This is a genomic window from Actinotalea ferrariae, assembly GCF_019733465.1.
GTDB classification, from domain to species: domain Bacteria; phylum Actinomycetota; class Actinomycetes; order Actinomycetales; family Cellulomonadaceae; genus Actinotalea; species Actinotalea ferrariae_A.
Genome location: NZ_JACVQL010000033.1, coordinates 1 through 55,922, shown reverse-complemented (window position 1 = coordinate 55,922; position 55,922 = coordinate 1). Strand labels below are relative to the sequence as shown.

Here is a 55,922-nt window from a genome sequence, read left to right as displayed (position 1 = left end):
AGCACCGTGCGCCGGACGGTTACCCCGGCACGGACATGCCGGTCGCGCAGCAGATCGCGGTCATCGAGGCCCTCGGCCCGCTGCTCAAGAAGGCCAGCCCTCGCACCAAGATCGTGGCGTACGACCACAACTGGGCCACCCACCCCAACGACCTCGAGAACACGCCTCCGGGCGAGGCCCCGGAGCCCGACTACCCGTACCAGGTGCTCGACAGCCGCGCGGCACGGTGGATCGCCGGCACCGCCTTCCACTGCTACTCCGGCGACCCCAGCGCCATGACGGCTCTTCACGAGGCATACCCGAGGAAGGACATCTGGTTCACCGAGTGCTCCGGGTCCCACGGCCCGGACGACACCCCGGAGCAGGTCTTCCGCGGCACGCTGACCTGGCACGCCCGCACGCTCACGATCGGCACACCCCGCAACTGGGCGAAGTCGGTCGTCAACTGGAACATCGCCCTCGACGAGGACGGCGGTCCCCACCTGGGCGGCTGCGGCACCTGCACCGGCCTGGTGACCGTCCTGGACGACGGCACCGTCCGCGCCGACGCCGAGTACTACACGATCGGCCACCTGTCGAAGTTCGTGGAGCCCGGGGCCCGACGCATCGCGAGCACCTCGTACGGCACGACGGGGTGGAACGGCCAGATCATGGACGTCGCCTTCCGCAACCCCGACGGGTCGACGGCCGTCGTCGTGCACAACGAGAACGACGAGCCGCGGTCCTTCGCCATCGCCGTGGGCGACCAGTACCTCGAGTACACGCTGCCCGGGGGCGCCCTGGCCACCTTCACGTGGCCCGAGCACCGCAGCCTGAGGCCGACCATGCGCGAGCTGCCGACCGACGGTGCGACGGCAACCGCGAGCTCCAACCCCGGCGACGCGCACCTGGCCGTCGACGGCGACGGCTCGACGCGGTGGTCCAGCGGGCAGGCGCAGGAGCCTGGCCAGTACCTCCAGGTGGACCTCGGCCGCGTGCAGCCGATCCGTCGAGTAGCGGTCGACAGCGGGGACAACCTCGGTGACTACGCACGGGCCTGGGAGGTCGAGGTCAGCACCAACGGCCGCCACTGGCGGACGGTCGCCACCGGGACGGGGACGGGCCAGCTCACCCAGGTCGACCTGCGCACGACGCCGGTTCGCCACCTGCGGATCAGCAGCACGGGCAGCGCCGGCAACTGGTGGAGCATCGCCGACGTCCGCCTCTACCGGTAGACGCGCCGACCAGGCGGGCTCTTCGCAGCCCGCCTGGTCGACACCCATGTCCACGAGGCCTTCCTGCTGCGCGTCGAGACAGCGCCGCCCACGTCACCGCGCTCTGCGTCAGCGCGCCTCGGTGCCGCGCGCAGACGTCGCCTTGGAGCGCAGCATGCGTGCGTCCGCCGTATCGATGAGGGTCGCAGCGTCGGCACCGTCGTCCGGGAAGAGGGCGAAGCCGATCCCGGCGCTGAGGCGAACCGTCCGCCCGGCCAGCGCGAGCGGCGCGTCGAGCGCGACGTGCACGCGCTCGACGGCGTGCTGGACGGACGTGTCGTCCGCGCGCGAGAGACCGCCGAGGACAAGCAGGAACTCGTCGCCGCCGAGCCGCGCCAGCATGTCGCCCGAGCGCACGGCCTCCCGCAGCCTGTGACCCGTGGCGATGAGCGCCTGGTCCCCGACCGCGTGGCCGAAATCGTCGTTGATCTGCTTGAAGCGGTCGAGGTCGACGAACGCCACGGCGACACGCGCGCCCGACCGCGCAGCGCGACGCAGCTCGAGATCGAGGTGCTCGAGCACGTTCCCGCGGTTCGGCAGGCCGGTCAACGAGTCGTGGTACGCCAGGAACGCGGTGCGCTCGTCGCGGTCGACGCGCTCGGTGACGTCCACCTGATTGCCGATGAAGTGCGTGAGGCGGCCATGCTCGTCGTGCACCGGGCTGATCGTGAGCTCGTTCCAGAACGACCCGCCGTCGCGGCGGTAGTTCAGCAACGTCGCACGCGCGCCGCGGCCCGCGACGAGGCGGCGTGCGATCACCCGGGTGATCGTCGGGTCCGTGCCGGGTCCCTGCAGCAGTCGGCAGTTCCGGCCGACGACGTCCTCCTGCGAGTACCCGGTGAGCCGCTCGAACGCTTCGTTGGCGTAGACCAGCGGCATGTCACGGGCGCGCGCGTCGGCGATGACGATGCCGTTGCTGGCGGTCGAGATCGCCCGGGTCAGAAGTCCAGGCAGCGCCGCCTCCGGCACGCCCCACCGCCGGCCGGCTGGCGGCGACGCGACACCCTCCGCGGCGGGACGCCGACCGGACGTGCCCGCCGCCGCGGCATCCCGACCGGCGTGCTCAGGCTCGAGTGATCGACGAGCCGCCGACTGCCCCTGCACCTTGGACATCAGCAGACCGGCCGCCGCGACCACCTGATCCCGGTCGTACGTCAGCACGTACTCCAGCCGGCGCTCCAGCCCGTCGCCGGCCCCCAGCTCCCGAGCGGCGACCGCGGCGGCGAAGTGCGGCGACACGACGGTGACCACCCACTCCTGGCTCAGCGGGTCGTCCTCGTGCAACGCCACGCCCAGCACGCCGGGGACGGGCTCGGACGGCACGCCGGGCCCCAGCATCACCGTGAGCGCGCTCATCCGGGCGAGCAGCTCGTAGCGCCGCAGCACCGCAGGACTGATGAACGCGACGTCCTGGAACGAGGCGAGCACGACTGCCATCTCGTCCAGCAGCATGGCCTGCCGCTCGAGCTGCCGAGTGAGCGGGCCGAGGAGCGAGGGCGTCGTCGGCTGCGAAGGCACCGTCGCGCTGATGAGGTCGAAGACGGTCCCGGCGCGCGGTGCCGGCGCAGGCGCCGGCGGGAACCGCAGCTCACCGCGCCAACCCTTCGGCAGCGGCCCCGGACGGCCGAAGTGCCACCCCTGGCCGAGGGTCGCACCGAGGCTGAGAGCGCGCTGCAGGTGCGCCTCGGTCTCGATGCCCTCCGCGAGGACGAGCGCGCCGGAGCGCTGCGCCTCCGCCTGGACCGCGTTGACGATGGCGGCGACGCCGAGGGTGGGCCGCCCGCGGACGAGCGCGAGGTCGAGCTTGATGACGTCCGGACGAAGGAACGGCATGAGCGCCAGCGCGGCCGGCTCCGCGCCGACGTCATCCAGCGCGATGCGCCAGCCGAGCTCCCGCACCCGCTGGATGCCCGCGAGCAGACGGGCGGGCTGGCGGAGCAGGTCCCGCTCGGTGACCTCCACGACAACCTGTACCGACGGGGGCAAGACCGCGGCTATCTCCGCGAGCACGTCGGGGGAGAGTGCCGCCAGCGTCGCGGGCTCGACGTTGACGAAAACCGTCGCGCCGGCGCCCACGCCCGACGCGGACCGCACCACGCACCGCATGCACGCCTCGTCGAGGTGGACGAGCGCCGACGGACCCGCGCGCTTCGCCGCGCCGAAGAGGTCGGCCGGCGACACCGCGACGTCGTCCCGCTCGCCGCGGATCAGCCCTTCGACGGCGACGACGGCCTCGGACCGCAGGTTGACGATCGGCTGGTAGGCAGCGCGCAGACGGACGCCACCGCTGACCGCCACGTCCGCGGTCACGCGCGCGCCGTGGGGGCCCTGGGCGCGGAGGGCTCGAGGAACCGGCCGGTCATGCGCCTAGCGTGACCCCGGACGCGTCAGCCTGCATCCGGCGAAGCGTCGTCTTCGCGAGCGGCGATGACGCGACCCCGCCGTGCCGAAGCGCCTCACGCGCCTACACCGGTGACGCTCCGCCCGTGGCCTGCTCTCGCGAGCTCCGGCACGGAGGCCCCAAGTTGAACTGACGCCCCTGTGCGCCTGGGCAGATTCGAACTGCCGAGACCCGCTTTAGGAGTTCGATCTTGGTCTGTGGATAACGCGCTGACCTGCGGAACTACATGCGGGTAGTTCGTGTGGTGACCCCGTTTCGGAGCACCCGCTGACCACGCGCTGACCACGCCAGCGGGAGCGACCAACGATCACCATCCACACCACCGCGACCCTATGGAGGTATCCATCAGCGTGGCCGACAGGAAGCCGCCGCACGCTCTATAGATGGCGAGCGCGATCGGGGCGAAACTCGGGTGCGTCACTGCCGGCTCGGGCGTCACACCTGCACCGCGGCGCACCAGATGCGCGCGCGTCGGCCTGGATGCGTGTAGACGCGCACCGCGGTAGCTGCATCGAGCACAGCTTCCGGCTGCAGCGCCCGTTGGGGTGATCGAAGTGGCACCGGTGGACAGATGCCGGTAGTGTCATCTGCGACATCTACATCATCTATGACAAACATCAGCGATGAGGGCATCGTGGCAACGATCATCGAGCTCGAGGCAGCTCAGACGACCCCCGACCAGATCGAAGCCCTACGCGGCTTCGCAGACGCACTCCCCGAATCTCAGCTCCGTGACGTGTTGCTGTCCCTGACCACTAGCGTCAGCGCCGGTACCGACCTAGCGATCCTCTCGAGCGACGCGGAGCTCACTCCGACTCAGGTCGCTCAGCGCCTGCGGATGAGCCGCACGCACATCTACAAACTCATCGACTCCGGTGAGATCCCCGCACACCACGTCGGCCGCGACCGTCGAGTGCTGCTCGCTGACGTCGTGCAGTTCGAAGTGCGACGTCAGCAGGCTCGACGCCAGCTCGCTGAGCGCTTCGCGCGTGCGGACGAAACCCGCGCCAGCGTCATCGAGAGCCTCGCTGACGAGTTGTAGCGCGCATGCGGTTCGGCGGAACGCACCGCATCCTGCGCCACGGCGATCGCTCGGCCGTGGCGCAGGGTTCCGCCTGGCAAGATACTTGTTGTGCCGCACGACGTCCGAGCTCGAGCCACCCTCGAGGTGCTGCGCGGGCTTGCCGACGGTTGGAGCAGCCCGTGGCCGCGGCGGCAGATTGCCGTCGGCCAGTGGGCGAGCCTGTCGCCGATCGCCGAGCTTCCTCACCCCTTGCTAGCGAAGGCAGCAGAGCAGTTCGGCTCGGACCCGGCTCAGGACGTTCACTACGACGTGATCGCGAGTTCGGGCCAGCTCCAGCTCGAGGAAGTGCGATGCGGGCAGTGGCGTGCTGGCGTGTGGACCGACGCCGACGGCGTTCGTTGGATCGTCGCCGCCGGGCTGTCCAAGGGCAACCACCAAGATAACGACGACTTCTACGAGGTCCTCAAGGCTCGAGTCGCGAACAAGCGGGCACCGAGCCTGTTGCCGTCTGACGATGACATCCGGCTGCTCAAGCGGGAGACCGCCGCGGCGGCCGTCCTGCGCGCCGAGCTAGCCCTGCAGCAGGTGACCGCCGACCTTCTAGCCGTCGCGCTCACCACTGGGACGGCGAGCATGGACGTCCCGGCGCTGCGCGGGCGCGACCAGTTCATGCGGGTCCAACTGTCATGGGCGACCCTGGCCGGTCCGGACTACACCTGTGAGGAACTCGTCGTTCAGTTCAACGACATCCAGCGCCCGGGGAGTGACGAGTACTGGCTCCTGGCCACGCGCGTCCTAACTTCCCTTGCTCCGCCGGTGCAGGACTGGGACGCCAGCTCCAACTCATCCTTCTCCACTATGTGTGACCGCGGCGTCACGGCTCAGCGCCTAACCCGGCTTAACGAGTGCGTCGCGACGGACGTTCTACTTCCGGCTGAGCCCGGCGCTGTGAGCCACTTCACGCACGAGCGTCACATCGCTCGGGCGTCGGTGGAGGGCGACGGTCTGCGGGCGCTGTGTGGTGTCTTCTTCGTGCCTACGCAAGATCCCGCCTCGAAGGACCCGTGTCCCGAGTGCACGAGGGTGCACTCGACACTTCCCTCGGTGACCTCTTGAAGCGACCAAGATCGGTGACGCGTTGGACCGGGAGGCTCGGATCCTCGCATCCAGCGTCGCCGTTGCGGTATGAACCGCCCCGGCTCCCGTGGAGGCCGCGGCGGTTCAGACATCGCAGACGGTCTGGAAGTGCCACGCCGGTCCTCCAAGTACGCGACTGGAGAACGTGCTGACGCGAATGCTCGGGCCGACGGACGCGGCCGACGACACCGACTGGGCTGGGTCTATCGACTCGACGCTCGACCCGATGCATCAAGCGCCGCGACCCTTCCGGGCACTACAGGGGGCTCCGGTGAATCACAGGAGTCAGCGATCGGAGCCCGCTGACCACCCGATCGGCCACTCTCGGGGCGGTCTGTCCAAAGAGTAACCACGCCGTCGACGACGCCGTGTGACGCACACGCCCTGACCAGATGGCATTCCTCCCCTACGCTTCGACCGTGTCGACGCCGACCCGTGATGACGCCGTTGTAAGCACCCTGACGCTGCTCCAACTGCCGCATACGTTCACACAAACACGGCTAATGACCAGCAGCGAGTTCCGCCGCGAGGCGAAGACCTGGGGCCATCGACTGAGCGACGGCACCCTGCAGGAACTGGAGGGACTAGGACTGCTCGTCCCCTTCTTCCGTGCCCAGGAACCAAACGATCCCAGCGTCGAGGCCGACGACGATGCCAGGACCCTCGCTGCCGAGCCCGCACGGGGCGGACGTCTCATCGACCCGTGCACCTGCCCCACCGGCCCCGACAGCGCCGCGGCGAGAGAGCGGCTCTTCTCGTGCTGGCAGTTGCTAGCCCTCCGAGGCGCACTCCAGACGCTGTCAAACCGCCGAGGGGGCTTCTTCGACGAGGACGCAGCAAGACTCGCCGCCGTTCAGGAACGGTCGTTCCACATCGCGTTAGAGGCGCTCACCAACCGCTTCTTCCCGGCGATCGTCGGGAAGTGGACGGCGCCGTCAGGATCAACCTTCGCTGAACAGCGACGTGCCGGCCGCGCCCTGGATGCCTCTGCTCGACTCGCCGCTGTGGGCAGCCGACCCACAATGCTCCAAGAGCAGGCGAACTGGCTGCTCAGCATCGCCCATCACGACGACCCGCTCGGTGGCTGGTGGCAAGTCGTCCGCCACTCTAATCACCGCGGCTGGTTCAAGTTGAAGGGTGCGGCCCTGCAGGCCGTCTGGCAGAGGATCGCAGCCGAGGTGCTGCTGCGCGCGCACGAGGAACTGGCCGAACGGGGAGACCTGCTCCCGCTCCCGGAGCCGGCGGGCGACTTCTGGCACCCGTTCATGGACCGGATCGGCGCGACGGACTCGACGGCGCTCACCCTTGACCACGCTCTCACCCAACTGGCGGTCTCGCCCCATCCGCTCGTCGTGGTCGTCGTCGAAGGCGCCACGGAGCATGAGCACATGACCGCTCTCCTGAAGGAGTTGGGGCTGGGCCAGCGGGTGCGCGTGGTCAACCAGCAGACCTCGGGAGACCGGCCTCACCAGCTCGCGGGGTTCCTCGCACCCCAGATTCGCGCGGTGCTTCCCGACCGCCAGATCCTCGAGCGCAACCCCACGCCGATCTTCGTCGTGATGGACCCCGAGAACGTGTGGTCGCCCGAGAAGCGGGATGAGACCGTCTGGAAACTCCGGAACAGGATCCGGGAAGAAGTCCAGCGGCAAGAGGGCGGTGCGATCAGGGACGAGGAACTCGACGAGCTGCTGAAAGTCCGCGTCTGGCCAGACGCCCGAACCTATGAGATGGCGAACTTCACGGACGGCGAACTGGTCGACGCACTGCTTGCAGTGCGCCCGGATCACATCGACGACAGCGCCGATCTGCGGACCGAAGTACTCGACGCCGTCGAGTACGCACGCACAGGCCGCAAGGACTTCGGCGTCGCCCTCGGGAGGCTTCGGTGGGGAAGGAACCTGAAGGTGGCCGTCGCCCAGGTCTTGACCCCCGTGCTCGTCTCGAAGCTCGGCCAGGACGCAGCAGCCGCTCCGCCCGTGGTGAAGCTCGCTCTCGAGATCGCCGAGACAGCCGAACGCATGGCGGTGGGGAGAATCCACCTGGCCGGCGCGGAGACGGAACCCGACCGGATCCGCATGTAGCCGGTTCTGCTGGCAGGTCAGCACACCAGCCCGTCAGGGTCGGCGCCCAGGCGGGGGAACACCGGACATCACGGAGTGGCGCGCCCAGGCCCCGAACGACACCCCGGCCACCGGTCGGCAGATTCCTACTAGGTGACGCTGCTCCCTGTGCCTTGGACAGGGCGCGTGGCGTTCGGGCGTTTCTCTCGTTCTTCCCTCGAACGAGCGGGTGGCGGCCCGTCAATCCCCGTCGAACACCCGGGCAACCACGAGGTCCGGACACCCAAGCAGTCGCAGTGCGTGGCCGCGCACGATCCGCTCGAGCACCGCGACGACCTCATCCAGCTCGTCGAACGCGTAGCCGCGGTTCCCGTGGGCGAGGTCGTTGCGAACGTGCCGCAGCGCGTCAGAGGTAGAGGTCGCGCGCCCCGACGCGCGCAGGCCCTTGACGAGGGCGCCGTCCAGGCTGCTCGACGGCCTCTTCTGGAGGTTGTCCTTGATGAAGCGACGGTCCTGGGTAGACAGGTCGTCGTCGGTCAAGTCCTTCAGCCTCGCCAGCACCGTCTCCTGTCGCTCCGCGTGCTTCGCCACCCGCTGGGTCGTACAGCTCACGTGTCTCGGCGCCGTGCATCCCCTCGAGCGCCTGGATAAGGAGGAGGAAGCGCGATCTCGGGTGCTGGTCGGCTCCGTGCAGCATCGAGCCGTAGGTCTCGACTAGCGGGTGGTGCTCGGCGTGCAGCTGGCGGCCATCGGTTGATGAGGTCGAGCAAGGAAAGCTCGTCCATGTGTGCCCTGACCGCGGTGGAAACGTCTCTGACCGCCTTCGAGGATGACTCGTACGGCTCCTGGGTGATCAAGGACCCGAAGACCTGGAACCAGCCCTTCTCGCCGTCGAGTTCGACCGCAAGGTACGTCAGGTCCCGGGACCGCCCTGTCGAAATGGCAATGATCCTGCGCAGCGGCTCGACGTAGTTGTCCACCAGCTCGCGCAACGTCACCCCGTCCGTAAGTTGCAGGGTGGCGACAGGGCTGAACCGGAGGCCGAACTCGAACGCGTCCATCGCGCGCATCCGGCCCGCATAGCCCACGCGGAGCGTCGCACCGCCCGACGTCCACTCGACGTCGGCATCCGGGTTGGTGTGCGCGGTCCACTGCCCCTTCGGTGCGCCGGGGATCGCAGGGTTAGTGACCCGGTCAATGGGCGCCGTACCGCCGACAGCGTCGAGGGCGGCAATCTGGATGCGCGCACCCGCCAGCCGGGGCGCCGGCTGCTCCGCAGGTTCGACGCCGTCCTTCATCAGGTCGAAGAACCCCCTGCCCTTAACGAGCAAGGCAGCGCTGCCGGTCACGTCCCCGGACCCCGGGCTCCAGTACAAGATCTCTGCGTCTAGGAGGATCAGGGTGCCACCGTTGGCGAGGCTCGCTCGCAGCGCCGGGAGTTCGGCGCGCTGCGGAAAGGCGAAGACGGTCTGGCCAGCCGTCGCGGAGCTCTTGTGGAGCGGCACGTCGCCGTAGACCTGGCCTCGCGGAGGACGGTTCACTCGCGCGTCCACGCTCCCCGACAGTTCGCGCCAGCCGCCGTTGCCGTCCGGGACGCTCCAGGTGCACAGGTACTCGTCAGGGTCGAAGATCCGGTCGAGCGCCTTCCGGTCCTTGTTCACCATGGCTCCTCCTCGGCCCTGCCGGCAGCGCCGACACATCGGTGGCGAGGAAAGGTTGAACTGCCTCTAGCACGAAACACGTACCGCCTAGCCGACGCGCGTGCCGGCGTAGCTTCTGCCGAAGTCGCTCTTCAACTTGTCGGAGAGCTTGGCCATCTCCACAGCACGTCGAGCCGGTTCGAGCCTCTCGGCAGCCTCCACCTTATCGATGAGTTTGTGAAATTCTCCGGAAGGCATCCGTCCGCCGAGATGGACGCCCAGGATGCTTGGGAATAGACCCGCGAATGCCTCCCGCACGCCGGCGGCGCTCGGCGCGAGTGCAGCATAATTCAGGAGGAAGTCGGGCCGCATCATGTATCGACCTCCGTTCTGCCGCACCACGTCCCTAGTGAACTGGAGAATCCTCGTCTCGCCCGTCAGCCACCATGTTGACCATCCAAACTCCGAGTTCAGGGATCTCTCACGACGCCGATTCCTACGGCCGTAGACGGCGAGTGCAACCAACGCGTCATTGTATGCCAAGCGATAGGTCTTCTTGTGCTCCTGGAGCGCCATTGCCAATAGCTCGACCGCCTCCTCATCGACAAGCGCAAGCAGGTCCGCCTCGGATTCGTACTCAAGCCCGAAAGCGTTCTGGAGGTAGCTCCGAATATCCTCCTGCCCAACCGACCTGTGAACGGTCTCGGGAGAGCAGAAGCCGTTGAGGAACGCGTTCCACGCTTTAGGCCGGCGCGCGCCGAGATCGAAGTTCGCGTTCGCGTAGAGGTATGCGCGCAGGAGAATATGTGGCACTTCGCGGATGAACTCATAACCGAGCGGCAAAGAGACTCTCGACAGGTGATTCTGGTACTCAAGATCACAAGCCCTGAGGTGGCTCACGACCTCTTCGACCGCAGATTCAGTCAGGATGACCTTCGCGCCGATCTCCGCCGCAATTCGCAGCATGTTCGTAGTTGATCGGTCACCAGGCTCAAGATACGACTCGCTCATGGCAAGGATTAGCTGGTCCGAGCCAACGTACAGCCGAAAGTCTGACGTCATCTCCTGAAAGAAGCGGACGAGCCGCGGCTCCGTGTTCAGAGTGAACATGATCGCGTAGGTCTTCGCCAACTTGTTGAGGTAGGACCGCTCGCTCTCTGACGAGGAGTAGAGAACGCCTCGCACTGCCGCAAAAGCGGCGTCAGCCACTTCTGCACGAACCCGGCCGTCGACGCGGACGGCATCGAGAGCGGGAGCTATCGAATCAGCTGCGGTTGGGTACGTCCCCCCCACATCCGCCTCGAGGAAGCGAGCGAACTCAAGACCCTCGGTCTCGAAGATGTACTGAAGCGCCCTTAATGCGACACGGCTAGCAAGCTTTGCCGTCGCGGGCGCCACTTCCTGACCGGAATGGAGCGCGCGGTCCTCAAGACCCTCGAGTACCGTTTCAACCAAGGCCGCGTCGTTAGCGTTCTCTTCGAGCAGCGACTCACGCGTCTCCCACGGCAGGCAGTATTCTCCGCTCTTGACATACCGCCGCACGGCCCGTCCGCCAGGGCGGTCCTTTCGTGACATGGCCACCAAGCGAGGTTCGAGTCGACCTTCGATGATCGAGGCGGCCGTAGGTATCGCTTCCGTAATCCGCGCCATTACCTCGGGGGCGGTGCGCAGAATTCCGGCATCGGGGTCAGTGCCTTCCAGCCCCCAGAGAGCTAGCGCGTCCGTCACCGCGTCGACGAGCGACTGGTGCCCTGAGCGGCGTTCGACCTCTTGCGCAAGGAAGACGTAGGCGGCGGGACTCTTCACATGCGCCGATTCTGGTATCCGGCGGGAGGAACCCAAGACACGAAGGTAGTCGGTGTAGTGACGGAGGTGATGCTCGAACGCGGCCCGAGTGCCATCCGTGTCATTGATGTGCGCTGTGATGAATCCGCCGTCGCGGATCCGGATTGTAATGTCAAGCTCCTGGGTAAGGTCGGCTTCCTCACGGTCGATGTAGCGAACATGGTGCGGCGTCAATAGCACGATCTGTCGAGGTGTTCGACCGACCTCGCCGAGGCGCTTCGCGGTTCGCCTGATCTTGCCGCGATGATCTTTCTCGATGCTCGACTGATAGAAGACGTCACTCCGTTGCTCGTCCGCGAACAGTCCGCCGTCCCAGGCATCGGCGCCCCCGTCGGCCACACCGCCGAGCGGCACGAAGCTCGTCCCGAACAGAGGCGCGAAGTATGCGTTGGCGAACGTCTCAAACACCGTCCCACTGGCCGCGCCGAGCGCAACCCTCACCAGTTCGGGACTCACCGCAGCTGTGCTCATGTCTCCCCCAGGCTCCTTGGGGCGAGCGTAGCCACACCCCATCCACGGGGCTGACCGTTCATGAACCGGCCTCTCGGCGGGCATGTCGCTGTGGCCCAACCCCAACCTTCGGCCGAGTGCGGGCGCGCTGGAAGCACATCCACGCGCGGCCCTGGGTCACCTTGGCTGGCAGGGGCTGGATCGTCGCAAGACGATGCAAGAGGAGTCACGGCGCGTCATCGGCCCAGGCCTGGCCGGCCGTCGAGTCAGCGAGGCGGGAACGGAGCTCGGTCGCGGTCCCACTCCTCCGCTGCGCGTAGGAGCTCGGGGACTGTCGTCGTCACGGTTACGAAGAAGCCGTAGAGCTCCAGGTCGTCTCCCGGCGGGGATGCTCGCCGGGGTCTCGGTTCGAGCGAGAAGTGAACTCGGATGACTCGGCGTCCCTCGTCGGTCGCCGCCAGGCTGAAGGCGACGTGCGGCTCGGTGAACGTACGGAGTTCGTCCTCGTCCGCCGGAAGCGGCGTCACGCTGACCTCGTCCGCCACGACACCACGAAGCCAGCTCGCCAGGTCCGGGGCATCCCACGTCGTCAGACACGCGTCCTCAAAGTGTCAGCTTCTCTCGTCGCGGGGGCGCGCCTCGCCGCGGATGAACAGCCAGTTGGCGTCCCAGTCGCCGGGCTCATCGGTGCGGATCCCCGGGTACTGATAGCCCAGGGGCCGCAACTCGATCTCGGTTCCGTCGGTCGAGGTCAGCCTCACAGCGACATCCTGCCGCCAGTTCTTCTAAGCACCTGGCCGCGCCCCTTTTGGCGCGCCGCCTGAGGTTGGCAGCACTACGGGCACACATCTCCCTGAACGCCATCGCGGCGGCAGGTGCGCATCTTCTCCCCCGCTTCCGCACACCTGCAGGTAGCGACGGCGTCGCGAGGGGAGGTGGTGTCGGTGATGTCGATGCACAAGCTGGCGGCTGGGGACGGGTACGCCTACCTGACCCGGCACGTTGCCGCGGGCGACGCCGGCCTCGAGCCGAACGCGTCGCTGACCGCGTACTACGAGCAGACCGGAAACCCTGCCGGCCGCTGGTACGGCGAGGGACTCGCCGGCCTGGGTGACGCGACCCGGCGGCTCCGCCCGGGCGACGTCGTGACCGAGGCGGCGATGACGACGGTGTTCCGCGATGGCGTGGACCCGCTGACCGATGACGCTCTCGGCCGACGGTATGGCCGTTTCGATGACGGGAAACGTCACGCGGTCGTCGGGTTCGACCTGACGTTCACCGCACCGAAGTCGGTGTCGGTGCTGTGGGCGCTGTCCGATGACGCGACGCGCGTCATCGTCTATGACGCTCACCGGGCAGCGCTGGCGTCATCGCTGGAGTTCGTCGAGCAGCGCGTCATCCGCACGCGCATCGGCGAGGCGGGCCGTCATCAGGTCCGCACCCGCGGGATGGTCGCCGCGGCGTTCGACCACTGGGACACCCGCGCCGGTGACCCGAACCTGCACACCCACGTCGTCATCGCCAATAAGGTCCAGGGCCCGGACGGCGCGTGGCGGAGCCTGGACGGGCGCACCGTCCATGCGGCGGTCGTCACTGTCTCGGAGCTCTATGACGCGCTTTTCGCGGATGAGCTCGCGCTGCGGCTGCCCGTGGAGTGGTCGATGCGTGACCGCGGACCGCGCCGCAACCCCGCCTTCGAGGTCGACGGGATCGACGAGGACCTGCTCGCCCACTTCTCGACCCGGGCCGAGGCGATCCACTGCGCCGAGCAGGAGTGGCTCGCCCAGTTCGAAACCACCCACGGCCGCGCGCCGACGCGCGTGGAGACGACGCGTGCGCGTCAGCACCTGACCCGCGCTACCCGGCCGCTGAAGACCGTCCGACCGCTCGCGGATCTGCTGGCGGACTGGGCCAACCGCGCCCGCGCGCTGACCGGGCTCGAGCCGCGCGACCTCGCCGTCCGGGCACTGGCAGGCACCTACGGGCGGGCGTTGCACGCGCACGACGTCGGCCCGGAGGTACGGGCGGCGATGGTCGCCCAGGTGCTCGACGACGTGTCGACGCGGCGATCGGTGTGGACGACGTGGAACCTCGGCGCCGCGGCGGTTCGGGCGTCGAAGCTGCTACGGATGGCGTCCCCGGCGGAGCGACGGGCGCTGCTCAACGAGGTCACCGCCCAGGCCGCGGCGGCGTGCGTGCACCTGGACGACAACCGCGACCCGATGACGCGGCGGGTCGGGGAGTCGCTGTTCACCTCGACCGAGCTGCTCGGCGCGGAGAAGGTGCTCCTGGACGCCGCCGAGACCACCGGCGCACCGCACCGGCCCGCGGAGATGCTCGGCGCCATCCAGCTGCGGACCGAGCGCCACCTCGGCGCCCTCGCCCCGGACCAGCGCGCGGCCGCCGAGGCCGTCATCACCTCCGGGCGACTGCTCGACGTGCTGGTCGGGCCGGCTGGGTCGGGGAAGACCACCACGCTCGCCGCGCTGACGTCGTTCTGGCGGCACGGCATCGGGTCCGTCGTCGGGCTGGCGCCGTCGGCCACGGCGGCCCGCGCGCTGGCGGAGTCGCTCGGGATCCCGTGCGAGACGACCGCGAAGTGGCTGCACGAGTCCACCGGCGACGGCGCCACCACCCGAGCCATGCGGTACGCCGACGCCGTCGCCCGCATGGCGACCCGGGACTACCGGGACCAACGCGCGGCGAACGAGGAGCACTGGCGGCTGCGCGCCGAGCAGGACCGGTGGCGCTTCTCCCCCGGCCAGCTCGTCATCGTCGACGAGGCCTCTCTCGCGGACACTCGCGCCCTGGCGGCGATCGTCGAGCAGGCACGGGCGGCGACGGCGAAGGTGCTGCTGGTCGGGGACCACCTGCAGCGCGGGTCGGTCGACGCCGGGGGCGCGTTCGGCATGCTCGCCCGCCGCGGACCGACCGCCGAGCTCACCAGCCTCTGGCGGTTCGCGAACCCGTGGGAGGCCCGGGCCAGCCTCGAGCTGCGCCGCGCCCACCCGGCCGCGCTCGAAGCTTACGAGGCTCACGGCGCCATCACCTCGGGCGACAACAACGCGATGCTCGACGCCGCGATCGACGCCGTCACCACCGCGAGCGAGCAGGGCCAAGTCGCGGTCCTGCAGGCGGTCGACAACCGGACCGTCCGCGAGCTCAACGCCCGCATCCGCGCCGACCGCATCACCAGCGGCGACGTCCTCCCCGCCGGGGTGAGCCTGCACGACGGGCTGACGGCCGGCGTCGGCGACCGGATCGTCACCCGCCGCAACCACCGCCGCCTGACCACCGCCGACGGGTTCGTGCGCAACGGCGCCCTGTGGGACGTGGCCGCCGTCCTTCCCGACGGGTCCCTCCGAGTCAGGCCAGCGAGCGACGTTAGGGCCGCCACAGTCCGCATCCCGGCCGACTACGTCGCCGAGCACGTCGAACTCGGCTACGCCACAACGATTGCCCGCACCCAGGGCATGACCGTCGACGAGACTCACACCATCGCCACGCCGGGGATGGGCCGCGAGGACCTCTACGTCGCGATGAGCCGCGGCCGCCACGCCAACCACACCTACGTCGTCGTCGACCAAGGCGACCCGGAGTGCCTGCCCGGCCAGGCGCCGTCGTCGGGCCGCGAGGTGCTCGAGCAGATCCTCGCGACGAGTCACGCCGAGCCCAGCGCCACCGAGACCTGGGACACCTACCACCCCGGCCGGGCCGCGCCGATCGTGCCACCTGCGCGTCCACAGCAGCCGTGGAGCGTTGTGCCTCCACAGCCTGCGTCGCACCACTTGACCCCCGGGCCGCCGTCGTCCGCCGATGGACCTGTGCTCGGCCGCTGACCGCACCACCCAACCCAAGAAGAAGGAGAAGGACGATGACCACCACCGCACAGCACAACGTCACCCCGGCCCGCCAGTACTACCGCGTGAAGGACGCGGCGCGGGTACTCGGGGTGCCGCCCCGCACGCTGTACCACCTGGTCGAGCGCGAGCAGATCCCGTGCCGGCGGCTGGGCACGGTGATCCTCCTCCCGGCGGCGTGGGTCGAGCGCGAGCCGACGATGCCGGTGAAGCGGCGCTGATGTGTCCGTCACCAGGCGGGCGCTGCCGTCGGGCAACGTGACCTGGCGAGCGAAGGTGTTCTTCGAGGGCCGGGTCATCGCCCAGCGGTCGTTCGGGCGCCGGGTGGATGCCAAGCGCTGGGAGGCGGACCAGCTCGCGAAGCTGGACGCCGGCTCGTGGATCGACCCGGCGCGCGGGCGGATGACGTTCGCAGCGCTGGCCGAGGAGTGGCAGGCCTCGCGTGGTCACCTGGCGGTGCGCAGCCAGGAGACCACGCGTTTCCTGCTGGACAAGTACGTGATCCCGGAGATCGGGTCGTACCCGATCTCCGGGATCTCGGCGGCCGACGTCGAGCGGGTGATGTCTGCGTTGACGGCCCGCGGGCTGGCGACGGCGACGCGGCGTCGAGCGCTGTCGATGATCCGGCTGGTGTTCGACTACCCGATCCGCGACCGGCGGCTGAGCGCGAACGTCGCGCGGATGGTGCCGCTGCCGCGTGGGGGCACCAAGCGGGAGCCGCACTGGCTCCGGCCCGAGCAGCTCGGCCGGCTCGTCATGGCGGTGCCGCCGCTGTGCCAGCCGGTCCTGCTGTTCCTCGGGACGACGGGATGCCGCTTCTCGGAGATGGCAGCGCTGCGGGTCGACGACGTCGTGCAGACCCCCCACGGGCTCGGGGTGCGGGTGCACCGGGCGGCCACGCAGTCCAAGGGGACGAGCGGGGCGGTGTTCGGGCCGACGAAGACGCACCAGACGCGGACCGTGCCGGTGCCCGCAGCGCTGGATGAGTACGTCCGGGCGCGCGTCGCCGGGACGGCGCCGGGCGGGTACCTGTTCCCAAGCCCGACCGGGGCCGTGTGGACAAACACCAACTTCCGGGCGCGGTCGGGGTGGATGGAGGCCACGCGGCGGGCGGGCGTCGAGGGGACGACGATCCACGACCTGCGGCACACCGCGGCGTCGCTGCTCATCGCGGCGGGGGCGGACGTGAAGGCGGTGCAGGTCATCCTTGGGCACTCCACCGCGACCATGACGATGGACCTGTACGGGCACCTGTTCAGCGAGGCGACGTGGCAGGCGATGGAGCGGCTGCCGGTGATCCCGCTGATGCAGGCACCGCGGTCGATCGGGGCGCTGCCGCATGAGCCGCTCGGATGAGACGGCCGACCCGCTCGGCCATGCCAAATGTCTCTCGGACGCTATTGCAACCGCGCCCACTTGGTCTGTACCTGGGCCAAAGTGCCTTCGGTGGCGAGCACACACGTCGTCTGGCGGTGCCCGAGCACGTTCGCCGCAAGGCCCGCCGCCGATCAGACGCGAGCCACGTCCTGATCGGCAGACGCGAGGAGCTGCACCGAGCGTCTTCAGGCCGATGTTCGCGGAAGGCACACGCCCGCTCACGGCGGCTCAAGATGTGCGACCCTCCCAGTGCTGCCACCTTGACCGGACGGGAACGTATGAGCGATTTCGAGTTGACCAGGGCACATCCTCTCAGTCGACTCCTCTCCATAGCGATCGACTACCAGACCGGCACCGCGACGTTCGTGCGCGACGACTTGATGGTTGCCACGGCCACCGTCGCGCTGCCTACAAACCGGGGAGCCGCCGTAACGAGTTCCACGTTCTTTCCGAAACAATCTCGGATCGTGTTCAAGGCGTCCGGCCGCACCTTGACGATGAACCTAGGGACTTTGTCCACTAAGTGCGATGCGCCCACGGTGTACCTCGACCAACGGGACTGGATCCATTTCGCTCGGTGGGAGAAGGAGCCCAACCGCGTGACCCCTGCCCAACGTCAGTTCTTTGGAACATTGGCGACGGCAGCCGAAAGCGAACAGGTCATAGTTCCTATCTCTGCAGCACACCTCGTAGAAACGTCGAAACGAGGGGGAGCCTCAAGACTCGACCTCGCAGCAACCATGCTCCGATACTCACGTGGCTGGCAGGTGCGTTCCGTGCTCGCACTGCGAAGGGCTGAGCTGCGCGCACTGTTTGGCGGAGAACCGCTCGTCGTCAGCGACGTGGTCACGCTTGCGCCACAGGCCGCCCTCGATATGGAGCGACCCACGGCATTCGCTCCGGAACTGGGCTCTGAGATGTCTGGGCTGATCGAGCGCCAGGTATGGGCGGCAGTCTTTGTTCAACTGCTACTCGACCCGGTTCCGACCCCGAACGGCGGTAAGGACCTGGCGCATCAGTGGTCTCAATCCTTCCTTCCCCTTGCGACCGCCATCCCCGGTAATGCGAAGGCGAGAGCGCGCTTACGTGACCTGACGCGAGTTAGGTTTATCTCAGACCTCGGTCACGACCTCCCCGCGGCCGCGAAGGAAGCTGGGCTAACCCCCGGCGATTTCAGCAGATGGCTCGCTGAGAGTGCGGAACGCGACATCGCGGCCACCCCTGGCTTAAGTCGGTTGCGAGAGACGCTTCACTTGCGCATTGCCAACACCACCGAGAAGTGGGAGGCGAATGATCTCAACGACTGGTTCTATCTTAGCTACTCCGGGGCCTATCTCGATCTCGTCCTTGGCGAGCGGAAGACAATCAACTACTTGCGGCGCGTAGACCCGCTAGTCCCGAGCGGGGCGAAACTGCACTACCGCGCCGAGGACGCTTTGGCCGACCTTCAACACCTTCTCGCGTGAATCCCTCGCGGATCCCTGCCCGAACCACCGTGATCTCCGCTTCCGATCCGCACGCTCCGCCGAAAGCTGCACTACTCTGGGTCTCGACCACAATGCCCGCTCGAGGGAGGACAGCGATGCCGCCGCCCACGTTCGCTCGCTCCGATTACAAACTGAGGCGCCTCGCAGAGGCTGGACCTCTTCCGACGCTAGTAATCCTCCCGTCATTGACGCGGGAAGAGGGAGCGTTCTACTCAGACCTTGACATCGAGGCGAAAAAGTTGCTTCGGGCAGCCGGTATCGAAGCCGATTACCTTGATCCGCCGGGGCAGCGGAGGCTGCTCGGGGAGCACAGCTCCGGCTTCCTGCTCGCTCTTGCGGTCTCGACGCTCGCTGAACTCGGCGCGGAGGGCGCTATTGCGGTGGCGAAGTATGCACTGTTGATGCTGCGTAGGGCTGTGCAGCGCGGACTCGTACAGGAGCCCGCGGCAGCAAGTCTCACCATCGACATCCGCCGACTTCGGCGCCATGACGGCGCGCTTGAGATCGAAGGGCTTCACGTTGAGGCACGCGGCGATCGAGTCGTCGAGCAAGTCATCGCCGTACTCGCGCCCTCCCTAGACCCGGCGACAACGGCGGCTGAACTGAGGCAAGAATTTGAGCGCGGCGAGGAAGGCTGAACCGTTGCGGATCCAAGCGCTCATTATCCGTACCGGCGTCGCGCTACCCCCTCCGTCCGGCCCCGCACGAGCGCACCACTGCCTCACCGAAGGCGAGGCGTCGCTCAGGCGAGCGAGGGTCTCTCGAAGCCGAGGACTGCGGATACTGGCTGCCGCCGCACCGGAACTCCTCGCAGGGACTCCAACTCCCATCGGCCTAGAGAGACCGCTTCCGGCCTGGCTATTGGCGGGTGCAGATCGCAGGAGGATCGTTCAATGGCTTGAAATCTCGGCAGCGCTACACGCCGCGCGTGCGCAATGGGCGGCACAGCCTCTTGATCGTGCACTCACCGAGGCCGAGGCAGAGCTTCGCAGCGCTCTTAAGTCGGCGTCGGGCGCTCTACATTGGTTCTCGGACCTGGTGATTGACATCGACGAGTACGCGACATCCGAGCACGCCGCTCGTCAGGTCCGAGAACTCCGTGACGATGCTCACAGCCTCTTGCACGAGACAGGCGCCCTTACAGGCGGGCTGTTTGGATGCTGGCTCGAACACGAGGACGGCATTTGGTTCGAAAAGTGCGAGACATCGCTGGCTCATGTCCCGCTCGGCAACTCCGCGGGCTTCACGGCAGTTGCGCGATGCAGCATCTGCCACGAAGACGCTTCCGAGTGTGAGCACCTAAACGGCGAGAGCTATTGGATCGAAGTCCTTCGGGGAAATGACGGCAAGTGCTCAGTCTGCGGAGACGGCTGCGACCACGAGCACGGCCGGACGTATCGCTTTGAGGCGTCCGCCTACGTCAGCGAGGGAACCTTGCGAGAAGTGAGCTTCGTTTCACGTCCACGAGACCCACTGGCGAGGATCACGGCCCGTGAAATCCCCCTTGAGGAGTTGGTCGAAGCGCTTGGCCGCACCCCTAGCCCCGATGAGAAGGTACGCCACCATGCATGCATGACTTACTGCGAGGGCATGCGAAGTCGTCCAACCGACCCTTGACTCTGCGCAGTGACGGAGGAGACGACGAGGGCGGCGACGCCTGCGCACGTGCTCGACTCACCTTTGTCCGCCGGCGTCCGTCCACGTTCTTGACAGGCCGTCCACGAGTTGAGACAAGTCGCTGACCACACGCTGACCAATGGCCCGCAAATCGGATAGGTCGCGGCTGCCGCCGCGGCGCCCATGCCGCCTCTGACCTGCATAGTCACGGTGTGCGCCTGGGCAGATTCGAACTGCCGACACCCGCTTTAGGAGCACGTCGACACCGTGCACAACTTCGCGCGACCTGCGGCATTGCCCGCTGGGCTCGCCGTTGGCGCGAGGGTTCCGCGCAATTCACGGACCCGATACGGACCCGGCCACGGGCTCGCCGCCAGTACACCTCCACTCGGGCGGCGGCATGGCTGTGCGGTCATGCTCCGCTCTGACGTGGACCCGTCGGTAGCCAGGAAGCCCCTCGCGCGTATCACGTTCAACACGCGCCACTGGAAGCCCGCCCGCGAGCGCTCCGGCCTCGAGTTCAACGTGCGCATGCACGATCTGCGGCACGCCCACGCCTCCTGGTTGCTGGCGGGCGGCGCCGACCTCAAGACGGCTATAGAACTCCCCGAGGCCCAGGATGAAGCGCTTGCCGCGTTCGAGCGAGTGCGGTCGAGGTAGCGTCAGCCGGCCCCAGGGCTCGACGGCCCACGAGTGCGAGAACCGGCACGGCTTCAGGATGATGCCTCCTTCCGCACAGGACGCATGCCTCTGGCCGTCTGCTGGAGTAGAACCGAGGCGATCACTCGGCAGATGATGTGCCGATGGCTCGCTCCCGTTCCCATCGCCGCCCCACCGCTTCACGCCGCGCGCTGACTTTGGTGTTGGCGGCCCTAGCGACCGGTCTCGGGCCCATGAGTCACACTGTCGCGTGGGCGACCGATGGCGACAGTGAAGCCCGCGAGGCGAGCCGCTTGGTGACGCCAGCTCATCCGTTTTGGATCCCTGTCACCGGCCAAGCTCCGTCCGTCGAGGTGACTCCCTCCGCTCCTCACGTCGCCTCGGATCAGCACCTCGAGCACGAGCCAGAGTTCAGCCTGACGACAGTCGGCCTCTTCACTGGTGGATTCCTTCTGGTGCTCCTCGGCGGCCTCGTCGTCGCAGCGCGCAGGTCACGACGTAAGCACTGACCGTCGACGCGACGCCTCCCGGCCAGGTTCACAGGCATGGCGCCGAACCGCGCGTGCACCAGGCTGCTGAGCCGAACGCGACAATTCGGTCGGCTTCCCCGCCCCCTGGGCGGCACGCCGCGCAGCCTGGCGCAAGGGCGAGGAATGATCGGTGAAGGTACTCCGCATGAAGGTGACTCGACTTCGTGCTGCACTCTGCGCGCTGGCCATCGGCTCCGTTCTCATGGCCGGTGCTCCCCTCGCTCCGGCTGTGGCGGGCGAGTACGACGACCGGCGCAACGAGAACGAGTCCCGCCAGCAAGCTGTCGACGAGGCGATGGCGACCCTCGAAGAAGAACTGGCCCACACCGATGCGACGCTGGTCCAGGCGTACGCGGAGCTCCAGGCCATCGACGCGGCGCTTCCTGCTGCTGAGGCGGCCCTCGTTGCCGCCGAGGCGTTGCTAGCGCAGCTCCAACGCGAGGCAGCCATCATCGCTCAGCGTCTGGTCGCGGCCGAGGCAGAAGAGCAGAACATCACCGCGCAGGTGCAGGCGGACACCGCACGGGCGGACGAGATCCGCGCCGCGGTGGGTCAGTTGGCTCGCGACGCCTACAAGGGCGACATGTCGGAGTCGTCGTTGTCAGCTGCACTCGATGCCGAGAGCACTGAGGATTTCGTCGAGCAGTCGGCTCTCGCCGACACGGCGCTACGCACTCAGACGCAAGCGCTGCGGGACCTCGAGCAGCTCAACGGTGTCAACCGGAACCGGGAGGTCCGGCTTGGAGCGGTCCGCGAGGAGGTCACGGCGCTGAAGGCGGAGGCCGACGCGAATGTGCTCGCAGCGGATGCCGCGCGCGCCGATGCGGAGGCGAAGAAGGCTCAGCTCGAGCAGATGCGCGAGGAGCAGGCGCAGAAGGCAGCCGCGATCGAGGGCCAGAAGGCCGCACAGGTCGCGCGACAGGCGGAGCTCGAGGCCCAGCAGGCCGCGCTCGAGGCTGAGCTCGCTGCGATCATCCAGGCCCAGGAGGCGGAGCGTCGCCGGCAGCAGGCGGCCGCAGCCGCAGCCGGCCAGAGCGGTGGCGGCGGTGGACCGGCGCCGTCGGCCACTGGTAGCCGCCCCTTCGCGAATCCGACAGCGTTCAACCCCTGGGTCAGGACTTCCAAGTACGGCATGCGATTCCACCCCGTGCTGCAGTACACGCGTCTCCATGCCGGCATGGACCTGCGGGCCTACTGCGGGACCCCGCTGTACGCAGCCGCGTCGGGAACCGTCGAGTGGGCGCGGGCGCGCAGCGGCTTCGGCAATCAGGTGATGATCAACCATGGCTACTGGAACGGCGCCTCACTCATGACCAGCTACAACCACATGACCAGCTTTGCGGTGAGCGGTGGGCAGTCCGTCCAGCAGGGCCAGCTGATTGGCTACGCCGGCAACACAGGTCTCTCCGGCGCTTGCCACCTTCACTTCGAGACCTATGTCAACGGCGCAACGACGGACCCGGAGCCGATGCTGAACTAAGGCGCTCGGCGCCCTACTGGGTGACGTAGGTGGTGAAGAGGACGTCGATCACCTCGCCGTGGTAGTCCTCTTCAAGCACCGCGGCAAGCTCTGCCTTGAGCGCTGTGCGGCCCTCGGCGCTGCTCACTTCCTCGATCGTCCTTCCGGAGAACAGGCTGATCGTCCGGTCCAGCGCCTTGGACGGATCGATCTCCTCCTCCACCTCCGCCGTGAGCTGCAGGCCGAGGCCGATCATCAGGTAGCGATTACCTGCGAGGTTGAGGCTGATCGGCTCGATGACCTGCACAACGCCTGGTTCTGGCGCGGGCGGCTCTTCGGCCGCGGCCGACGTCCCGTTCGCTCCGGGGCCCAGCAGGAACCAGTACGCGGCAGCTGCCCCGACGAGCGCCACGCTGACCATCAGGACGATGAGCTTCTTACGCCGAGGCGCTGGGGCGGCGTCGCCGTCGGGCGGCTCGGGAGCTGGCGCGGACCCGGGCCGGCCACCGATCTTCTGCTTGTTGGCTATCACGCGTTGCTCAGTCACATCGGGCCGCATCTCTTGTCGGGCGACTCCGCTTGTCCGTGCTGAGCCATCCAGACCATCGGCGGCGCCGCGCTCGGCGTGAGCCCTTCCGCTGGGCTGACCGCTCCCAGGCGCAGCCGACTACCGGAACTCGATGACGAGCGAGATCACGTAGCCCACGACGATGAGGCCGAAGCCCAGGAGAGGGAGGATGAGTCCCGCGCGGGACGGGCGCTTGTCAGGCTGCTGCATGGTTCGCTCCTTGAGCTTGTCGCCTGGCCACGCCCGGCCCGCCCGTCGGGCGCCCGCCGGGCGGTGCACCGATCGGCGCATGAGTCTGACGCATGGCGTCACGTCGCCGAACGGCCACCTGGTCGAGCCGCGGGGTCGAGCTCAGTGAGGTCGTCCTGACCGGATCGCGCTGCCGAGTCGCGTACCACTTGGCGGTCGAGCGCCGCCTGCGCGGCGCGCTCATTGCGGTCGGCATGGATGATCTTGCGCATCGCCAGCCAGAAGATGAGCCCCACCCCGATGCTCGGTGTGAGGGCCCCGACAACGTCCAGGAAGTTCTCCATCGGGTGATTCGCTCCTTCCTCGTCAGTTCCCGGCCGCGACGCGTTCCGCGAGCAACTCGTTGAGGACAGCGATCTCCGCGGTCTGTGAGTCGACGACTGCATGAGCAAGCCGCAGGACGTCGTCGTCGTCGGCTGCGGCCAACGCCGCTCCGGCCATGTCCACGCCACCCTGGTGGTGGGCGATCATCAGCTGCAGGTACAGGACCTCTGCTTCCTGTGCCTCGAGTTCACGGAGTAGCCGAAGATCCTCGTCGGTGGCCATGCCCGGCATCGTCACCGTGGCACGATCCTCGCCGGGAGGGGGGCTCGGCTCGCCATGGCCCATGGCAGCCATGTCGTCCCCGTCCTTAGCCATCCACTCCATCGGCGCCGCGGTCGAGGCTTGGGGCAGGTCCCACTGCTCCAGCCACCCGTACATCTGACCAGCCTGCTGCTGCTGCGTGAGCATGAGGTCGAGGGCCAGCGTCCGGATGGTCTGGTCCTCCGTGCGGTCGCGCACGATGGTCGACATCTCCACGGCCTGGGAGTGATGGACCTGCATGTCACGAGCGAACCCGGCTTCGACCGAGGTGTCGGCGGGTACTGGGTCCGGGGCGGCGGAGCGAGAGGTGTTGGCGCCGAAGAGCATGCCCGCGACCGCCGCGAGAGCGGCTGCGAGGATGACTCCGGCGGCAACGGGGAGGCGCCGAGCGGGTGGGGCGACTTCGCTCACAGAGCTGCGCCGCCGGTGCATGGCGCCCCTGGCTCGAGCGCCTGTTCGCCTTGCTCGTACTTGACGATGAACTGCTCCAACCTGGGGTCCTCGACGTCGTCCAGCGCCAGCTGCAGGCCCCACGCGCTCGCCACGACCGGTTGCGGTAGGCCCTCGAACGGGCTGAGCAGCGTGTAGGGGCCTGTCGCCGCGTCGCGGAGGGTCTCGATGTCCTCTTCGGGCAGCTCGGGGTCGTAGGTGATCCAGACGGCTCCGTGCTCGAGCGAGTGCACGGCGAGCTCGTTCGGCACCGGTTCGGTGTACGTCTGGCAGTCGGCCCAGACGCCGGCGTGCTCACCACCGACCGGTGGCGTCTGCTCGTAGTCGACAGGCGTCGTCACGTGCGCGGCGGTGAGGCCGGGGTAGGTCTGAACCCCATCGATCTCCCCCGAGGCAGCGGCCTCGACGTCCGCCTGCCGACTCTGCTCGCCGACCAGGACGATCGCCGTCGCGCCGACGAGAACGCCAGCCACCACGAGGCTCGCCGTGGTGATGACCGCAATGCGCCGCCGTTCGGCCTTCTGCTGCTCGCGGCGGATCTGCGCGAGGCGTTCGGCACGCGCGGCTGCCTCGGTCTGACGCTTGCTCATCGGTCTCCTCTGGTGCGGCCATGACGGGCGCCACGACGGTTCACACACACACGACGCTCAGGTGCCGCGCAGCGTTCCCATGAGGGCTCGCGAGACGGGCGTTGTACGCCTCAAACCCCGGGTCTCGAGGTGGTGCGCTGAGAAGGGCTGTGGCGGCCTGGGGGACCCGGGAGCACCGCGCCGTTCCCGCGCACTTGCCAAAGCGTAGGCCAGCGGCTCTATCATCGCCATATGACGATGACAGAGGGCGCGGAGATGTCCGCGTCGACGAGGTCGCCGCGCTGGCGACAGCCGCGTGCCTCTTCAATGGGTTCAGCGACCCGTCGCGCCTGGCCATCCTTCGACACCTGACCCTTGGCGAGCACCGCGTGGTGGACCTGACCCGGCACCTGGGCCTCGCCCAGTCCACCGTCTCAAAGCACTTGGCGTGCCTGCGGGACTGCGGACTGGTGCAGTCACGACCCGAGGGTCGCGCGTCGGTCTTCTCGCTCACGTATCCCGCGGCGATGCTGGACGTACTGGCGGCGGCGGAGCGGCTCCTTGGCCTGACCGGGGATGCGGTCGCCTTGTGCCCCGTGTACGGCGTCGACGCCACATCGGGCGCCGCGGATGGATCAGGCGGTCAGCGATGAGCACAGCGGAGCTCACCGGCTCACAGGTCGAGGCCCTCACGCGGCGCGGACTCCGTCTGGCTCAGTTCACGGTCGCCTACAACGTCGTGGAAGGCGCGGTCGCGATCACCGCCGGCGTCCTAGCCGGCCTCGTCTCCGTCGTCGGCTTCGGCATCGACTCCGCGATCGAGTCCATCGCGGCGGTCCTCGTCGGGATGCGCCTCTCGGCGCGTCTGCGCCACGGCGAGGCCGACGAGGCGAAGGAGAAGCTGGTGCTGCGCCTCGTCGCCGTCACGTTCTTCATCCTCGCGGCGTACGTGACCTTCGAAGGCATCCGAAGCCTGCTCGATGGTGAGGCGCCGGACAGCTCGCCCGTGAGCCTGATCCTGCTCACCGCTTCCCTGGTGGTGATGCCCGTCCTGGCGGCCGCCAAGCGCCGTGTCGGCCTTGCCCTCCGAGACAACCTCATCCTCGCCGACGCGGCCGAGACGCGAATCTGTGTCCTGCTGAGCGTGTCCACACTCGCCGCGGTCGGTCTGTACGAGCTGACCGGAGCAGCGTGGCTCGACCCGCTTGCCGGATTCGTCATCGCAGCCTTCGCCATCCATGAGGGCAAGGAGGCCTGGGAGGGCGAGCTCGTCGAGGATCACGATGACGAAGGAGCGGACGACCATGACAGGTGATCGGGCTGCAGCGGCAGCGGCAGCGTTGTTCGTCATCGGTCTCTTTGCGATGTTCGGCGCCCGGGCGTTGCTGCACCGTCGCCGGACGGGGTCGGCCGGCTTCCGTGGCCTCTCCGGAGCGCCGGGCTCAGCCGGATGGTGGGGCGGATTGCTGTTCATCGCCGCTCTCGTTCTCGCGGGCGCCGGCCTCTGGCTGGCCCTGGCGGACGTCGTCCCGGCCGCGTCGAGCGTTCCCGACGGGGTTCGCTTCGCCGGCCTAGCGCTGGCGGTTCCTGGCTTCCTCGCGGTGCTGGCGGGACAGAGCGGCATGGGGCCGTCCTGGCGCATCGGCGTCGACGAGACCGAACGCACCGAGCTCGTCACGACGGGGCTCTTCTCCGTTTCGCGGAACCCGATCTTCGCGGCCATGTGCCTCGCGCTCGCCGGCTTGGCGGTCATGGTCCCCACAGTCGTGATGGTGATTTCCGTGATGTGCCTGGTCGCGGCCGTGCAGCTCCAGGTCCGCGTGGTCGAGGAGCCGTACCTGCTCGCGACTCACGGTGCCGCTTACGCCTCCTACGCCCGCCGTGTGGGCCGGTTCGTCCCCCGGGTTGGGCTCCTTGACAGCACGCCGACCGTAGGAGCCAGCCGATGAACGCCGGTCACACCCACTCTCATGGCACGGCGACAGGCAGGCACCGTCGGCGCCTCGTCATCGTCCTAGCACTGACGCTCTCGGTCGTCGTCGTGCAGGTGATCGGGGGCCTTGCCTCAGGCTCGCTCGCCTTGCTTGCTGACGCGGGCCACATGCTCACTGACGCCACCGGGGTCGCCATCGCGCTCATCGCCGCCGCCTTGGCGGGCCGCCCGGCGACGAAGTCCCGCACCTACGGCTTGCAGAGAGCGGAGATATTGGCCGCGCTCGCCAACGCGGTGCTGCTCGGTGTACTCGGCGTATGGGTCATCGTGGAGGCGGTCAAGCGGTGGAACGACCCGCCTGAGGTGGCCACAGGGCTGATGCTGATGGTCGCCGTAGCGGGTGCCATCGCGAACCTCGTCAGCCTGCTGATCCTTCGGGGCGGGCAGTCGGAGAGCCTGAACCTTCGGGGCGCCTATCTGGAGGTGCTCGGCGACCTTGTCGGATCCGTGGCGGTGATCGTGGCCGGGGTCGTCATCGCGACGACCGGGTACACCCGAGCTGACGTCATCGCCTCGATCGCCATCGGGGCGTTCATCCTGCCTCGTGCGTGGTCCCTCTTGCGGGAGGTGATCGACGTACTCCTCGAGGCCACTCCGAAGGGGATCGATCTCGACGTCGTTCGCGAGCACATCAAGGGCGTCCGCGGGGTCGTGGACGTGCACGACCTACACGCATGGACGATCACCAGTGGCGTCCCGGCGCTCTCCGCCCACGTCGTCGTCGACCAGGAGTGCATCCGCGACGGCCGGTCCGGGGAGGTGCTCGACGCTCTCGCCGAGTGCCTGGGCGAGCACTTCGACACGGAGCACTGCACGTTCCAGCTCGAGCCCGTGGGGCACGGCGCACACGAGCCCGTCGCCCATGCCTGACAGCGGAGCGATGCGCCGCGCCGCGCGAGCCCGCTACGGTGCTGACGCCTGATCGGGACCGTGCGAGGGAGTGGTCGTGCCAAACCCTGCGAGCCCGGCCCTCAGCGGGGCTCGCAGGCCCGACACTCCGAATCAGCGTTGGCGGCGAACCCTGGGCTTGCTCGGCCCCGCCTTCGTCGCCTCCGTTGCCTACGTCGACCCGGGCAACTTCGCAACCAACTTCGCCGGCGGCGCGGGCTACGGTTACCGGCTGCTCTGGGTGATCGTGGCCGCCAACCTGATGGCGATGCTCATCCAGTCGCTGACGGCGAAGCTCGGCCTCGCGACCGGCTCCGACCTGGCGTCCCTGTGCCGGGAGCAGCTGCCTCGACCGGTCACCCGGGGACTGTGGGTGCAGGCCGAAGCCGTGGCGATCGCGACGGATCTTGCCGAGGTCGTCGGCGGTGCCGTGGCGCTGAACCTCCTGTTCGGCGTGCCACTACCCGTCGGCGGCTTGATCACCGCCGTGGTCGCCTTCGCACTTCTCGGAGCGCAGACGCGCGGGTACCGTCCCTTCGAGGTCGTGATCACCGGGCTGCTGGCGGTCATCGCCATCGGGTTCGGCTACACCCTGGTGTTCGCCGGCGTGGACCCGGACGGGCTCGCGAGTGGCATGGTCCCGGGCTTCGCAGGACCGGAGAGCCTCTTGCTCGCGACCGGCATCCTGGGCGCCACCGTGATGCCCCACGTGATCTACGTTCACTCCGCCCTCACACCGAGCAGGTACCACGGCGTGCCCGAAGCCGGTGCCCGCAGCGGCACCGCTGCCCAAGGAGCTCTGGCGCGGGTGCTGCGTGCACAACGGCTGGACGTGCTGCTGGCCATGGGCGGCGCGGGCTTGATCAACGCCACGATGCTGATCGTGGCCGCTCAGCTGTTCTCCGGCGGCGATCCGGGCCCTGTGACGCTGGAGGGTGTCCACGCGGACCTCGGCAGCACCGCGGGTGCCGGCCCGGCGCTGGCCTTCGCGCTGGCCCTCCTCGCATCGGGGTTCGCAGCGTCGTCGGTGGGGACCTACGCCGGGCAGGTCGTGATGGCCGGATTCCTGAGGCGGCGCATCCCACTGACGCTGCGCAGAGGTCTGACGCTCGCACCTGCGCTCGTCGTCCTCGCCGCGGGCGTGGACCCCACGGGAGCACTCGTCTGGTCGCAGGTGGTACTCAGCTTCGGCATCCCGTTCGCTCTCATTCCGTTGGTTCGGTTCACGGCGCGTCGGGACCTCATGGGCGCCCTGGTGAACAGCAGGCTCACCACGATCACGGCCTCCGTCGTCGCCGCACTCATCGTGACGCTCAACGCCTTCCTGCTCTGGGACCTGGCGACCTGAGCGCTGCGTGAGCTGCCGTTGGCACGGACTGCGACCCTGCGCACGGGCGGTGCCATGGCCATCCTCGGCGCGGGCCCCTCGAGCGCATCAGGGCCGAGTTCCACGGTCGCCATGGACGACCGTACGCCGCCGTAGGCTGACACAGTGAGTGCCTCGACCGTGCCCGCGCGCCGGTTGGCGCCCGCCGCCGTCGCCGCGGGCCTCGTGGTCGCGCTGCTCGTGACGATCGTCGCGGCCGCGTGGTCGGGCGCTCTCGCGCCGACGCTCCTCGACCCTGGGGTCGGGGTCCGCTGGGGCCTGCCCCTCACGACGGTGGTGAGCGAGCTCGCCGCGTCCACCGCCCTGGGCGCGCTCGTGCTTGCGGCGTTCGTCCTGCCACGTGACGGTGGCCGTGCCCCCGGCGAGGGCCGCGCATGGCCGTCGTCCGCCACAGTCGCCTCGGTCGCGGCCGGCGTCTGGGCGGTCGCGACCGTCACCCAGCTGGTCCTGCAGTACGCGGCGATCGCAGGCAGGCCGGTGGGCGGGCCCGAGTTCGGAGCCGAGCTCGGGTTGTTCGTCACACAGGTGTCACTCGGCCGGACACTCCTGGGTGTCACCGTCGTCGCCGCGCTCACGTGCGTGGTCGCGCTGCTCGTGACGCGTCCGGTCGGTGCGCTCATCACCGCCCTGCTCGTCACGTCGGGAGTGGTCATGCTCTCGACGACGGGTCACACCGCCGGATCGACGAACCACGAGCTCGCCGTGAGCTCGATGTTCCTGCACCTGATCGGTGCCGCGGTGTGGATCGGCGCGCTGGCCGCGCTCGCCGTCCTGGCGGGCCGGCTGTACGGCGACCTCGCTGCCGCGGTGACGCGGTTCTCGTCGATCGCCGCGTGGTGCTTCGTCGCGGTCGCGGTGTCCGGAACCGTCAACGCACTGCAGCGGCTCGACGGACCGGCGGACCTCAGCACCCGGTACGGCGTTCTGCTCGTCGCCAAGGTGGTGCTCTTCAGCGTCCTGGGTCTTCTCGGGCTGCTGCATCGGCGCACCGTCGTGAGCCGCCTTGCCGCGGCGCCCTTCACCACCGCCGGAGCGACCGTCGCTTCCGCCACTGCGAGTCGGCGCGCCCCCGCGATCTTCTGGCGACTGGTCGCCGTCGAGCTTGCCGTGATGGGAGCCGTCTCCGGGGTCGCCGTCGCGCTCGGCTCCACGGCACCCCCCACCGACCTCGAGCCGCCGTCGTCGCCCACTCCGGCGGAGATCGTCACCGGCCACCCCCTCCCGCCCGCGCCGACGGTCGAGCTGTGGCTGACGAGCTTCCGCTGGGACCTGATCCCAGCGCTCGGGTGCCTCGCGGCCGTCCTCGTCTACGGGCGCTGGGTGCTCCGGCTGCGTCGACGCGGGGACCGGTGGCCGGCGCACCGGACGATCAGCCTGGTCGCCGGGATGGTGCTGCTGGCCTGGACGACGTCGGGCGGTCCGTCGGTCTACGGACACGTCCTGTTCAGCGCCCACATGCTCCAGCACATGGCGCTCGTCATGGTGGTGCCGATCCTCGTGGTGCTCAGCGCGCCGGTCACACTCGCCGCGCGCGCGCTGCCCTCCCGCGCGGACGGTTCCTGGGGGCCGCGCGAGTGGATCCTGGGCATCGTCCACTCCCGGGTGGCCCAGTTCTTCGCGAACCCGGTCGTCGCGGCGATCAACTTCGCCGGGTCGATGTTCGCGTTCTACTTCACCGACGCGTTCGAGCTGGCCCTGACCACGTACCTCGGGCACCTTCTGACGATCGCCCACTTCACGCTGGCCGGGTACCTGTTCGTCAACGCGCTCATCGGCGTCGACCCAGGCCCGAAGCGGCCGGGCTACGCGCTGCGGCTGCTTCTGCTGTTCGCGACGATGGCGTTCCACGCCTTCTTCGGGCTCGCGCTCGTCAGCTCACAGACGCTCCTGGTGCCTCGGTGGTTCGGACTTCTCGGTCGGCCGTGGGGACCGTCGGCCCTCGCAGACCAGCACGCCGGCGGTGCGATCGCATGGGGGGTCAGCGAGCTGCCGATGCTGGTGCTGGCGATCGGCGTCGCGGTCGCGTGGACTCGCGAGGACGAGCGGACCGCGCGCCGGCGTGACCGTGCGGCCGACCGGGACGGGGACGCCGAGCTCGTCGAGTACAACGCGATGCTCGAGCGCCTCGCCCAGGGCGACAACACCGGACACGACGAGGGGCGCTTGAGCGCCGAGAGTGAAGCCGCACGTCGGCCGACGGGTGGCGGCGCCAGTACTCAGCAATGACTGGTCGCAGCGGCCTTGCCCAGGCGCCCGTGCTGCGACGACGCCCGACATCGCCCGAGCGCACCTCGTACCCAGGGGGCGGTTGCCGAAGCGCCGCGCCGCACGGTGGGTACCCAACCCGCCCCATCGCCGATGGCAGCCGGCCACTCACGGCGGATCAGACGACGGTCACGAAGCCACCGATGAGGGACTGGAGGGTCTGCGTCCAGACGCCCCACAACCCGGTGATGAGCGCGAGTCCGATCAGGACGAGCATCGCGCCACCGGTCCGCATGACCGCGAGCCGGTGTTCGCGCAGGAAGGCCACCGCGTTCGTCGAGCGCTGGGCCCCGAAAGCGATCAACAGGGAAGGGCAGTCCAAGTCCAGCGGCGTAGAACCCCGCGAGTAGGGCTCCACGTCCAGCGCTGGCCTGGTTGAGGGACAGGGACAAGACGGTGGCGAGGGTCGGTCCGATGCACGGCGCCCACCCGAGACCGAAGGCCACACCGAGCACGGGCGCGCCCGCCAACCCTCGCCGGGGAGCCACCTGCAAGCGCCTCTCACGCTGTAGCCCGGGAATCCAACCGAGGAACGAGAAGCCCATCAGCACGACCACAGCTCCCATGAACGGCATGATGACGTCCTGCCACGGCCGTATTGCCGCGCCGAGGGAGCCAACCGCGACACCGAGCACAACGAATACTGCGGAGAACCCCAGGACGAAGAGCCCGACTCCTGTGAGCAGCAGCCGCCTGGATCCCTGCCCCGCTGTCGCTCCGCTCATGCCGGTGACGAAGGCGAAGTAGCCGGGGAGCAAGGGAATGACGCACGGGGAGGCGAACGACACCATGCCGGCGAGGATGGCCACAGGCACGGCGAGGAGCATCGGCCCGGCGAACGCCGTCTCTTGAAAGACGCTGGCCAGGTCCTCCCAGAAGCCGGCCATCACGGCCTCTCCGCATCGACACGTCGCCGCGCCACACGGGTCTGGGTGGTCCGCCCAGGCGTGCTAGGTGTCGCCACTCCAAGAGGACCATCCTCTCCGGCTGCACGACCCGTCCGGGCCACCGCGTCCTGGGCATCACGGAACAGCCCGAGCGGCTCTGCGCGACTAGGCAGATCAACGCTCGGCCATGGCCGCCCGTAGTCGTCGGCTCTCACGGCAGCAAGGTGATCCAGTAGTCCCAGAACCGCTGTGCGGCCAGGGTGGCGATGAGCAGGTACCAGCCGACCACGATCGCGGTGCGGTACTCGTGAGCCACGTCGACCGCGCGCCGCGCCGGCGGTGGCAGACCGGGCACCTGCCGGAGGTTGTGTACGGTGACCAGGACGAACAGCGGGATGGTCACCGCCCACACCACCAGGCAGTACGGGCACAGGGCGCCGATCCGGTACAGGCTCTGGAACGCGAGCCAGTGCACGAAGACGATCGCGAACGTCACCCCGGCCTGCAGCCCGGCCCAGTACCAGCGCGTGAACCTGGCCCCGGCGAGCACCGCGACCCCGGTCGTCAGGACGACGGTGAATCCGACGATGCCGACGACCGGATTGGGGAACCCGAACGCCGACGCCTGGGGCGAGGTCATCACCGAGCTGCACGACAGGATCGGGTTCAGAGTGCAGCTGGGGATGCGCGTCGGGTCCACGAGGACGGCCACCCGCTCGATCATCAGCGCGACGGCCGCGAGCAGCCCGAAGCCGGCGAGAACCGCCAACGCAGCGCCCATCGCGGTCGATGTTGCAGTCGGGGTCCGCCACACGGACGAGCCGGACCGGTGCGGTGTCGCGCCTGCGGGCCCCCGGTGCCCGGCAGCGCGGCTGGCCCGCGTGGCCCTAGCCATCCAGCGCCTCGATCAGCGCACTCTCCAGATCGTCGACGCTGTCGATCGGCAGCTGCTCACCGTCCAGGAAGAACGTCGGGGTCCCAGTCACGCCGACCGCCTGCCCGTCGGCGCGGTCCCGCTCGATCCGGGCCAGGGCGGCCGGGTCGTCGAAGTCGGCCTCGAACCGCGTCATGTCCAAGCCGAGCTCCTCGGCGTAGTCGAAGAACACCTCCCGCTGGGCGGTCTGCTGGTGACCCCACTGGGCCTGCCGCTCGAACAGCACGTCGTACATCTCCTCGTAGGAACCCTGCGCCCCGGCCGCCTCGGCCGCGAGAGCCGCGTTGACCGAGCTGACGTGCAAGGGCATGTACCGCACGACGAACTCGAACCGGTCCCCATACCGCGCCTTGAGGTCCTCGGTGTAGGGGTAGATCGCCCCGCACGACTCGCACTCGAAGTCCAAGAACTCCACCAGCTGAACCTCCGAACCCTCGGTCAGGCGCGGGGAGTCCGGACGCACTAGCTCGCCCTGCTCCCCGGCGCCCGAGTCGCTCGAGGGCGAGCTCTGCGGGCGCGTGACGACGACCGCGACGACCAGGGCAAGGACGGCCAGGCCGACCAGGATCAGGGACAGCCTGAGGCTGCGGCTCACTCGGACCTCACAGGGGACGGACGCCGGACGACGACGCCATGGACGGGATTTCGGTGCGGAGTCGGACGCTCGCGCGGCCGCGGGCAACGGCGAGCAGGAGCTGCCCGCCTCGGCGCCGCTAGGTGCCTGTCTCCTCGAGGGCGTCCTCGACGAGCGCGCGCAGCGTGGTCTCGTCCACCGCGCCCAGGATCCGCGCGTAGACGCGGCCCTCGCGGTCCACGACGACGGTGGTGGGAACGGCCTGAACCGGGACCACCCCCTGCAACGAGGCGAGCGCAGTGCCGTCCTCATCGTGGATGGACGGGTATGGCACCTCGAACGTGCGCTCGAACGCCTCCGCGGCTCCAGGCGCGTCGGTGCCATTGACTCCCAAGAGGTGCACGCCGTCGTCGGCGTAGTCCTCGGCGACCGCCTTGAGGACCGGGGCCTCCGTCCGGCACGGCGGACACGCGGCGTACCACGTGTTGAGGACCACCACGTCCCCGCGCCAGTCCGCGACGTCCACCGACTCGCCCGCGTACGTGATGCCGGCGACCTGCACCGGTCCGGGCCGCTCCTCTCCGTCCCACGCGGTCACCGAGCCATCACCGGACACGTACCCGGACTCCTCGCCGTCCTCCGTGAACCCGCCGGAGACCGACGTGCACGCACTCAACGAGACCACCCCGACGAGGACCGCGACGGTCGACCGCCAGCGCCCGCGCCTCGACCCCTGCAGTGAGCCAGTGCCCCGCACGCGCTCTCCTCCCACCCGGTTACTGATCGTCGGCTCAAGAACGTGTGAGTGCCGACGACAGTTCCCGGACAGTACACGACTGTGTGTATCGTGCCCGTGTGCCTACCGTCACGCTGTCGCACACCGAAGCCCTCGCCCGCCTGGGCCACGCGCTGTCGGATCAGACGCGGGCGCGGATCCTGCTCGCGCTGCGCGAGGCGCCGGCCTATCCGTCCGACCTCGCCGACGCGCTCGGGGTGTCCCGGCAGGTGATGTCCAACCAGCTGACCTGCCTACGTGGTTGCGGACTGGTCGACGCGGTCCGCGACGGCCGGCACACGTGGTACCGGCTGTCCCACGAAGCCCTCACCCCGGCACTCGACGCGATGCTCCAGTTGGTTCTGACCGTCGACCCCTCCTGCTGCTCCGGCGAAGGGTGCACCTGCGCATGACCGCGATCACCGTTGGCCCACGTCCTCGCGACCTGGACCCCGTGCGCCGCGCCACGCTGGAGCGCCGCGTGCGCTGGGTCGTCGGCGCCACCATCAGCTACAACGTGATCGAAGCCGTCGTTGCCATCACCGCCGGCCGAATCGCATCGTCCTCGGCCCTCATCGCGTTCGGGCTCGACTCCATCGTCGAGGTCCTGTCCGCGGCGGCCGTGGCGTGGCAGTTCGCCGCTCCCGACCCGCACCGGCGCGAGCGGACCGCAATGCGGGTCATCGCGATCTCCTTCTTCGGCCTGGCGCTGTTCGTCACGGTCGACGCCGTCCGCACGCTGCTAGGTGCCGGCACGGCCGACCACTCCACGGTCGGCATCGTCCTGGCCGCGATCAGCCTGCTGGTGATGCCGGGCCTGTCGTGGTTCGAGCGCCGCACCGGGCGCGAGCTCGGGTCGGCGTCGGCGGTCGCCGACTCCAAGCAGACCATGTTGTGCACCTACCTCTCGGCCGTCCTGCTCATCGGCCTGCTGCTCAACTCGACCCTCGGATGGACGTGGGCAGACCCCGTTGCTGCGGTCGTTATCGCGGCCGTCGCCGTCCGCGAAGGTATCGAGGCCTGGCGCGGGGACGCGTGCTGTGCACCGCCCCACCCACTGGCCGCAGGGAGCACGACGCAAGAGAGCGACAGCTGCTGCGCGGGTGGCGTCTGCCACTCCGGCTAGTTCGCCGGCGTTGCTTCCCAGCCGACGACCGTTCGCTCGACTTCAGCGACGAGGGACGCGTGCCGGGGCCTGGTCGCGCGATACGGCCGCCATGTGGTCGGCGGTACGGTGGTCTTGAACGTCGCCTGCTGTGAGTCGATGCCGGCGTTGGGCGTGGCGGCGCCAGCTGCGATCGCTCCGCGTGCGGTGAGCTCGCTCACCGGTTGACGCTGCCGACGAGGAGCAGCGCTCCGGCGGCGATGAGGCAGCACGCCGCCACGCCGATCAACACGGGCGTGAACCCGGTGCTCGTGATCACGACACCGGCGACGGCGGGTGCCGCGACCCGTCCGATCGTCGCCGCGAGCGCCTGCCGCCCGGATGCGGCGGCGAAGGCTCCGAGCGGGACCAGGTCGCCGAGGAGGGCGGCGCGGGCGATGGTCATGACGCCGAAGCCTGCGCCGAACAGGAGGACGAAGGTCACCAGACCTGCCGGGTGCGGCACCGAGAGCAGGAGCGCGACGCCGCCCGCCTGTGCGGCGAGCATGAGGGCTGCGACACGGGCCAGGCCGAGCCGCGCGGCCGCACCGGTGAACGCGAGTCGACCGGTCACCGACATCAGCCCGAGCGCCCCAGCCGCCGTCGCTGCAACACCGGGTGCCAGTCCCGCGTCACGGAGGTAGGCCACCAGGTGCACCGCGACGACGGTGACGGCGATCGCGTGCCCGACCGCCGCGACCGTCAGCCACCGCACCGCCGGGGACCGCGCTTCGGTCGGCAGGTCGTCCTCGCGCGACTCCGACGTCCGTCCCCGTGGCTGGTCCCCGTCGGCACCGTCGGGCACCAGCCCGAGGTCGCGCGGGGACCGGCGCAGCACCACTGCGTGGGGTATCGCGCAGAGCCCGGCGAGCGCGGCCAGGACGACGAGCGCGCCGCGCCAACCGACGCCGTCGACCATGGTCTGGGTCACCGGCAGGAAGATCGTCGAGGAGAACCCCGCGACGACCGTGACGAGGAGCAGAGCCTGGGCACGCCGACGGCGGAACCACGTGTTCACGACGGCGAACGCCGGCTCGTAGAGCACCATCGCGCCGGCGAGGCCGACACCGACGAACGCCGCGTACAGCTGCGGAACCGTGCGCACCTGCGACCAGGCGAGCACTGAGACCCCGGCGAGGGCGCTGCCGAGGGTCATGAGCGCTCGGGCGCCGCGACGGTCGACCCATCGTCCGACCAGCGGCGCGGCCAGACCTGCGACGGCCAGGGACACCGAGAGCGCCCCGGAGACCTGTGCCGTGCTCGCGCCCAGCTCGTCGCGCATCGGGGTCACGATGACCGCGAAGGCGTAGAACAAGGCCGCGTAGCTGATCGTCTCGGTCACGGCCAGGACGGCCACCATGCGCCACCCGGGATAGGCCCATGCGCGCACCGACCCGTTCGCCACGGGGGCGGGCGGGCCGGGCGCGAGGCGGGTCACGAGCAGCAGCCGCCCGAGCCGCAGGAACCGGCGTCGCCGGTCGGGGTCACGTCGGTGAGGGCGAGGAGTGCGACGGCTCCGCCGCCGGCCACGCCGGTCGTGAAGCCCTGGGCCGGGACGCCGTCGGGACGGGCGCGGTGTGCCTCGGCGGGGACCTCGAGCCCGTCGACGCCGGTCGGGGTGCCGCAGCAGCCGCCGGCACCGGTGTCCTGCCCGGCTGCGTTGACCGAGCACACGCCGGTCTCCGGGAGGACGAGCTGGACCTCGTCGGCGGCGGCGCGGTCCCCCGCGAGAGCGGCCACCACGGAGCGGACCTGCTCGTTGCCGGTGGTGATGAGGAAGGTCGGGGCGCGCCCGTAGGACTTCATCCCGACGATGTAGAGGCCCTCCTCGGGCTGGGCCAGGTCACGGTGGCCGTGCGGCGGGACGGTCCCGCAGGAGTGGAAGGCCGGGTCGATGAGCGGACCCAGCGCGCGGGGTGCCTCCAGGCCGGGGTCCAGATCCAGGCGGACCTCGGAGAGGATCGCGAGGTCGGGCCGGAACCCGGTCGCCGCGGCGACGTTGTGGACGCCTGCGATGCGGACCTCGCCGTCGGGCGTCTCGCCGACGACGGTGACGGTGTCCGCGGTCGGCTCAAGGGCCGTGGTGGCGAACCCGGTGACCAGGCGCAGAGCGCCGGACTCGACGAGGGTGCGCAGGTCCGCGCCGAGCCGGCCGCGCGCGGCGAGCTCGTCGGCCTCGGCGCCGCCGTAGACCTTCGCCGGTGAGGTGCCCCGGATGGCCCACACGATCTCGGTGCCGGGCGCCTCGGCGGACAGACGAGCGAGGTTCAGTAGCGTGTTGGCTGCCGAGTGCCCAGCGCCGACCACCAGGGTGCGCCGCCCGGCGAACCGGTCCCGGCCGCGATCCAGCACATCAGGCAGCGGACCGACCAGGAACGGCGCGGCCTCCTCCTCACCGACGGCGGGCAGGCCCGCGCCGCCCAGCGGGTTGCGACCCGACCAGGTTCCCGAGGCGTCGATGACCGCGCGGGCTCGCAGCTGACCCACGACACCGTCGTGACGCTCGACCCGCACGACGAACGGCCGCTCCGAACGTCCGATGCTCCGCGTCTTGTCCATGCCGTCGCGGGACACCGCGACCACTCGCTCGCCGAACCGCATGTGCTCGGCGAAGAGCCCGCCGAGGGGCCGCAGGTAGTGCTCGACCAGCTCGGCGCCCGTCGGGGGGACCGGCGTGGTCGGCCGGGTCCATCCCGTCGGGGCGAGCAGCTTCTCGGCCGTGGGGTCGGCGATGTACTGCCACGGGGTGAAGGTGCGGATGTGCGCCCACTGGGAGACCGCGGTGCCGACGTCCTCGCCGGCCTCCAGGACGACGAACGGCAGACCGCGGTCGGTCAGGTGCGCCGCGGCGGCGAGCCCGATCGGTCCGGCGCCGATGACGACGACCGGCAGATCCTCGGTGGCGGTGGTGGTGGTCATCGCTTGATCCTCCTGGCTGTCCGGCCTCGACGGCGTACCATCGACACTCGTCGATGCGCATGGCAGACTCTACGCAGACATCGACGAGTGTCAATACGTTGGAGGAGCCGTGGACGGCACGACAGTGATCGCCAGGCAGCTGCCGCTGCTGACCCAACCGCCGGTGGAGGCGTGCTGCGCCCCGCTGCAGGCCGCACCTCTGGCGGACGCGGAGGCCACCGAGCTCGCGCGGCGCTTCGCCGCACTGTCCGACCCGGTCCGCCTCCGCCTGCTCAACCTGCTGGCCACCGCCGCGGACGGAGCCATGTGCGCGTGCGACCTCGTCGAGCCCGTCGGCAAGAGCCAGCCGACCGTGAGCCATCACCTGAAGATCTTGCGCGAGGCCGGCCTGGTGGTCAGTGAGAAGCGCGGCACCAACGTCTGGTACGCCGCCGTGCCGGCCGCGCTCGAGTCGCTGCGGGACGCGCTGGCGCCGCACCCCTGACGTTCATCTCCCCGTCGCCCATTGGGCTTGTTTCAAGCGTCGTCTACCTAGATGATGGTCGAAACAGGGAGGAGACGCATGACGGCGGCCCAGAACAGCACCGTGCACGCGATGCCGCGTGACGTGGCGGACGCGGTGGTGCCGGTCCTGCGTGCGCTGGCGGACCCCCTGCGCCTGCAGATCGTCTCCGCGCTCGCCGCCGCGCCGGGTGGTCGCCTCGCCGCGGGCGAGATCGCCTCCTTCACCGAGGTCGCGGGCCCGACGGTCTCGCACCACCTGAGGTCGTTGCGCGAGGCGGGGGTGATCCGGGCCGAACGGCGCGGCACGTGGATCCTCTACACGTTGGCGCCCGGGATGGGCCGGGTCGCCTCTGCCCTCCTCGACGGACTCGCGCAGGCGGCCACCGGTCCCCGGCAGGACGACGACCTCGAGGAAGGTCCGCGGCCGGACGTCGAAGCCCTCCTGGAGAGCGCCGCGGCACGGCTGGGCGACCGGTTCCCACAGATCTCAGCTGAGGTGGTGTCGCTGGTCGTGCGCGAGTCCTACGCCGCCCTGGCGAGGACCGCCACCGTGACGACGCACCTCCCGGTTCTTGCAGAGCGGTTCGCCCGACAGCGGCTCGAGGACCAGGTCCGCACCGCCACAGGCGCGGACACCCGGCCCCAGGTCCTGTTCGTCTGCACGGCCAACGCCGGCCGCTCCCAGCTCGCCGCCGCGCTCCTGCGCAAGGTCGCCGGCGACCGGGTGGTCGTCCGCTCGGCCGGGTCGCTGCCCGCCGCCCAGGTCCACACCACCGTCGCCCCCCTCCTGCGCGAGCTCCTCGCCGACCAGCCGGATGCCGAGGAGCCGTTCCCCAAGCCGCTGACCGACGACGCCGTCCGGGCGGCCGACGTCGTCGTCACCATGGGCTGCGGCGACTCCTGTCCGGTGCTGCCGGGCAAGAGGTACGAGGACTGGCCCGTGGGCGACCCCGCCATGGCCTCACCCGACGGCGTGCAAGCGATCTACGACGACCTCGCTGCGCGCGTCGAGGCGCTCGCGGCAACTCTTCCCTGACCATCACCCCAAGCAAGAACCGAGGAGTCCCATGACCAAGACCACCCGCCCGTCCGCCCTCTTCGTGTGCGTCCACAACGCCGGCCGCTCGCAGATGGCCGCGGGATTCCTGCGGGACCTGTCAGGCGGCGCCGTCGAGGTCCGCTCCGCGGGGTCGATGCCGGCCGAGCAGATCAACCCGGTCGCGGTCGAGGCGATGCTCGAGGTCGGCATCGACATCCGCGACCAGCAGCCCAAGGTCCTGACCACCGACGCCGTCCAGGCGTCCGACGTCGTCATCACCATGGGCTGCGGCGACGTGTGCCCGATCTTCCCCGGCAAGCGGTACGAGGACTGGCAGCTCGACGACCCCGCCGGGCAGGGCATCGAGTCCGTGCGCCCCATCCGGGACGAGATCCGCACCCGCGTGCTGGCCCTGCTCGACGAGCTCGGCGTCGAGCCCAGCGCGGTCAGCGCCTGAAGGAGTGGTTCTCGTGCGCCGCCACCTGCCGTCCGCGTCCAAGGTCGTCGACGTCGCCGCTCCGCTGCCACGGGTGATCGAGACGCTCCTCGACCTCGACCGCGTGGCCGTCGCGCTGGGGGCGCACGCGGAGCTGGTCGATCGCACCCACGACGTCGTGACCCACGGCTCCCGATGGACCGAGCATCGCCGGCACGCGGGGACGACGGTGTCCCGTGACGTCGCCGTGGACGCGGTGACGCCCACCGGTTACACCGCGACATGCACGGTCGGGAAGGACCGGCTGCGCTACTCGCTGCGGTACACGGTGACCAGGACCGCCGAGGGATCACGGCTCCTCGGCGCCTTCGAGCCGATCGGCGTCCTCGAACCGTCGTCGGCCGACGACCCGGGGGCCCGGCCGCGGCACCCCGAGAACGTCTTCTGCCATCTGCTCGCCGATGACCTATCAGCCATCGCCCACGCCGCGGCGGGGCCGACCGCCGAGGACTAGCCGATGCGTCTCATTGCCGTCGGCGGAAGCGACGCCGGCATCAGCGCCGCCCTGCGGGCCCGCGAGCTCGACCCGAGCGGCGAGGTCAGCGTCGTGCTCGCCGACGGGTACCCGAACTTCTCCATCTGCGGCATCCCGTACTTCGTCTCCGGCGAGGTAGGGCACTGGCGCGACCTCGCGCACCGCACCATGGAAGACCTGCGCGGCGCTGGCCTCGACGTCCACGTCAACACCCGCGCGGCGGGCATCGACGTCCCTGGACGGCGCCTCATCATCGACGCACCGGAAGGTCGCCGTGAGCTGCCGTACGACGCGCTGGTCGTCGGGACCGGCGCGGTGCCGGTGCGGCCGCCGATCACCGGACTGGACCGGCTCGGGCCCGCGGAGGGGGTGCACCTGCTGCACACCATCGGCGACACGCTGACCCTCACCGCCGACCTGGACGCCACCCGACCCACGCGGGCGCTGATCGTCGGCGCCGGGTACGTCGGCCTGGAGATGGCCGAGGGCCTGACCGCCCGCGGCATCGACGTCATCCAGGTCGAGGCGCTGCCCGAGGCGCTGCCCGAGGTGCTGCCCACGGTCGACCCGGACCTCGGTGCCATGGTGCGCGACGAGCTGACGCGGCACGGGGTCCAGGTGCACACCGCGACGACCGTCACCGAGGTGGCGGCGTCGGACGGACCCAGCCGGCTGACTGTGCACGCGACCGGCGCAGACGCGCAGCCGACGCGCTGGGACGTGGACCTCGTGCTCGTGGTCGTCGGTGTGCGACCGGACACCGAGCTGCTCGTCTCTGCCGGCGCGACCACCGGGCCTCGAGGTGCCGTCCGAGTCCAGCCCGACATGTCCACCGGGCTACCCGGCGTCTGGGCTGCAGGCGACTGCGTCGTGACCCATCACCGGCTGCTCGGCACCACGTACCTGCCGCTCGGCACGACCGCGCACAAGCAAGGCCGGGTCGCCGGTGAGAACGCCCTCGGCGGAGCCGCCGTCTACCCCGGCAGCCTCGGCACCCAGGTGGTCAAGGTCTTCGACCTGGTCGTCGCCCGCACGGGGCTGCGTGACAGGGAGGCCATCGAGGCCGGCTTCGCGTCCGCGACCGTCCGGTCGACAGGGGACGACCACAAGGCGTACTACCCGGGCGCCAAGCCGGTCACCATCCGTGTCACCGGCGACACCGCGACCGGTCGCCTGCTCGGCGCCCAGCTCGTCGGCCCGCTCGGCGCGGAGATCGCCAAGCGCGTGGACATCTACGCCACCGCCCTGACGCACGAGATGACTGTCGCCGATGTCGACGGGCTGGACCTGTCCTACACCCCACCGCTCGGCTCCCCGTGGGACGTCGTCCAGACGGCCACCATGGCGTGGGTGCGCGAGCACGACCTGGACCGCCAGCGCGCGGCCCTGACCTCGAGGAGAACCGCTTGACCACCCCACCCACGTCGGTGCTGTTCGTGTGCGTGCACAACTCAGGCAAGTCCCAGATCGCCGCCGCCATCGCGCGCCACGAGTTCCCGCACGTGCACGTCGCCTCTGCCGGCACGGCACCGAGCGACACGGTTCACCCGGGCTCGGCCGCGACCCTGGCCGAGGTCGGCATCGACATCACCGGCGAAGAGCCCAAGCCCATCACCGATGACCTCGTCGCGGCCGCAGACCTCGTCGTGGTCCTCGGCACCGAGGCGCAGCTCACCACCAGCGACGGCACGCCCGTCATGCGGTGGGAGGTCGACGAACCGTCGGCCCGCGGCATCGAGGGCGTCGACCGGATGCGCCTGGTCCGCGAGGACATCGCCGCGCGCGTACGCGGTCTGCTCGGCGAGCGCGCCGGCCAGGAGGTCGGCCGGTGAGCGACGTCGCCACCGCGGCGGCGCGCACGCCCGCCGAGGTCCACGCATCGGTGCCCCAAGCTCCGGAAAGGAGCGGCGGCCTGCTGCGCCGGGCACTCGCCGAGCTGGTCGGCACTGCATTCCTGGTCGCCACCGTCGTGGGCTCCGGCATCGCCGCGACGCGCCTCTCTCCGGACGACGTCGGGCTCCAGCTGCTGCAGAACAGTCTCGCCACCGGTGCCGTCCTGATCGCGCTGATCCTCGCCCTCCAGCCGGTCTCCGCCGCCTTCAACCCCGTGGTCACGCTCGTGGAGAGGGCCCTGGGCGCGCTCACGTGGTCCGAGACCGGCGCCCTGGTCGGCGCTCAGCTCGTCGGCGGCGCTCTCGGCACCGTCGGCGCCAACCTCATGTTCGACCTGCCGGCGGTCAGCATCGCCCAGCACGAGCGCACCGGTCCGGGGCTGTGGCTCGGGGAGGTAGTCGCGACCCTAGGGCTGCTCGTGATCATCTTCGGCGCGGTGCGCATGGGCCGGCAGGAGGCCGTCGCGTTCGCCGTCGGCGGGTACATCACCGCCGCCTACTGGTTCACCTCGAGCACGAGCTTCGCCAACCCCGCCGTCACGGTCGCGAGGACGCTGACGGACACGTTCGCCGGCATCGCGCCCGCTTCGGTCGCGATGTTCGTCGCCATGCAGCTCGTCGGTGCTGCCGTGGCATACGGCGTCATCCGCGCGCTGTTCCCTCGGGCGGCCCTCGGCGCGGCTTGAGCGGGACGATCTCCCCGCGCGCGCGTGACACCACTTGACCTTCCACTCGACTCGAAGGTCTAGCGTCGCGCACATGAGCTACCGCATCGCCGAAGCGGCCAGGATGGTCGGGGTCCCCGCGACGACCCTGCGCTACTACGAGGACATCGGCCTGGTCGACGCTCCAGCCCGGGGCGAGAACGGGTACCGCACCTACGACGAGGCCGACATCGCCCGGCTGCGATTCATCAGCGCCATCAAGAACCTCGGGATCCCGCTGTCGGACGTCGCCGAGCTGGTGCGCGCCTACGAGGTGGAGGACTGCTCGAGCGTCGCGCACCAGGTCGTGGAGATGGTCGCCGAGCGCCTGGCCGAGACCCAGACCCGCATCGGCGAGCTCGTCGCCCTAGCCGCCCAGCTGCAGACCGTCTCCACCCGCATGGCCGCGGCGCCGACCGCCGGAGCATGCGGGGCGGACTGCCCGTGCGCCACCGCCGCGCCGGCGCCGCTAGCGGACCGGCGCACGTTCGTCGCCCTGACCCGTGGGCCCGCCGTGGTCGAGGACGTGGCGGCGCCGGTCGCCTGCTCGCTGGACGCGGCCGCCGTCCCGGATCGGGTCTCCGACTGGCAGACGTTGGTCCCGCGAGCCACGTCCCGTGAGCCCATCCCGGGCGGGATCGCCCTGACGTTCCCGGCCTCTGTGGACTTGGCCGCTGAGGTCGCACGCCTGGCCGCCGCCGAGCAGGACTGCTGCTCGTTCTTCACCTTCACCGTGCGCCTGACCACCGGCCAGGTCCGCCTCGAGGTCCAGGCACCCGCCGACGCCGCCAACGTGGTCGCCGCGATGTTCGGCACCGCCGCCTGACCCCGCCCCATCCAACGACCCAGGCGCCGCGCCTGCGGTCGCGATTACCCCTGCCTGCGTACCTTCCGAGGAGAACCGATGACCGCCCCGACCACCCACCACCACCAGGACCACACGACCACCGCCAACACGGCCACCGCCAACACGGCCACCAGGAAGGGCGCGATCGCCGGAATCGGCGTCGTCCTCGCCTGCGCCATCGCGTGCTCCGTGCCGCTCATCGCGGCGGGCGGCCTGGCTGCGGGGGTCGGCGCCTTCCTGGCAGGCGGTGAAGTCGTCGCGCTGGGAATCGTGGTGGTCGTCGGCGCGCTCGTCACCACCGCGATCTGGCTGCGCCGGCGGCGGGCCGCTGCCGCCGCCGCGGCCGACGGGAGCTCGGCATGCGGCTGCGGCGGCGGCTGCTGACCCCCGCCCACCACGGCCCCTGCCACCAGACGACGCCAGGAGAACCAATGCCCACGCTCATCAGCCGCGAAGAGCGCGTCGCCCTGCTCGAGCGTGACACCGTCACTCTCATCGAGGCGCTGCCCGCCGCGCACTACGCCGCTGAACACCTGCCTGGCGCCGTCAACGTCCCGGGGGCGCTGACGGCCGCGGACGCCGCACGCGTCGCCCCCGACGGCGATCGAACCGTGGTCGTGTACTGCTCCGGTCCGGCCTGCGGCCGCTCCACCGTCACTGCCGCCGCGTTCAGCGCCCTGGGCTACACCGACGTCCGGGTGTACAGGGGCGGGAAGGCCGACTGGTTCGCCGCCGGCCTGCCCATGGAGCATGCCCGGGCAGCGGGCTGACGGCGGGCACACTGGCGCCCATGACGACGCTGCGCTCCCTGCTCCTGTTCGCCGTCGCCGCCGTCGCCGAGATCGGCGGAGCCTGGTTGGTCTGGCAGGGCGTGCGCGAGCACCGCGGCATCGTGTGGGTCGGCGCCGGCGTCATCGCCCTCGGGCTGTACGGGTTCGTCGCGACGCTCCAGCCGGACGCGCACTTCGGGCGCATCCTCGCCGCGTACGGCGGCATCTTCGTGGCGGGCTCGCTCGCCTGGGGCATCGTCGTGGACAAGTTCCGCCCCGACCGGTGGGACATCACCGGCGCCATCATCTGCCTGTTTGGCGTCGCCGTGATGATGTACGCACCGCGCGGGTGAGGACACGGGCGCGAGCCTCATGAGCGCGCGGGGTCCGCGTCTACCTTCTGTGCCGGGGTGTCGTGCGGGCGGTGGCGCCACGGGAAGACCCAGCGGAAGCGGCTCAGACGTGGCCGGCGGCACCAGCAGTCGTCAGCGCAGCCGCAGGCCAGCGCTCCGAACCGTTCCGCCAGCCGGCTGCCGGCCGCTACGAGCAGGTAGACAGCCGCGATAGCCCCGAGTAGGGCGACGGCGCGCTTCACGTCAGTGCCGCGAGGAACTGGTCGACGGTCGGCGAGCCGCTGAGCCCGACCGTCGTCGTGTACAGCCGAAGGACAACCCAATCTGCTCCTTGCCTGATGCGAACGGGTCCGCGCCGTCGACACGGATGGATGGGGAGCCGACGAACGCCAGCGATTCCGCCTGCGCGGCGCTCTGGACCAAGCACGGCTCGACCGCGACGTCCTCGCGACCCAGCGCCCGCAGCGCCTCGCCAAGGCGTTCATCGGCGACCGTCCAGTTCGGGCATCCATCGAAGTACAGCAGCTCAACGCGCACCGCTCACCTTCCTGCCATCCCCTGTCCCACCCCACTCTGCCACCCACGTCGATGGCACATGAATGGACAAGTGCTGCGCCGGGCTGTGTTCCGCGGTGCGTCACGTCCGCTCACGGGTCAGGCGGGCTACATGGGCATCCAGCGCGCGGACGGGCACCTTGTGCAGCCGACCGACGTACACCGACCCGATCTCGCCTGGCGGTCTGAGCGCACCTGGCACCAACGCCGGCGGCCGTGGCGTGAGGCGGGCCCGTGACGCCGCGATCGCCTCAGGCTCTGTGCGTCAGCCTGACGTGCCCGCTCCACAACACGCCTGCTGCAATCGTTATCCACAGATTTCCGGTCCGTCAGGCATCTGTCGAGGCTGACTGCGGAGTGTGCCAGGAGACAGTCCGACTCCTGGAGGTAACCGTGTCCCTCGTCCCAGGCCCGACCTCCCGGTCGACCTTCCCGACCTCAAGCGCCACCGTCCCAGACGTCGCCACAGTCGCCCGCCGCGGCGGACCCCGCGACGCCAGCATGCTGCGCACGCTGCTCGACCAGATCGACGTCGACGGGTGGCAGAGCCCCGCCGGCACAGCCCTGCTGACCTACATCCGCGAGACGCTGGTCCGCCCGTTGACGGTCGACCTCGGCATGCGCGGCGCCGCGTCGGGTCAGGCAGAGACCTCGGCCTGGGAGGACGTGTGGGAGGTGCTCAACAGTCCAGCGCTGCGGACCGCGGACTCACCATGGGGACTGATCTGGTCGGTCGCCCGGCACGCGATCCTCACCGAGGCGGTCTGTGCCCGCTATCCCACGTCCCCGCGCAAGGCCTGGCAGCTCGCGAAGGTCCACGCCGGCGGCCTCGTCCAGCCCGTCATCCGCCTGGATGACCTGCCGCACGCGCAGATGCCGTGTGCCGCGCAGGACGGAACCCGACCGCGGATCACGGACGCTGCCGACGCCGCCGTCGATGCACTTGTGGCGGCAGGCTGGCCCGAGGACCGGGCGGCGGAGATCGTCGAGGACGTACTCGCCGACACGCCAACCACGCGCAGTACCCGCTGGACCGGTCGAGCCCACGGCTGGACCAGCTACGGGTGGCGAAACATGGCCGAGCGCCTGAGCCTGCCCGCCTGGCAGGCCCGGCGGCTGGTGATCGTGCTGCGCGGCAGCGCCGAAAACCCAGGGCTCCTCCCCCGCCTGCTCCTCGCCGGCGGCACCGTTGAGATCGACCCGGAGCTGCGCGCCGCCCTGCGTTCAACGCGCATGCGCAGCCACCCGTCCCCAGTGCTGCCGACTCCGGGGACCGAGCTAATCGCAGCGATGCGGGACCGAGCGAGCTGACGGCGCCCGTGAAGCGAACCTTGTCCCGGCCCCATGTTGGTCGTCTTCGCGCACCCATACATGCATGGGGACTCACGACGGGCGGACGGTCGCAGCGTCATCCACCCGCTCCGACAAGTGGTTGCAGCACAGTCACGCGAGGGTGTGTCATGGGGCCTTCGACCACGGTGCGCCCGGGGGCGGCGCGCCGAGGACAGGCGGCCGATCATGTGGCTGAACAACTCGTCCAAGGTCATCGCGGGGGCGCTCGTCGTGCTCACCGCCACCCTTGTTGCGGGCTGCACACCGGCAGACGAGGTCCCGCCGACGCCCACCACGAGCACGCCCACCACGACTCCGTCGGCCAGCGAGAGGCCGACGCCCAGCGTGGATCCGGAGGTCTCAACAGCTGAGGCCGCGATTCTGGAGGCCTACCGGGGCTACTGGGCCACGAAGGTCGCGATCCTTGCCGACCCGGCCGTCGAGCCCGGTACGGCACTCGAGGCGTACGCGGTCGACACCGCGCTGACCGATGTCTATTCAACCGTCCTGACTTATCGGTCGAACCGCATCGTGATGGTCGGCGAGCCAATCACTGATCCCACCGTCTCCGAGGTCGTCCCCGGTGTCGAGGGGACCGCGACCATCACGGATTGCGTCGACGTGGGCGACTGGCAGCCCATGTTTCGCGACACCGGAGAGTCGGCGGCCGCGCCGGGTCAAGCCAGCGAGGTACTGACGGTCTCAACCGCGTACTTCTACATGGATCGTTGGACCATCCGAACGTCGGTCGTGGATCGAGACACGCCGTGCTGACCCGCCGCATCATCAAGTTGGTTCTGACGCTCGCCGTGTCAGCGATGCTCCCTCTCTTCGCAGCCGGCCCAGCAGTCGGGTCGATGGTTCCGACGGCGGCCGAGGTCATCTGCGACCCGCACAATCAGACCTGCATCGTGATCGTCATCGGGAGCGGTACCCCGGGCGGCTCGTCCGACGCCGGCGACACCGGCACAGCGCGTGTCTGCACAGCCGCCGGCGGCGCGACCGTGCCCTGCTTCTCTGAGGCGTTCGGGTGGTTCAACGACGTCGACGGCTGCTACTACGACGAGCTCTCACCCCAGCCCGACCCGTCAAACCCGATGTGGGAGGGTCACTACCCGGACGGCGCGATCTACGCAGTGACCTGCGGGGGCCTGCCGTTCGGGGGGTCCGCGGGTGGGTGGGTGTGGCGGGCGACGCCGCCGCCCGGCTCGGGTGACGTGGGGATCACCCCGGCGCAGATGGCGCAGCGGGCCGTCGACCAGATGCGCCTGGCGGGTCCGGCGATCCGCCTGACGATCAGCTCAGACGAGATGGGTCTGGTCGGGATTCCGGTGTGGTTGTGGACCGAGGTCACGCCGACCACGTGGGGGCCGAACTCGGCGACCGCGTCGGTGCCCGGGCTCTCGGTCACAGCCCGCGCCCAAGCGACGCAGATCGTGTGGGACATGGGCGACGGTCACACGCGCGTGTGCACCGGGCCGGGCACCCCCTACACCGAGGGCGCGGTGCACTCCCCGACGTGCGAGTACATCTACGAGCGCTCGTCGGCCGGGCAGCCGGGCGACGCCTACCCCGTCACCGCGACCACGACCTGGCAGGTCACCTGGGCCGGTGGCGGTACGTCCGGGTCGCTGACCGTGACCCGGACCTCGACGACCACGGTCCGCATCGGCGAGCTGCAGGTACTCGTCACCGGCTGAGCAGCACCAGCGTGCAGGGGGCACCTCATGGCCACCACGACGTCCACCGGGATCCGCCCGGCGAGCACCACCGCACCACCTCACCCGACGGCCGCCCGTCCGCGCCGCCGCCGTGGAGTCATCGCCGGCGGCCTGATGCTGACCGCTTTGGCCGGAGCCCTGGTCGCCTGGCTGGTCGGCGCGGCCAGCGGGCGCACCGACGTGCTCGTGATGGCCCGCGACGTGCCCTACGGGCAGGCACTGGTCGCCGGCGACCTGACCCTGACGGCCGTGGCGGTCGACACCCTGGTCGGCACGGTGCCCGCCGACCAGCTGGACGCCGTGCTGGGTCAGGTGGCGGCGACCGACCTCCCGGCCGGGGCGTTGCTGTCCCCCGCCCAGATCACCGCCGACGCCCCGCCAGGTGACGGCGAGGTGCTGGTACCGCTGCCGGTGACCTCCGAGCGCCTGCCCGCCGGTGGCCTTCGGGCCGGGGACCGGTTGCTGGTGGTCGATGCCCCGTCAGCCGGGTCGGACCCGCTGCCCGTGGCACCGCGGACCTTCGAGGCGACAGTGGTGCGCATCGGTGAGCCGGACATGAACGGGCTGCGCGTGCTCGACGTCGCCGCCGACCAGGGCGACGGACCGGACCTGGCCACCCGCGCGGCGTCGGGCCGGTTCGCGCTGGTGCTCCTGGACGCCGGAGACCAGCCGTGACCTGCCTGGTGCTGTGCTCAGCGTCCGGGGCACCCGGGGTGACCACGAGCGCCCTGGCATTGGCGTGGGTGTGGCCGCAGGTCACCGAACGCCGCGTGGTGCTCATCGACGCCGACCCGTCCGGCTCGGGGCTGCTCGGCGGCGCGCTCGCCGCCGGGTTCGCGACCGAGGCCGGGGTCCTCGCCTTGGCCGGCGAGGTCCACACACCGAGCGCCGCCGACCTGCTCGCGCACAGCGTCGCCCTGGACTCTGACGCCGCCCGCCTGGTTCTGCCCGGGGTCAGCGACCCGGTCCAGGCTAGGTCCCTGGCCGCGTTGTGGGCCGCGCTGCCAGACCTGGCAGTCGACCTGCACCACCAGTCCACCGACGTGATCGTGGACGCCGGGCGTCTGGGCCATGCCGAGGAGCCGACGAGCCTTCTTGGCGAGGCGGACGTCGTGGGGCTGGCGCTGACCCCGACGGTACCGGCGGTCGTGGCCAGCGCCGCGGCGGTGCGCCGCCTGGCCGCGTTGCGCTCACCTCGAGCGCGCCCCGTCCCCGCGGTCGTGGGTGAGCGGCGCCCCTACACCGCACGGGAGGTCGAGCGGGCACTGGCAGTGCCGGTGGCAATGCTCGCGTTCGACGCCCGGTCCGCCGAGGCACTGAACGCCGGTCAGAGCCTCACCGGGCGGTGGGAGCGGTCGCTGCTGCTGCGCTCGGTCCGCGCCCTGGCCGCGACTCTGATGGCCGGTCTCCCGGCCGGGGTGGCGCCATGACCGAACGCGACGAGCAGCACCCGCACGCCACCGACCCGGGCGTCGCCGAGTCGCGCCCGCTGCACGCCGTGCCGGCCCCACCGGCCCCTCAGGACGCCCCAGACCCGGCGGTGGTGGCGGATGTGCGTCGCGTGGTCGCCGAGGCGTTGGCCGCCCGGTTGCAGGCCGAGCCCGTGGGCGACGACGCGGCGCGCCGTGAGCTGGCCAGGGGTCTGATCGCAGCCGAGCTCGCCGAGCGGCGGCGGGCCGGGGTCCGGGCCGGGTCACCGACGTGGTCGCGGCAGGCCGAGCTGCGCACCTCCGCGGCCGTGATGGCGGCCCTGTTCGGCCTGGGGCGCCTGCAACCGCTGGTCGACGACCCCGACGTGGAGAACATCGAGGTCGACGGGCACGCGAACGTGTGGGTCTGCTATGCCGACGGCCGCGAGCTCCAGCACCCGCCGGTCGCCGACTCCGACGCCGAGCTGATCGAGATCCTGCAGCTGCTCGCCGCCCGCGCCGGCGGCGCGGAGCGGATGTTCTCCCCGGCCCACCCTGCCCTGCACCTGCGCCTGCCCGACGGGTCACGTCTGGCGGCCGTGGCGTGGACGGTCGCCCGCCCGCAGGTGGTCATCCGCCGCCACCGGGTGCGTGATGTCGACCTGGACGACATGGTCCGCCTCGGCACCCTCGATTCGGTGCTGGCCGCGTTCCTGCGGGCGGCGGTGCGGGCGGGGCGCAACATCATCGTCACCGGCCTGCAGAACGCCGGCAAGACCACCCTGATCCGGGCGTTGGCCAACGAGTTCGGTCCCCGGGAGCGGTTCGCGACCATCGAGAAGGAGTACGAGCTCCACCTGGACGACCTTCCCGACCGTCACCCCCGAGTCGTGCCGATGGAGGCGCGCGAGGGCTCCGCGGAGACCGACGCCGCCGGCCACCGTGCCGGGCAGGTCACGCTCTCGGACCTGGTCACCGACGCCCTGCGGCTGAACCTGCGCCGCATCATCGTCGGCGAGGTCCGCGGCGCCGAGGTCCTGCCCATGCTCGAGGCCATGTCCACCGGCGACGGATCCCTGTGCACGCTGCACGCCCGCACCGCCCAGCACGGCATCGACCGGATCGTCACCCTGTGCCTGTCCGCCGGCATCCAGATGACCGAGACGTTCGCCTACCGCCTGCTGGCCGGGTCGGTGGACCTGATCGTGCACATCGAGCTCCTCGACGACCAGAGCGGCAAGCACCGGTTCGTCTCCCAGGTCGTGGAGATCAACGGCCTGGGCGAAGGCTCCCGGCCGACCACCACGACCGTCTTCGGACCAGGCGAGGACGGACGCGCCGTCCCGCTGCACCACCCCGAGTCCCTGGCCCGCCTGGTCCGCGCCGGCTTCAACCCGAGCCTGCTGGCCCACCGCGCCGGCACCTGGGCCCCCTGGCCCCTGCACCAAGGAGACCCCCGATGAGAACCCTGCTCGGCGGCCTGGCCGGCGCGGCCACGATCGCCGGCCTCATGCTGGCCGTCGCCGGGTGGCGCGGGACACCCGACATGCTGCCGGCCTTGCCTGGCCGCAGCCGCCGCGTGATCGGCACACCACGCACAGGGTGGGCGCGGTGGCGCTGGCCGGTCGCGCTGAGCGCCGGCGCGATCGTCTGGGCGCTGTCGCCGTGGCCGGTCGCCGCCGCGCTGACCGTGACCACCGTCGTGGGCCTGCCCATCCTGCTCGCCACCAGCAGCGCCGCACAGGCCCGGATCACCCGGGTCGAGGCGATCGAGGAATGGACCCGGCGCCTGTCCGACGTCCTGACCACCGGCGCTGGCCTGGAGCAGGCGATCACCACCACCGCGCGGTCGTGCCCCGCGCCGCTGCGCACCGAGGTCGGCGCGCTGGTCGCCCGCCTGGCCGCCCGGTGGCCCACCGACCGCGCGCTCCGGGCGTTCGCGACCGACCTGCACGACCCGGCCGGTGACCTCGTCGTCGCCGCGCTCATGCTCGCCGCGCACCGCCGTGGACCGGGCCTGGCCTCGGTGCTGGCCGGGGTCGCCGGGTCCGTCGGGGAGGACGTCGCAGCCCGACGCCGGATCGAGGCCGAACGTGCCCGCCCCCGCACCACAGCCAAGGCCGTCACCGTGATCACCCTAGGGATGGTCGCGGTCGGCGCGGTGAACGGCTCCTACCTGACGCCGTACGGCGAGCCGCTCGGGCAGGTCGTCCTGGCCGTCATTGCAGCGGCGTTCATCGGCTGCCTGCTGTGGATGCGGCGCCTGACCCTGCCCGCCGCCGACTCCCGATTCCTGGCACCGGACACGGACGCGCGATGACGACCTACCTCGCCCTGGCCGCCGGTCTGCTGCTCGCCGCAGGAATCGGCATGGTCGTGGCCGGCCTGACACCTCAGCGACCCGACCTCGCCGCCGCCGTCCACCTGCTGCTGCCCGACCCCGACGCCCCCACCATCTCCCCCGCCGACCCCCAGGCCGGCCTGCACGGGTGGGTCGCGCGGGTGCTGCTGCCCCGGGCCGCGGACCGCCTCCGCCTGGCCCGGTTCGCCGCGGACCTGCGCATGCTGGACCGCTCGGTCGAGCACCTGGCCGCCCAGAAGCTCGGCTACGGCATGCTCGGCCTGGTCTTCCCGACCGTCCTGACCGGGCTGCTCGCCGCTGCCGGCATCCGCGCCCCCGCCGCGGTCCCCCTGGCCGTGGGCCTGGTCGTGGCTGGTGTGCTGTTCTGGGTGCCGGACCTGATGGTCCGCCGCGACGCCGCCGCGGCCCGGGCGGCGATGCGCGCGGCGACCGGCGCCTACATCGACCTGGTCGCCCTGGAACGCCTGGCCGACGCGGGCACCACCGAGGCCCTGGACCGCGCCGCCGCCGTCGGCCAGTCCCCGGAGTTCGCGCGCCTGCGCGACGCACTGCTCCGCGCCCAGCTCGCCGGCCGCCCCGCCTGGGCGGGCCTGTCGGACCTGGCCGGGCGCACCGGCGTCGTCGAGCTCGGCGACCTGGCCGACATCATGGCCGTCGCCGGGCACGACGGCGCCGCCGTCTACGCCACCCTGCGCGCCCGCGCCGCGTCCCTGCGCACCCAGCTGCTCACCGAGCAGGTCGCCGTCGCCAACGCCGCGTCCGAGCACATGGTCATCCCGGTGTCCCTGCTCGGCCTGTGCTTCATGGCGCTGGTCGCCTACCCCGCCTTCGTCCGCATCATGCTCGGCTGACCACGGAAGGAACGACCATGCCCATCACCGTGATGCTCACGGTCCTGACCGGCTACCTCGCCGGCGCCCGCCGCATCGTGCGCGAACGGGTCGGACCCGCCAACGACGCCGGCGCCTCGACCCTCGAGCACGTCATCATCATCCTGGGCCTGATCGCCGTGGCCGTCGCCCTGGTCGCCGTGGTCACGATCGCCGTCAACCGGCGCCTAGACCAGATCACCTGACCATGACCACCCCCACCGCCCGGCTACGCGCAGCCGTGCGCAACGACGAAGGATCGGCCAGCCTCGAGCTGGCGATCGTCTTCCCCGTGCTGCTGCTCATCGTGGTCGCCCTGCTGCAGTACGGCCTGTGGTTCCACGCCCGCACCCTGGCCCAGGCCGCCGCCGCCGAAGGTGCCGCCACGGGCCGCGCCCAGGGCGCCACGCTGGACGCCGGGCGAACCCGCGCCGAAGCCTTCCTCGCCGAGCACGCCGCGGACCTACTCCTGGAACCGGCCGTCACCGCGATCACCCCGAGCCCCGGACACGTCGCCGTCGAGGTCCGCGGCCGGTCACTGTCCCTGCTGCCCCTGGTCCCCGGCCCGCTGATCGTCCAGTCCGCGCAGGGCCCCGTCGAGCGCTTCACCAGGCCCGACCAACCATGATCCGCACCCTGCGCCGGCACCTGCCCGCCACCGGCGAGGACCGCGGGTCGGTCACAGTCGAACTGGCCATCCTCGCCCCCGCGCTGCTGCTCCTCCTGGGGGCGCTGATCCTGGCCGGGCGCGTCCAGGTCGCGGCCGGCGCCGTCGAGCAGGCCGCCCGGTCCGCCGCCCGCGACGCCTCCCTGGCCCGCACCCCCGACCAGGCCCGCGGCGCCGCCGCGGCTGCCGCGGACCGCGAGCTCACCGCCGCCGGCATCACCTGCACCACTACAGCGGTCAGCGTGGACGTCACCGGGTTCGGCGCACCCCTGGGCCAGGACGCCGTCGTGCGGGTCGCCGTCGGCTGCACGGTCTCGATGGCTGACCTGGCCATCCCCGGCCTGCCCGGCAGCAGGACGATGAGCGCCGAGGGCATCTCCCCGCTCGACACGTTCAGGTCACGATGAACCGGCCACGGCAGTGGCTGCGCCGGCACATCACGGCCGACGCGGACGATCGCGGATCGATCTCGGTGTTCGTCGCAGCCAGCATGCTCGGGCTGCTGCTGATCGTCGGGCTGATCGCCGACGGCGGCCTGAAGGTCCGCGCCGTCCAGGAAGCCGACGCCCTGGCCGCCGAGGCGGCCCGCGCCGGCGGGCAGGCGATCGACGTGGCCGCGGCCGTGAGTGGAGAACCGGCGCGGGTGGACCGGCAGGCCGCCGTCGACGCCGCCTACGCCTACCTCGCCGTCGCGGGCGCCACCGGCCAGGTCGGCATCTCCCCCGACGGACGCGACCTGAACGTGAGCGTCACCCTGACCCGCCCGACCGCATTTGTCTCCCTGATCGGGATCGCCCAGGTCACCGTCAGCGGGCACGCCTCGGTCACGCTCGTCCACGCCGTCACCGGAGACCGACCATGACGACCCACCGCACCAGCCCCACCCCGGCCACTTCTGGCCGACGGCTTGAACCGCCCCGGGTTCAGTGGAGGCTCGGTT

At 70.4% G+C, this 55,922-nt stretch carries 58 protein-coding genes and 2 pseudogenes (1 of these 60 running past the window's edge); 42 read left to right on the top strand and 18 right to left on the bottom strand.

Going from position 1 to position 55,922, the window contains the following annotated elements; genetic code table 11:
• A protein-coding gene (locus ICW40_RS03450; RefSeq protein ID WP_221652431.1) for a discoidin domain-containing protein crosses the window boundary here: on the top strand, positions 1–1,214 show its 3' portion. It extends 715 nt beyond the left edge of the window; the window shows 1,214 of its 1,929 coding nt (coding positions 716–1,929); the start codon falls outside the window, past its left edge; its stop codon occupies positions 1,212–1,214.
• A 108-nt stretch (positions 1,215–1,322) separates the two neighbouring features.
• On the opposite strand, the gene ICW40_RS03445 is transcribed toward ICW40_RS03450, so the two are convergent.
• Positions 1,323–3,563 (bottom strand): diguanylate cyclase domain-containing protein, encoded by a 2,241-nt coding sequence (locus ICW40_RS03445; RefSeq protein ID WP_221652430.1) that lies wholly within the window; start codon positions 3,561–3,563, stop codon positions 1,323–1,325.
• A gap of 698 nt (positions 3,564–4,261) precedes the next feature.
• Between ICW40_RS03445 and ICW40_RS03440 the strand changes: the two genes are divergently transcribed.
• From ICW40_RS03440 to ICW40_RS03430, 3 genes are all read left to right on the top strand, one after another.
• A complete protein-coding gene (locus ICW40_RS03440) occupies positions 4,262–4,696 on the top strand; it encodes a helix-turn-helix domain-containing protein (protein WP_221652429.1) in 435 nt (144 codons plus the stop codon).
• 90 nt (positions 4,697–4,786) lie between these two features.
• On the top strand, positions 4,787–5,794 hold the full coding sequence (locus ICW40_RS21405) for a DUF3039 domain-containing protein (protein ID WP_221652428.1): 1,008 nt from the start codon (positions 4,787–4,789) through the stop codon (positions 5,792–5,794).
• A 440-nt stretch (positions 5,795–6,234) separates the two neighbouring features.
• Positions 6,235–7,896 carry a hypothetical protein gene (locus ICW40_RS03430; RefSeq protein ID WP_221652427.1) on the top strand — a complete coding sequence of 554 codons (1,662 nt, stop codon included), beginning with the start codon at positions 6,235–6,237 and terminating at the stop codon, positions 7,894–7,896.
• A 219-nt stretch (positions 7,897–8,115) separates the two neighbouring features.
• On the opposite strand, the gene ICW40_RS03425 is transcribed toward ICW40_RS03430, so the two are convergent.
• The 4 genes and pseudogenes from ICW40_RS03425 to ICW40_RS21785 all read right to left on the bottom strand — a co-directional run bounded on the left by ICW40_RS03425 (position 8,116) and on the right by ICW40_RS21785 (position 12,571).
• The gene (locus ICW40_RS03425; protein ID WP_221652426.1) at positions 8,116–8,466 is read right to left on the bottom strand and encodes a hypothetical protein; all 351 of its coding nucleotides are present in this window, start codon (positions 8,464–8,466) and stop codon (positions 8,116–8,118) included.
• A 17-nt stretch (positions 8,467–8,483) separates the two neighbouring features.
• Entirely contained in the window at positions 8,484–9,539 is a 1,056-nt protein-coding gene (locus ICW40_RS03420) for a hypothetical protein (RefSeq protein WP_221652425.1), read from the bottom strand.
• Positions 9,540–9,623: 84 nt separating this feature from the next.
• Positions 9,624–11,831: a hypothetical protein gene (locus ICW40_RS03415; RefSeq protein ID WP_221652424.1), complete on the bottom strand. Its 2,208-nt coding sequence runs from the start codon at positions 11,829–11,831 to the stop codon at positions 9,624–9,626.
• A gap of 245 nt (positions 11,832–12,076) precedes the next feature.
• Positions 12,077–12,571: pseudogene (locus ICW40_RS21785) on the bottom strand (WapI family immunity protein).
• 186 nt (positions 12,572–12,757) lie between these two features.
• Between ICW40_RS21785 and mobF the strand changes: the two are divergent.
• From mobF to ICW40_RS21400, 7 genes are all read left to right on the top strand, one after another.
• Positions 12,758–15,649: a MobF family relaxase gene (gene mobF / locus ICW40_RS03400; protein WP_221652421.1), complete on the top strand. Its 2,892-nt coding sequence runs from the start codon at positions 12,758–12,760 to the stop codon at positions 15,647–15,649.
• Between the two features lie 35 nt (positions 15,650–15,684).
• Entirely contained in the window at positions 15,685–15,891 is a 207-nt protein-coding gene (locus ICW40_RS03395) for a helix-turn-helix domain-containing protein (RefSeq protein ID WP_221652420.1), read from the top strand.
• Positions 15,892–15,928: 37 nt separating this feature from the next.
• Entirely contained in the window at positions 15,929–17,026 is a 1,098-nt protein-coding gene (locus ICW40_RS03390) for a tyrosine-type recombinase/integrase (protein ID WP_308121604.1), read from the top strand.
• Between the two features lie 299 nt (positions 17,027–17,325).
• Positions 17,326–18,513 (top strand): hypothetical protein, encoded by a 1,188-nt coding sequence (locus tag ICW40_RS03385; RefSeq protein ID WP_221652418.1) that lies wholly within the window; start codon positions 17,326–17,328, stop codon positions 18,511–18,513.
• Between the two features lie 116 nt (positions 18,514–18,629).
• Complete coding sequence (locus ICW40_RS03380) at positions 18,630–19,172, top strand: hypothetical protein (RefSeq protein WP_221652417.1); 543 nt, start codon at positions 18,630–18,632, stop codon at positions 19,170–19,172.
• A gap of 1,393 nt (positions 19,173–20,565) precedes the next feature.
• Complete coding sequence (locus ICW40_RS03375) at positions 20,566–20,811, top strand: tyrosine-type recombinase/integrase (RefSeq protein WP_221652416.1); 246 nt, start codon at positions 20,566–20,568, stop codon at positions 20,809–20,811.
• A gap of 675 nt (positions 20,812–21,486) precedes the next feature.
• A complete protein-coding gene (locus ICW40_RS21400; RefSeq protein WP_308121603.1) occupies positions 21,487–22,821 on the top strand; it encodes a peptidoglycan DD-metalloendopeptidase family protein in 1,335 nt (444 codons plus the stop codon).
• Between the two features lie 13 nt (positions 22,822–22,834).
• On the opposite strand, the gene ICW40_RS03365 is transcribed toward ICW40_RS21400, so the two are convergent.
• The 4 genes from ICW40_RS03365 to ICW40_RS03350 form a co-directional block, all read right to left on the bottom strand.
• The gene (locus ICW40_RS03365) at positions 22,835–23,332 is read right to left on the bottom strand and encodes a flagellar basal body-associated FliL family protein (RefSeq protein ID WP_308121602.1); all 498 of its coding nucleotides are present in this window, start codon (positions 23,330–23,332) and stop codon (positions 22,835–22,837) included.
• A gap of 344 nt (positions 23,333–23,676) precedes the next feature.
• A complete protein-coding gene (locus tag ICW40_RS03360) occupies positions 23,677–23,901 on the bottom strand; it encodes a hypothetical protein (protein WP_221652448.1) in 225 nt (74 codons plus the stop codon).
• 22 nt (positions 23,902–23,923) lie between these two features.
• Positions 23,924–24,529 (bottom strand): DUF305 domain-containing protein, encoded by a 606-nt coding sequence (locus ICW40_RS03355; RefSeq protein WP_260458725.1) that lies wholly within the window; start codon positions 24,527–24,529, stop codon positions 23,924–23,926.
• Between the two features lie 80 nt (positions 24,530–24,609).
• Positions 24,610–25,242: a DUF3105 domain-containing protein gene (locus ICW40_RS03350; RefSeq protein WP_221652413.1), complete on the bottom strand. Its 633-nt coding sequence runs from the start codon at positions 25,240–25,242 to the stop codon at positions 24,610–24,612.
• 281 nt (positions 25,243–25,523) lie between these two features.
• Here ICW40_RS03350 and ICW40_RS03345 point away from each other — a divergent pair, with 281 nt between their 5' ends.
• The 6 genes from ICW40_RS03345 to ICW40_RS03320 all read left to right on the top strand — a co-directional run bounded on the left by ICW40_RS03345 (position 25,524) and on the right by ICW40_RS03320 (position 31,715).
• Complete coding sequence (locus ICW40_RS03345; protein ID WP_260458731.1) at positions 25,524–25,874, top strand: ArsR/SmtB family transcription factor; 351 nt, start codon at positions 25,524–25,526, stop codon at positions 25,872–25,874.
• Positions 25,871–26,536 carry a cation diffusion facilitator family transporter gene (locus ICW40_RS03340; RefSeq protein ID WP_221652412.1) on the top strand — a complete coding sequence of 222 codons (666 nt, stop codon included), beginning with the start codon at positions 25,871–25,873 and terminating at the stop codon, positions 26,534–26,536. The genes ICW40_RS03345 and ICW40_RS03340 overlap by 4 nt, the downstream gene beginning before the upstream one ends.
• Entirely contained in the window at positions 26,505–27,170 is a 666-nt protein-coding gene (locus ICW40_RS03335; RefSeq protein ID WP_260458724.1) for a methyltransferase family protein, read from the top strand. Before ICW40_RS03340 ends, ICW40_RS03335 begins: the two co-directional genes overlap by 32 nt.
• The gene (locus ICW40_RS03330; protein ID WP_221652411.1) at positions 27,167–28,084 is read left to right on the top strand and encodes a cation diffusion facilitator family transporter; all 918 of its coding nucleotides are present in this window, start codon (positions 27,167–27,169) and stop codon (positions 28,082–28,084) included. The genes ICW40_RS03335 and ICW40_RS03330 overlap by 4 nt, the downstream gene beginning before the upstream one ends.
• Before the next feature lie 70 nt (positions 28,085–28,154).
• Positions 28,155–29,450, top strand: a complete 1,296-nt coding sequence (locus ICW40_RS03325; protein ID WP_308121601.1) for an Nramp family divalent metal transporter — start codon at positions 28,155–28,157, stop codon at positions 29,448–29,450.
• A 144-nt stretch (positions 29,451–29,594) separates the two neighbouring features.
• Complete coding sequence (locus tag ICW40_RS03320) at positions 29,595–31,715, top strand: cytochrome c oxidase assembly protein (RefSeq protein WP_221652409.1); 2,121 nt, start codon at positions 29,595–29,597, stop codon at positions 31,713–31,715.
• 157 nt (positions 31,716–31,872) lie between these two features.
• Here ICW40_RS03320 and ICW40_RS21740 read toward each other — a convergent pair whose 3' ends face one another.
• The 5 genes and pseudogenes from ICW40_RS21740 to ICW40_RS03300 all read right to left on the bottom strand — a co-directional run bounded on the left by ICW40_RS21740 (position 31,873) and on the right by ICW40_RS03300 (position 34,906).
• Positions 31,873–32,058 (bottom strand): hypothetical protein, encoded by a 186-nt coding sequence (locus ICW40_RS21740; RefSeq protein ID WP_374199124.1) that lies wholly within the window; start codon positions 32,056–32,058, stop codon positions 31,873–31,875.
• Between the two features lie 64 nt (positions 32,059–32,122).
• Positions 32,123–32,545 (bottom strand): annotated as a pseudogene (locus ICW40_RS21735) (cytochrome c biogenesis CcdA family protein); the annotation flags it as partial.
• Positions 32,546–32,852: 307 nt separating this feature from the next.
• On the bottom strand, positions 32,853–33,422 hold the full coding sequence (locus ICW40_RS03310; protein ID WP_221652408.1) for a vitamin K epoxide reductase family protein: 570 nt from the start codon (positions 33,420–33,422) through the stop codon (positions 32,853–32,855).
• Between the two features lie 106 nt (positions 33,423–33,528).
• Positions 33,529–34,170 carry a DsbA family protein gene (locus ICW40_RS03305; RefSeq protein ID WP_221652407.1) on the bottom strand — a complete coding sequence of 214 codons (642 nt, stop codon included), beginning with the start codon at positions 34,168–34,170 and terminating at the stop codon, positions 33,529–33,531.
• Positions 34,171–34,288: 118 nt separating this feature from the next.
• Positions 34,289–34,906, bottom strand: a complete 618-nt coding sequence (locus ICW40_RS03300; protein ID WP_308121600.1) for a TlpA family protein disulfide reductase — start codon at positions 34,904–34,906, stop codon at positions 34,289–34,291.
• A 98-nt stretch (positions 34,907–35,004) separates the two neighbouring features.
• Between ICW40_RS03300 and ICW40_RS03295 the strand changes: the two genes are divergently transcribed.
• Entirely contained in the window at positions 35,005–35,337 is a 333-nt protein-coding gene (locus tag ICW40_RS03295) for an ArsR/SmtB family transcription factor (protein WP_221652406.1), read from the top strand.
• Entirely contained in the window at positions 35,334–36,050 is a 717-nt protein-coding gene (locus ICW40_RS03290) for a cation transporter (RefSeq protein ID WP_221652405.1), read from the top strand. Before ICW40_RS03295 ends, ICW40_RS03290 begins: the two co-directional genes overlap by 4 nt.
• Here the strand turns inward: ICW40_RS03290 and ICW40_RS03285 are convergent.
• The 3 genes from ICW40_RS03285 to ICW40_RS03275 form a co-directional block, all read right to left on the bottom strand.
• Positions 36,047–36,250 carry a hypothetical protein gene (locus ICW40_RS03285; RefSeq protein WP_221652404.1) on the bottom strand — a complete coding sequence of 68 codons (204 nt, stop codon included), beginning with the start codon at positions 36,248–36,250 and terminating at the stop codon, positions 36,047–36,049. The two genes, ICW40_RS03290 and ICW40_RS03285, sit on opposite strands and share 4 nt — an antisense overlap.
• Entirely contained in the window at positions 36,247–37,428 is a 1,182-nt protein-coding gene (locus tag ICW40_RS03280; protein ID WP_221652403.1) for an MFS transporter, read from the bottom strand. Before ICW40_RS03280 ends, ICW40_RS03285 begins: the two co-directional genes overlap by 4 nt.
• A 74-nt stretch (positions 37,429–37,502) precedes the next feature.
• A complete protein-coding gene (locus tag ICW40_RS03275) occupies positions 37,503–38,987 on the bottom strand; it encodes an NAD(P)-binding domain-containing protein (protein WP_221652402.1) in 1,485 nt (494 codons plus the stop codon).
• A 109-nt stretch (positions 38,988–39,096) separates the two neighbouring features.
• On the opposite strand from ICW40_RS03275, the gene ICW40_RS03270 reads away from it, so the two are divergent.
• The 11 genes from ICW40_RS03270 (at position 39,097) to ICW40_RS03220 (ending at position 46,067) form a co-directional block, all read left to right on the top strand.
• Positions 39,097–39,471 (top strand): ArsR/SmtB family transcription factor, encoded by a 375-nt coding sequence (locus ICW40_RS03270; RefSeq protein ID WP_308121599.1) that lies wholly within the window; start codon positions 39,097–39,099, stop codon positions 39,469–39,471.
• A gap of 78 nt (positions 39,472–39,549) precedes the next feature.
• The gene (locus ICW40_RS03265) at positions 39,550–40,527 is read left to right on the top strand and encodes a metalloregulator ArsR/SmtB family transcription factor (protein ID WP_260458723.1); all 978 of its coding nucleotides are present in this window, start codon (positions 39,550–39,552) and stop codon (positions 40,525–40,527) included.
• Between the two features lie 31 nt (positions 40,528–40,558).
• A complete protein-coding gene (locus tag ICW40_RS03260) occupies positions 40,559–40,987 on the top strand; it encodes an arsenate reductase ArsC (RefSeq protein WP_221652401.1) in 429 nt (142 codons plus the stop codon).
• 13 nt (positions 40,988–41,000) lie between these two features.
• Complete coding sequence (locus tag ICW40_RS03255) at positions 41,001–41,480, top strand: hypothetical protein (protein WP_221652400.1); 480 nt, start codon at positions 41,001–41,003, stop codon at positions 41,478–41,480.
• Positions 41,481–41,483: 3 nt separating this feature from the next.
• A complete protein-coding gene (locus ICW40_RS03250) occupies positions 41,484–42,911 on the top strand; it encodes an FAD-dependent oxidoreductase (protein ID WP_221652399.1) in 1,428 nt (475 codons plus the stop codon).
• Positions 42,908–43,333, top strand: a complete 426-nt coding sequence (locus ICW40_RS03245; RefSeq protein ID WP_221652398.1) for an arsenate-mycothiol transferase ArsC — start codon at positions 42,908–42,910, stop codon at positions 43,331–43,333. The genes ICW40_RS03250 and ICW40_RS03245 overlap by 4 nt, the downstream gene beginning before the upstream one ends.
• Positions 43,334–43,416: 83 nt before the next feature.
• Positions 43,417–44,079: an aquaporin gene (locus ICW40_RS03240; protein ID WP_374199123.1), complete on the top strand. Its 663-nt coding sequence runs from the start codon at positions 43,417–43,419 to the stop codon at positions 44,077–44,079.
• Positions 44,080–44,152: 73 nt separating this feature from the next.
• Complete coding sequence (locus ICW40_RS03235) at positions 44,153–44,923, top strand: MerR family transcriptional regulator (RefSeq protein WP_221652397.1); 771 nt, start codon at positions 44,153–44,155, stop codon at positions 44,921–44,923.
• 78 nt (positions 44,924–45,001) lie between these two features.
• Positions 45,002–45,328 carry a hypothetical protein gene (locus ICW40_RS03230; RefSeq protein ID WP_221652396.1) on the top strand — a complete coding sequence of 109 codons (327 nt, stop codon included), beginning with the start codon at positions 45,002–45,004 and terminating at the stop codon, positions 45,326–45,328.
• A 47-nt stretch (positions 45,329–45,375) separates the two neighbouring features.
• The gene (locus tag ICW40_RS03225) at positions 45,376–45,714 is read left to right on the top strand and encodes a rhodanese-like domain-containing protein (protein ID WP_221652395.1); all 339 of its coding nucleotides are present in this window, start codon (positions 45,376–45,378) and stop codon (positions 45,712–45,714) included.
• Positions 45,715–45,734: 20 nt separating this feature from the next.
• Positions 45,735–46,067 carry a YnfA family protein gene (locus tag ICW40_RS03220; protein WP_221652394.1) on the top strand — a complete coding sequence of 111 codons (333 nt, stop codon included), beginning with the start codon at positions 45,735–45,737 and terminating at the stop codon, positions 46,065–46,067.
• A 243-nt stretch (positions 46,068–46,310) separates the two neighbouring features.
• Here the strand turns inward: ICW40_RS03220 and ICW40_RS03215 are convergent, their stop codons facing one another.
• Positions 46,311–46,604 (bottom strand): thioredoxin family protein, encoded by a 294-nt coding sequence (locus ICW40_RS03215; protein WP_260458722.1) that lies wholly within the window; start codon positions 46,602–46,604, stop codon positions 46,311–46,313.
• Positions 46,605–47,123: 519 nt separating this feature from the next.
• Here ICW40_RS03215 and ICW40_RS03210 point away from each other — a divergent pair.
• The 12 genes from ICW40_RS03210 (at position 47,124) to ICW40_RS03155 (ending at position 55,844) form a co-directional block, all read left to right on the top strand.
• Positions 47,124–47,933 (top strand): hypothetical protein, encoded by an 810-nt coding sequence (locus ICW40_RS03210; RefSeq protein WP_221652393.1) that lies wholly within the window; start codon positions 47,124–47,126, stop codon positions 47,931–47,933.
• A 207-nt stretch (positions 47,934–48,140) separates the two neighbouring features.
• Positions 48,141–48,728: a hypothetical protein gene (locus ICW40_RS03205; RefSeq protein ID WP_221652392.1), complete on the top strand. Its 588-nt coding sequence runs from the start codon at positions 48,141–48,143 to the stop codon at positions 48,726–48,728.
• Positions 48,729–48,811: 83 nt separating this feature from the next.
• On the top strand, positions 48,812–49,654 hold the full coding sequence (locus ICW40_RS03200; RefSeq protein WP_221652391.1) for a hypothetical protein: 843 nt from the start codon (positions 48,812–48,814) through the stop codon (positions 49,652–49,654).
• Positions 49,655–49,801: 147 nt separating this feature from the next.
• The gene (locus ICW40_RS03195; RefSeq protein ID WP_221652390.1) at positions 49,802–50,350 is read left to right on the top strand and encodes an SAF domain-containing protein; all 549 of its coding nucleotides are present in this window, start codon (positions 49,802–49,804) and stop codon (positions 50,348–50,350) included.
• A gap of 38 nt (positions 50,351–50,388) precedes the next feature.
• Entirely contained in the window at positions 50,389–51,105 is a 717-nt protein-coding gene (locus ICW40_RS03190) for a hypothetical protein (RefSeq protein WP_221652389.1), read from the top strand.
• Complete coding sequence (locus ICW40_RS03185; RefSeq protein WP_221652388.1) at positions 51,102–52,547, top strand: CpaF family protein; 1,446 nt, start codon at positions 51,102–51,104, stop codon at positions 52,545–52,547. Before ICW40_RS03190 ends, ICW40_RS03185 begins: the two co-directional genes overlap by 4 nt.
• Entirely contained in the window at positions 52,544–53,404 is an 861-nt protein-coding gene (locus ICW40_RS03180) for a type II secretion system F family protein (RefSeq protein WP_221652387.1), read from the top strand. The genes ICW40_RS03185 and ICW40_RS03180 overlap by 4 nt, the downstream gene beginning before the upstream one ends.
• Complete coding sequence (locus ICW40_RS03175; RefSeq protein ID WP_221652386.1) at positions 53,401–54,297, top strand: type II secretion system F family protein; 897 nt, start codon at positions 53,401–53,403, stop codon at positions 54,295–54,297. Before ICW40_RS03180 ends, ICW40_RS03175 begins: the two co-directional genes overlap by 4 nt.
• 17 nt (positions 54,298–54,314) lie before the next feature.
• On the top strand, positions 54,315–54,521 hold the full coding sequence (locus ICW40_RS03170; RefSeq protein ID WP_221652385.1) for a hypothetical protein: 207 nt from the start codon (positions 54,315–54,317) through the stop codon (positions 54,519–54,521).
• Positions 54,522–54,523: 2 nt separating this feature from the next.
• Positions 54,524–54,943, top strand: coding sequence for a TadE/TadG family type IV pilus assembly protein (locus ICW40_RS03165; protein WP_221652384.1), 420 nt, complete (start codon positions 54,524–54,526; stop codon positions 54,941–54,943).
• Complete coding sequence (locus ICW40_RS03160) at positions 54,940–55,389, top strand: TadE/TadG family type IV pilus assembly protein (protein ID WP_221652383.1); 450 nt, start codon at positions 54,940–54,942, stop codon at positions 55,387–55,389. Before ICW40_RS03165 ends, ICW40_RS03160 begins: the two co-directional genes overlap by 4 nt.
• On the top strand, positions 55,386–55,844 hold the full coding sequence (locus ICW40_RS03155) for a pilus assembly protein (RefSeq protein WP_221652382.1): 459 nt from the start codon (positions 55,386–55,388) through the stop codon (positions 55,842–55,844). Before ICW40_RS03160 ends, ICW40_RS03155 begins: the two co-directional genes overlap by 4 nt.
• The last annotated feature ends 78 nt before the right edge of the window (positions 55,845–55,922 follow it).

Excerpts from the sequence above, each read along its gene's own strand:
- ICW40_RS03440 (WP_221652429.1), top strand. The coding sequence starts at position 4,262 with ATGACAAACATCAGCGATGAGGGCATCGTGGCAACGATCATCGAGCTC.
- ICW40_RS03420 (WP_221652425.1), bottom strand. The coding sequence starts at position 9,539 with ATGGTGAACAAGGACCGGAAGGCGCTCGACCGGATCTTCGACCCTGAC.
- ICW40_RS03415 (WP_221652424.1), bottom strand. The coding sequence starts at position 11,831 with ATGAGCACAGCTGCGGTGAGTCCCGAACTGGTGAGGGTTGCGCTCGGC.
- mobF (WP_221652421.1), top strand. The coding sequence starts at position 12,758 with ATGTCGATGCACAAGCTGGCGGCTGGGGACGGGTACGCCTACCTGACC.
- ICW40_RS03395 (WP_221652420.1), top strand. The coding sequence starts at position 15,685 with ATGACCACCACCGCACAGCACAACGTCACCCCGGCCCGCCAGTACTAC.
- ICW40_RS03385 (WP_221652418.1), top strand. The coding sequence starts at position 17,326 with ATGAGCGATTTCGAGTTGACCAGGGCACATCCTCTCAGTCGACTCCTC.
- ICW40_RS03380 (WP_221652417.1), top strand. The coding sequence starts at position 18,630 with ATGCCGCCGCCCACGTTCGCTCGCTCCGATTACAAACTGAGGCGCCTC.
- ICW40_RS03375 (WP_221652416.1), top strand. The coding sequence starts at position 20,566 with ATGCTCCGCTCTGACGTGGACCCGTCGGTAGCCAGGAAGCCCCTCGCG.
- ICW40_RS21400 (WP_308121603.1), top strand. The coding sequence starts at position 21,487 with ATGAAGGTGACTCGACTTCGTGCTGCACTCTGCGCGCTGGCCATCGGC.
- ICW40_RS03360 (WP_221652448.1), bottom strand. The coding sequence starts at position 23,901 with ATGGAGAACTTCCTGGACGTTGTCGGGGCCCTCACACCGAGCATCGGG.
- ICW40_RS03355 (WP_260458725.1), bottom strand. The coding sequence starts at position 24,529 with ATGCTCTTCGGCGCCAACACCTCTCGCTCCGCCGCCCCGGACCCAGTA.
- ICW40_RS03350 (WP_221652413.1), bottom strand. The coding sequence starts at position 25,242 with ATGAGCAAGCGTCAGACCGAGGCAGCCGCGCGTGCCGAACGCCTCGCG.
- ICW40_RS03340 (WP_221652412.1), top strand. The coding sequence starts at position 25,871 with ATGAGCACAGCGGAGCTCACCGGCTCACAGGTCGAGGCCCTCACGCGG.
- ICW40_RS03335 (WP_260458724.1), top strand. The coding sequence starts at position 26,505 with ATGACGAAGGAGCGGACGACCATGACAGGTGATCGGGCTGCAGCGGCA.
- ICW40_RS03330 (WP_221652411.1), top strand. The coding sequence starts at position 27,167 with ATGAACGCCGGTCACACCCACTCTCATGGCACGGCGACAGGCAGGCAC.
- ICW40_RS03310 (WP_221652408.1), bottom strand. The coding sequence starts at position 33,422 with ATGGGCGCTGCGTTGGCGGTTCTCGCCGGCTTCGGGCTGCTCGCGGCC.
- ICW40_RS03290 (WP_221652405.1), top strand. The coding sequence starts at position 35,334 with ATGACCGCGATCACCGTTGGCCCACGTCCTCGCGACCTGGACCCCGTG.
- ICW40_RS03280 (WP_221652403.1), bottom strand. The coding sequence starts at position 37,428 with ATGGTGGCCGTCCTGGCCGTGACCGAGACGATCAGCTACGCGGCCTTG.
- ICW40_RS03275 (WP_221652402.1), bottom strand. The coding sequence starts at position 38,987 with ATGACCACCACCACCGCCACCGAGGATCTGCCGGTCGTCGTCATCGGC.
- ICW40_RS03265 (WP_260458723.1), top strand. The coding sequence starts at position 39,550 with ATGACGGCGGCCCAGAACAGCACCGTGCACGCGATGCCGCGTGACGTG.
- ICW40_RS03260 (WP_221652401.1), top strand. The coding sequence starts at position 40,559 with ATGACCAAGACCACCCGCCCGTCCGCCCTCTTCGTGTGCGTCCACAAC.
- ICW40_RS03250 (WP_221652399.1), top strand. The coding sequence starts at position 41,484 with ATGCGTCTCATTGCCGTCGGCGGAAGCGACGCCGGCATCAGCGCCGCC.
- ICW40_RS03235 (WP_221652397.1), top strand. The coding sequence starts at position 44,153 with ATGAGCTACCGCATCGCCGAAGCGGCCAGGATGGTCGGGGTCCCCGCG.
- ICW40_RS03230 (WP_221652396.1), top strand. The coding sequence starts at position 45,002 with ATGACCGCCCCGACCACCCACCACCACCAGGACCACACGACCACCGCC.
- ICW40_RS03225 (WP_221652395.1), top strand. The coding sequence starts at position 45,376 with ATGCCCACGCTCATCAGCCGCGAAGAGCGCGTCGCCCTGCTCGAGCGT.
- ICW40_RS03220 (WP_221652394.1), top strand. The coding sequence starts at position 45,735 with ATGACGACGCTGCGCTCCCTGCTCCTGTTCGCCGTCGCCGCCGTCGCC.
- ICW40_RS03210 (WP_221652393.1), top strand. The coding sequence starts at position 47,124 with ATGCTGCGCACGCTGCTCGACCAGATCGACGTCGACGGGTGGCAGAGC.
- ICW40_RS03205 (WP_221652392.1), top strand. The coding sequence starts at position 48,141 with ATGTGGCTGAACAACTCGTCCAAGGTCATCGCGGGGGCGCTCGTCGTG.
- ICW40_RS03200 (WP_221652391.1), top strand. The coding sequence starts at position 48,812 with ATGGTTCCGACGGCGGCCGAGGTCATCTGCGACCCGCACAATCAGACC.
- ICW40_RS03185 (WP_221652388.1), top strand. The coding sequence starts at position 51,102 with ATGACCGAACGCGACGAGCAGCACCCGCACGCCACCGACCCGGGCGTC.
- ICW40_RS03180 (WP_221652387.1), top strand. The coding sequence starts at position 52,544 with ATGAGAACCCTGCTCGGCGGCCTGGCCGGCGCGGCCACGATCGCCGGC.
- ICW40_RS03175 (WP_221652386.1), top strand. The coding sequence starts at position 53,401 with ATGACGACCTACCTCGCCCTGGCCGCCGGTCTGCTGCTCGCCGCAGGA.
- ICW40_RS03170 (WP_221652385.1), top strand. The coding sequence starts at position 54,315 with ATGCCCATCACCGTGATGCTCACGGTCCTGACCGGCTACCTCGCCGGC.
- ICW40_RS03165 (WP_221652384.1), top strand. The coding sequence starts at position 54,524 with ATGACCACCCCCACCGCCCGGCTACGCGCAGCCGTGCGCAACGACGAA.
- ICW40_RS03160 (WP_221652383.1), top strand. The coding sequence starts at position 54,940 with ATGATCCGCACCCTGCGCCGGCACCTGCCCGCCACCGGCGAGGACCGC.
- ICW40_RS03155 (WP_221652382.1), top strand. The coding sequence starts at position 55,386 with ATGAACCGGCCACGGCAGTGGCTGCGCCGGCACATCACGGCCGACGCG.